This window comes from Neobacillus niacini (assembly GCF_000759675.1).
Classification (GTDB): domain Bacteria; phylum Bacillota; class Bacilli; order Bacillales; family Cytobacillaceae; genus Neobacillus; species Neobacillus niacini_A.
Genome location: NZ_BAWM01000003.1, coordinates 57,672 through 104,411, shown reverse-complemented (window position 1 = coordinate 104,411; position 46,740 = coordinate 57,672). Strand labels below are relative to the sequence as shown.

General features: G+C 39.6%; 40 protein-coding genes and 3 pseudogenes (1 of these 43 cut by a window edge). 10 read left to right on the top strand and 33 right to left on the bottom strand.

Annotation, left to right across the window (positions count from 1 at the left end; all coding sequences use genetic code 11):
* Positions 1–215 precede the first annotated feature (215 nt).
* From mtnA to TR08_RS01085, 5 genes and pseudogenes are all read right to left on the bottom strand, one after another.
* Positions 216–1,280, bottom strand: coding sequence for an S-methyl-5-thioribose-1-phosphate isomerase (gene mtnA, locus TR08_RS01100; protein WP_152597313.1), 1,065 nt, complete (start codon positions 1,278–1,280; stop codon positions 216–218).
* Positions 1,281–1,285: 5 nt separating this feature from the next.
* Positions 1,286–2,518 (bottom strand): S-methyl-5-thioribose kinase, encoded by a 1,233-nt coding sequence (gene mtnK, locus TR08_RS01095; RefSeq protein WP_045515058.1) that lies wholly within the window; start codon positions 2,516–2,518, stop codon positions 1,286–1,288.
* 16 nt (positions 2,519–2,534) lie between these two features.
* A pseudogene (locus tag TR08_RS31735) lies at positions 2,535–2,672 on the bottom strand (ABC transporter permease); the annotation flags it as partial.
* A gap of 175 nt (positions 2,673–2,847) precedes the next feature.
* Entirely contained in the window at positions 2,848–4,095 is a 1,248-nt protein-coding gene (locus TR08_RS01090; RefSeq protein ID WP_045515056.1) for a helix-turn-helix domain-containing protein, read from the bottom strand.
* 319 nt (positions 4,096–4,414) lie between these two features.
* Positions 4,415–8,494 carry a S8 family serine peptidase gene (locus TR08_RS01085; protein WP_045515054.1) on the bottom strand — a complete coding sequence of 1,360 codons (4,080 nt, stop codon included), beginning with the start codon at positions 8,492–8,494 and terminating at the stop codon, positions 4,415–4,417.
* Between the two features lie 808 nt (positions 8,495–9,302).
* Here TR08_RS01085 and TR08_RS01080 point away from each other — a divergent pair.
* Positions 9,303–10,409 carry a GerAB/ArcD/ProY family transporter gene (locus tag TR08_RS01080; protein WP_193747657.1) on the top strand — a complete coding sequence of 369 codons (1,107 nt, stop codon included), beginning with the start codon at positions 9,303–9,305 and terminating at the stop codon, positions 10,407–10,409.
* 110 nt (positions 10,410–10,519) lie between these two features.
* Here the strand turns inward: TR08_RS01080 and TR08_RS33010 are convergent.
* The 6 genes and pseudogenes from TR08_RS33010 to TR08_RS01055 form a co-directional block, all read right to left on the bottom strand.
* Positions 10,520–10,714 (bottom strand): annotated as a pseudogene (locus tag TR08_RS33010) (lysozyme family protein); the annotation flags it as partial.
* A gap of 188 nt (positions 10,715–10,902) precedes the next feature.
* Complete coding sequence (locus TR08_RS01075; RefSeq protein ID WP_045515052.1) at positions 10,903–12,372, bottom strand: aldehyde dehydrogenase; 1,470 nt, start codon at positions 12,370–12,372, stop codon at positions 10,903–10,905.
* Positions 12,373–12,374: 2 nt separating this feature from the next.
* Entirely contained in the window at positions 12,375–12,827 is a 453-nt protein-coding gene (locus TR08_RS01070; protein WP_045515049.1) for a RidA family protein, read from the bottom strand.
* Positions 12,824–13,834, bottom strand: a complete 1,011-nt coding sequence (locus tag TR08_RS01065; RefSeq protein WP_045515091.1) for an amidohydrolase family protein — start codon at positions 13,832–13,834, stop codon at positions 12,824–12,826. The genes TR08_RS01070 and TR08_RS01065 overlap by 4 nt, the downstream gene beginning before the upstream one ends.
* A complete protein-coding gene (locus tag TR08_RS01060; protein ID WP_045515047.1) occupies positions 13,831–14,373 on the bottom strand; it encodes a 3-hydroxyanthranilate 3,4-dioxygenase in 543 nt (180 codons plus the stop codon). The genes TR08_RS01065 and TR08_RS01060 overlap by 4 nt, the downstream gene beginning before the upstream one ends.
* A 440-nt stretch (positions 14,374–14,813) precedes the next feature.
* Entirely contained in the window at positions 14,814–15,560 is a 747-nt protein-coding gene (locus tag TR08_RS01055; RefSeq protein ID WP_045515045.1) for an IclR family transcriptional regulator, read from the bottom strand.
* Positions 15,561–15,833: 273 nt separating this feature from the next.
* Between TR08_RS01055 and TR08_RS01050 the strand changes: the two genes are divergently transcribed.
* From TR08_RS01050 to TR08_RS01040, 3 genes are read left to right on the top strand one after another with little or no spacing between them, the layout of a single operon-like run.
* Positions 15,834–16,052 (top strand): tautomerase family protein, encoded by a 219-nt coding sequence (locus TR08_RS01050; protein ID WP_045515043.1) that lies wholly within the window; start codon positions 15,834–15,836, stop codon positions 16,050–16,052.
* Positions 16,036–16,827 carry a 2-keto-4-pentenoate hydratase gene (locus TR08_RS01045; protein WP_045515041.1) on the top strand — a complete coding sequence of 264 codons (792 nt, stop codon included), beginning with the start codon at positions 16,036–16,038 and terminating at the stop codon, positions 16,825–16,827. The genes TR08_RS01050 and TR08_RS01045 overlap by 17 nt, the downstream gene beginning before the upstream one ends.
* A 41-nt stretch (positions 16,828–16,868) precedes the next feature.
* Positions 16,869–17,654, top strand: a complete 786-nt coding sequence (locus TR08_RS01040; RefSeq protein WP_152597311.1) for a 2-keto-4-pentenoate hydratase — start codon at positions 16,869–16,871, stop codon at positions 17,652–17,654.
* 254 nt (positions 17,655–17,908) lie between these two features.
* On the opposite strand, the gene TR08_RS01035 is transcribed toward TR08_RS01040, so the two are convergent.
* Positions 17,909–18,436, bottom strand: a complete 528-nt coding sequence (locus tag TR08_RS01035) for an FAD synthetase (protein ID WP_081954309.1) — start codon at positions 18,434–18,436, stop codon at positions 17,909–17,911.
* 351 nt (positions 18,437–18,787) lie between these two features.
* The gene (locus TR08_RS01030) at positions 18,788–19,564 is read right to left on the bottom strand and encodes an IclR family transcriptional regulator (RefSeq protein ID WP_045515033.1); all 777 of its coding nucleotides are present in this window, start codon (positions 19,562–19,564) and stop codon (positions 18,788–18,790) included.
* Positions 19,565–19,831: 267 nt separating this feature from the next.
* Between TR08_RS01030 and TR08_RS01025 the strand changes: the two genes are divergently transcribed.
* Positions 19,832–20,344, top strand: coding sequence for a flavin reductase family protein (locus TR08_RS01025; RefSeq protein WP_045515029.1), 513 nt, complete (start codon positions 19,832–19,834; stop codon positions 20,342–20,344).
* A 444-nt stretch (positions 20,345–20,788) separates the two neighbouring features.
* Here TR08_RS01025 and TR08_RS01020 read toward each other — a convergent pair whose 3' ends face one another.
* The 12 genes and pseudogenes from TR08_RS01020 to TR08_RS00980 all read right to left on the bottom strand — a co-directional run bounded on the left by TR08_RS01020 (position 20,789) and on the right by TR08_RS00980 (position 34,159).
* Positions 20,789–21,529, bottom strand: coding sequence for an alpha/beta fold hydrolase (locus tag TR08_RS01020; RefSeq protein ID WP_238579050.1), 741 nt, complete (start codon positions 21,527–21,529; stop codon positions 20,789–20,791).
* A 1,332-nt stretch (positions 21,530–22,861) separates the two neighbouring features.
* Positions 22,862–23,845: an ABC transporter ATP-binding protein gene (locus TR08_RS01015; protein ID WP_045515026.1), complete on the bottom strand. Its 984-nt coding sequence runs from the start codon at positions 23,843–23,845 to the stop codon at positions 22,862–22,864.
* Positions 23,826–24,845, bottom strand: coding sequence for an ABC transporter ATP-binding protein (locus tag TR08_RS01010; RefSeq protein WP_045515024.1), 1,020 nt, complete (start codon positions 24,843–24,845; stop codon positions 23,826–23,828). The genes TR08_RS01015 and TR08_RS01010 overlap by 20 nt, the downstream gene beginning before the upstream one ends.
* Positions 24,846–24,897: 52 nt before the next feature.
* On the bottom strand, positions 24,898–25,809 hold the full coding sequence (locus tag TR08_RS01005) for an ABC transporter permease (protein ID WP_045515022.1): 912 nt from the start codon (positions 25,807–25,809) through the stop codon (positions 24,898–24,900).
* Between the two features lie 14 nt (positions 25,810–25,823).
* Positions 25,824–26,774, bottom strand: a complete 951-nt coding sequence (locus TR08_RS01000) for an ABC transporter permease (RefSeq protein WP_045515020.1) — start codon at positions 26,772–26,774, stop codon at positions 25,824–25,826.
* Positions 26,775–26,933: 159 nt separating this feature from the next.
* Positions 26,934–27,107 carry a hypothetical protein gene (locus TR08_RS33005; RefSeq protein WP_238579049.1) on the bottom strand — a complete coding sequence of 58 codons (174 nt, stop codon included), beginning with the start codon at positions 27,105–27,107 and terminating at the stop codon, positions 26,934–26,936.
* Positions 27,108–27,241: 134 nt separating this feature from the next.
* Entirely contained in the window at positions 27,242–28,480 is a 1,239-nt protein-coding gene (locus tag TR08_RS00995; protein ID WP_045515018.1) for an amidohydrolase family protein, read from the bottom strand.
* Positions 28,481–28,588: 108 nt separating this feature from the next.
* Positions 28,589–28,705, bottom strand: a pseudogene (locus TR08_RS33805) (amidohydrolase); the annotation flags it as partial.
* Between the two features lie 12 nt (positions 28,706–28,717).
* Positions 28,718–28,888, bottom strand: coding sequence for a hypothetical protein (locus TR08_RS33000; RefSeq protein ID WP_238579051.1), 171 nt, complete (start codon positions 28,886–28,888; stop codon positions 28,718–28,720).
* A gap of 176 nt (positions 28,889–29,064) precedes the next feature.
* Positions 29,065–30,624 (bottom strand): ABC transporter substrate-binding protein, encoded by a 1,560-nt coding sequence (locus TR08_RS00990; RefSeq protein ID WP_045515017.1) that lies wholly within the window; start codon positions 30,622–30,624, stop codon positions 29,065–29,067.
* Between the two features lie 741 nt (positions 30,625–31,365).
* The gene (locus TR08_RS00985) at positions 31,366–32,598 is read right to left on the bottom strand and encodes an amidohydrolase (RefSeq protein ID WP_152597314.1); all 1,233 of its coding nucleotides are present in this window, start codon (positions 32,596–32,598) and stop codon (positions 31,366–31,368) included.
* Between the two features lie 82 nt (positions 32,599–32,680).
* A complete protein-coding gene (locus TR08_RS00980) occupies positions 32,681–34,159 on the bottom strand; it encodes a 4-hydroxyphenylacetate 3-hydroxylase family protein (RefSeq protein WP_045515016.1) in 1,479 nt (492 codons plus the stop codon).
* A gap of 241 nt (positions 34,160–34,400) precedes the next feature.
* Here TR08_RS00980 and TR08_RS00975 point away from each other — a divergent pair, with 241 nt between their 5' ends.
* Complete coding sequence (locus tag TR08_RS00975; protein WP_045515015.1) at positions 34,401–35,024, top strand: Crp/Fnr family transcriptional regulator; 624 nt, start codon at positions 34,401–34,403, stop codon at positions 35,022–35,024.
* Positions 35,025–35,047: 23 nt separating this feature from the next.
* Here the strand turns inward: TR08_RS00975 and TR08_RS00970 are convergent, their stop codons facing one another.
* The gene (locus tag TR08_RS00970) at positions 35,048–35,659 is read right to left on the bottom strand and encodes a Crp/Fnr family transcriptional regulator (protein WP_045515014.1); all 612 of its coding nucleotides are present in this window, start codon (positions 35,657–35,659) and stop codon (positions 35,048–35,050) included.
* A gap of 126 nt (positions 35,660–35,785) precedes the next feature.
* Between TR08_RS00970 and TR08_RS00965 the strand changes: the two genes are divergently transcribed.
* Entirely contained in the window at positions 35,786–36,685 is a 900-nt protein-coding gene (locus TR08_RS00965) for a LysR family transcriptional regulator (protein WP_045515013.1), read from the top strand.
* A 784-nt stretch (positions 36,686–37,469) separates the two neighbouring features.
* On the opposite strand, the gene TR08_RS00960 is transcribed toward TR08_RS00965, so the two are convergent.
* Positions 37,470–38,813, bottom strand: coding sequence for an MFS transporter (locus tag TR08_RS00960; protein WP_045515012.1), 1,344 nt, complete (start codon positions 38,811–38,813; stop codon positions 37,470–37,472).
* Positions 38,814–38,919: 106 nt separating this feature from the next.
* Positions 38,920–39,186, bottom strand: a complete 267-nt coding sequence (locus TR08_RS00955; protein ID WP_045515011.1) for a hypothetical protein — start codon at positions 39,184–39,186, stop codon at positions 38,920–38,922.
* A 260-nt stretch (positions 39,187–39,446) separates the two neighbouring features.
* On the opposite strand from TR08_RS00955, the gene TR08_RS00950 reads away from it, so the two are divergent.
* Complete coding sequence (locus TR08_RS00950) at positions 39,447–39,788, top strand: YciI family protein (RefSeq protein ID WP_238579048.1); 342 nt, start codon at positions 39,447–39,449, stop codon at positions 39,786–39,788.
* Between the two features lie 28 nt (positions 39,789–39,816).
* On the opposite strand, the gene brnQ is transcribed toward TR08_RS00950, so the two are convergent.
* Together brnQ and TR08_RS00940 are read right to left on the bottom strand one after the other, a co-directional pair.
* Positions 39,817–41,145: a branched-chain amino acid transport system II carrier protein gene (brnQ, locus tag TR08_RS00945; protein WP_045515010.1), complete on the bottom strand. Its 1,329-nt coding sequence runs from the start codon at positions 41,143–41,145 to the stop codon at positions 39,817–39,819.
* A gap of 412 nt (positions 41,146–41,557) precedes the next feature.
* A complete protein-coding gene (locus TR08_RS00940) occupies positions 41,558–42,790 on the bottom strand; it encodes a Zn-dependent hydrolase (RefSeq protein WP_045515009.1) in 1,233 nt (410 codons plus the stop codon).
* Between the two features lie 255 nt (positions 42,791–43,045).
* Here TR08_RS00940 and TR08_RS00935 point away from each other — a divergent pair, with 255 nt between their 5' ends.
* Both TR08_RS00935 and TR08_RS30650 read left to right on the top strand, forming a co-directional pair.
* A complete protein-coding gene (locus TR08_RS00935; protein WP_045515008.1) occupies positions 43,046–43,303 on the top strand; it encodes a hypothetical protein in 258 nt (85 codons plus the stop codon).
* A gap of 39 nt (positions 43,304–43,342) precedes the next feature.
* On the top strand, positions 43,343–43,501 hold the full coding sequence (locus TR08_RS30650; protein ID WP_081954308.1) for a DUF3934 domain-containing protein: 159 nt from the start codon (positions 43,343–43,345) through the stop codon (positions 43,499–43,501).
* 85 nt (positions 43,502–43,586) lie between these two features.
* On the opposite strand, the gene TR08_RS00930 is transcribed toward TR08_RS30650, so the two are convergent.
* From TR08_RS00930 to mglA, 3 genes are all read right to left on the bottom strand, one after another.
* On the bottom strand, positions 43,587–44,342 hold the full coding sequence (locus TR08_RS00930; protein WP_045515007.1) for an NRDE family protein: 756 nt from the start codon (positions 44,340–44,342) through the stop codon (positions 43,587–43,589).
* A gap of 242 nt (positions 44,343–44,584) precedes the next feature.
* Positions 44,585–45,607: a galactose/methyl galactoside ABC transporter permease MglC gene (gene mglC, locus TR08_RS00925; RefSeq protein ID WP_045515006.1), complete on the bottom strand. Its 1,023-nt coding sequence runs from the start codon at positions 45,605–45,607 to the stop codon at positions 44,585–44,587.
* Between the two features lie 13 nt (positions 45,608–45,620).
* Positions 45,621–46,740, bottom strand: the 3' portion of a protein-coding gene (mglA, locus tag TR08_RS00920; RefSeq protein WP_152597309.1) for a galactose/methyl galactoside ABC transporter ATP-binding protein MglA. 383 nt of this gene lie beyond the right edge of the window; only the last 1,120 of its 1,503 coding nucleotides appear in the window; the start codon falls outside the window, past its right edge; its stop codon occupies positions 45,621–45,623.

The window sequence follows — 46,740 nt, the reverse complement described above, 5'->3', positions numbered from 1 at the left end:
TTGTTCAAAATCGAACAAGAAATTGCCGTTTTTTTGTCTAGACCATGCTTACATTTCTAAAAACGTAAGTTTTTCAGTGCCCTCAAGATAGCGGCGAGGTTTTGCATTTTTAATATACCAATTACTATGTTAAACCGAATGCCATTTCGGCTTTTAAATTTAGAAAAGTAACTCAAAACGGAACCCTTTATCAGTTAGACTCAGCTTTTAACATTTTATTTTTTGAACATTTTTGGAAGACTTTCACTATATGGTGCGTAAGCAATCCCATTTTCCGTAACGATGCCAGTAATTAATGAATGGTCGGTAACATCAAAGGCAGGATTATAGGTTTGAACGCCATTAGGTGCCATTGATTGCTCATACCATTTACTTGTGATTTCTTCGGACGGGCGTAATTCGATGTGAATGTCATCCCCTGTTTTACATTCTAAATCAACCGTAGAAAGTGGTGCACAAACATAAAATGGAATGTTGTAGTGTTTTGCTAGAATTGCCACACCAGAAGTCCCAATTTTATTTGCTGCATCACCGTTTGCTGCGACACGATCACAGCCAACCAAAACAGCCTGAATTCTGCCTTCTTTCATAACGATTGAAGCCATGTTATCACAAATTAACGTGACATTTACTCCTGCTTGCTGTAGCTCCCACGCGGTTAAACGGGCACCCTGAAGTAAGGGTCTTGTCTCATCAGCGTAGACTTTGAAGTCATAGCCTTTTTCTTGCCCTAAATAAATCGGAGCTAATGCCGTGCCGTATTTGGCCGTTGCGATGGTGCCAGCATTACAATGGGTTAGTAATCCCCAGCCTGGCTCGAGCAAGGATAACGCATTTTCTCCAATCGCTTCACAGATTTTTTCATCCTCTGCACGAATAGCTTCAGATTCCTCTTTAAGTGCTGCCTTCACTTCCGCTGCACTTTTCCCTGTTTCTTGTTTAAATCGATCCTCCATCCGATTTAACGCCCAGAACAGGTTTACAGCCGTTGGTCGTGAAGTAGCCAAGTAATCCTTCACTTTCTTAAAGTCTTCAAAAAGAGCTTCATACGTTTCGGCAGTTGATTTCTTTGTTCCTAAATAGGCACCATATGCTGCTGCAATTCCGATTGCTGGTGCTCCACGGACCTTTAATTGATAAATCGCATCCCATATATCCTCCATTTCCTTTAATTCGAGGAAATTGGTTTCATTAGGTAAAACGGTTTGATCTAATAATACTAACGTATCATTCTGATCATCTAGTCGTACAGATTGTATGACAGTAACTGGATTTTGCACTACGCTTATGCCCCTTTCACAGATGTAAGTTCAGCAGATTGTATCACATTGATAAAATCAGCACCAGACTTGATAGAATCGCGGTTAAGTATAAAAGCTTTTCCTGCTGTTAAACAAATACTCTCTGCTTGGATTCTCACATCACGGTCTTCAATGGAAGTAATATCCTTCACCTTTGCAAGCCCGATAATCCTTCGCAGAAGTTCAAGACCAGCCACTGCTGCAGTATCTTTTAAAATATGATTTAAATAATATTCCTTAAATCCATCATAGCTTGCCACTCGTTCTGTTGCTTTCTCATCCCAAGCTTTGTTGAATTTATCTGTAAATAAATTTACAACATCTTTAATAGTCGTGACAAGATAATTTAAATAATCATCTCTTGTTTCCTCATCTTCGATCGTAAACTTACCATTTGCGTAGGCAAAAATAAGATTGGCAATCACATTCCCAATATCATAGCCGGCTGGTCCATAAAAAGCGAATTCAGGGTCAATTACCTTGGTAGAATCATCTTTTATAAAAATAGATCCAGTATGAAGATCGCCATGAAGTAACGACTGAGCATTTGTCATAAACTCAAATTTTAATTTTGCACTTTCCAATACTAATTTTTTATCATTCCAGATGTTTTCTTTTACAAATTCCTTTGACCCTTCAAACACATCATTTCGAGGGCAATCATAAAAAGGTTCAGTGTACACCAAATCTTCAGTTATTTCACAAAGCTCTGGGTTAATGAATTGCTTAACTAGTTCTTTCTTTTCTTTGTGTTCCACCACAACATCTGATGTTAATAATAAGGTATTTACTAGAAATGTAGAAATATGGTCAGCAAAAAGTGGGAACTTCTTATGTTTTAATAGAGCTGTCCTCATAATCTCATGATCTGATAAATCATCCATTACAGTGCAGTTCATAATTGGATCATAATTATATACTTTCGGTACAAAACCTGGAGCTAGTTTATATTGTAGCTGTAGTATTTCACTTTCAATCCGATTTCGGTCTGGTGAAAGTTTAAATTCGTCAGAGATACGTGCCACTGGGCCAGCTTGTTTAATAATGATAGACTGGTTGTTTTTTACATCCACTATTTTAAAAACATAGTTTAAGTTTCCATCGCCAATTTCTTTACAAGTCAATTCCGCTTCTTCTGGAAAAAGTTTGATTGCTTTTGCATATTCAATCGCATCTTGTTCTGTCATGGTGAAATATTCAACTGTGAAATCTTTCATTACGAACCCCTCCAAATTATTTCTTTTTATAGTAAGTTAAGGCAAGTGCAAGAGCTAGAACCGTTCCCTTGACGATATCCATTGCGTAATATGGCACAGACATCATGACTAGACCATTTTGAAGAATCTCAATTAACACGGCTCCAACGAAGGTTTTTATTATCGTACCGTATTTATACAAAAAATCAAATAATTCAAACCCCTTTTTTGAGGGTGATTTTTGTTGAACTGGGGTTGCACTGCTTCATAAATTAGCAATTTAAAGGAAACTGACATTCTATGTATCTAACGAGTGATTTTTGCACCAAAACCTCTTTTTTTATTAAGACTTATTCATGATCATAGTAGCTCTTTCTGCCTTGTATGTAAGAGTTGGCAAGGTCCAATGCTTTTTGAACGGCACCAATTCGGTTATAGAAGTGGAAGAGTTTTTTTTCGTAGTGTTCAATTAACATGGTGAAGCCCATATTTTTAAAAAAAGGAAGGGCTGTAGTCTCAATAAAATGATAGTAATCGTCTTCTGTATGATTAAGCTGATAAAGGTGTAGTTCAAAAAAAATCCAGTTATACGATTTTGTCAATTTTGCTATTCTTAGGCCATTATGTGCTAATTCTAATAAAATCTCATTTGAAAGTAGTTTTCCTTTATAACAAGTATTAATATAACCATCTAATGAAGTTAAATAATGAGGAACCTTTTTATCCATTAGTTCCATGGCTTCTTTGTATAGTTCGGATGCTTCTTTGTATTTTTTTCTTCTGTAAAGTTCAAATGCAAGATTATTAAGGAGCTTTGATTTACGATCTATTTCATTAATGCTATCACAGGTACGTATTAAGTGTTCGTAACGTTCTTTCGTCTCTTCAAAATCATGAAGCTCCTTTGAATTTAATTGTAATAACATGATCATCTCTGTATCAATTATTCGGATGACATTTAACGTTTTATGAAAATAATCAAGAACTTTCTCTGCATAATAATACGATATTATATTAGATTGAATAAGGTGATAGGCTAGTGCCAAATGATAATAATATTCAAATTGATTATATTGACTTTGATCAATCGATGTTAAAATTTGAATACTATCTCGATACTGTCCGTTGTGAAAATAATATATACCTAGAACATGCTTTAACATATTGCTGTCTTGCAGAGAAAAAGATGATTCATTTTTTTGCAGGTTTTGAATAATTAATAATGCTGTTTCTAATTGATAATTAGATAAATAATACCTTGCAGAGAGTAATTGATAGAAAACTTGAAAATCTGGCAATTGAATCAGTGTTTCTTTTTCGATTTCATCTTTTAAAATTTCTGATTCTTTGCTTTGTTGCATAACAAACGTGTCGTGCCATAACTTAAGTTTCTGTTGAAGATTATGATACCGCACAAATTCATCATCAAGACAGATATTCAATCTTTGAGATAATAAGTGAGTAATTTCCCCTGAGTATTCTGTTATCCCACGTTCTATCTTACTAAGATGTGTAACCGAACAAATCCCTTCACAAAGCTGCCCCTGAGTCAACCCCGCTTTTTCACGATAAAACTTGATAAGTTTCCCCTCAATCATAGCTTCACCTCTAAGTTATAATTTTACCTACTATATGTAGAAAAAAAATGAATATATTATCTATATATTCTAGTAAAATTATGAAAAGAGCAAGGCTACTATACTAGCTTCCCTCTATTTATTAGCTTTTTCAATATTTACTCTTGTTTCCCTCTTTTACGAATTCCCACTCTACCTCAATATTCTATTCTGAAGAAAATCCAAATAACGCAACCTCATTGCAATACTCTCTTTCTTTAAAAATACATTTAGAAAAATTTTATACTTTCTTTAAAAGTTAAAACACGATGAAGCTAAGCTTTCATCGTGCTTTTAATCGTTATGGCTGTATTCCCAACTCAACTAAAATTGATTCTAATGTCTTTCCTTTATACATTTTCTTTGGTTTTGGAGCATTTTCGACATGCTCATTTTGCTTGAGATAGTTTGTTTGAACGTATTTCATATCTTTGACATCAACTATTCCATCAAAGGTGATATCCGCTGCACGCTTCTTTGTTTTCCATGCATTTTGAATTTCAATCGCATCTAGAACATCAATGACATTGTCTTGGTTTACATCACCTGCAGTAATTTCAAGAGCAGGTATCCATCGATTTTGACCATATAACTCACCATTGTGCTCAAAACCAATACCAGAATTTAGTTTTTCTTTTGTGACAAAGTGGCCTGGGACTTTCATTTCAATCGTGAAATCCTTTGTGGTTAACGGCAGCTTATTGAATACATATTGTCCATTTTCTTCTACCGTTGATGTCGCATCGAATTCATTTCCTTCTGAATCAAAGATTTTCACTGTACCTCCAACCTTGCTCCAATCCCTTTTTTCCGTAACAGTACCTTCTTCATTTTTAAATCCTTGCGGAGTGACATAACCCCTAGCCATTGAGAATTGAGGATTAGCCTTCCAGCTATAACCAGCTTTTAACACACTGCTTGTCTGATTATTAGCATCCGTTACGCTCACGATCGGATTTATCGCTGCATCAAGGATAAATTGTTCATCCTGAACCTTTAACGTAACCTCAACGACTTTTGCATGGTCTAATACTCCACTCTCTTCATTAAACTGGACAGTAACGACATTGTCTTTAATCGTTAAAGAAGCTTTGTCCGAGAATTCGCTGTGAAGCTTTGCATCTACTAACTCTACTCCAAATACCCCACTGTCATAGCCTCCGTCACCATTAAAGTTCCATTCCGCCTTTGACACTGCGTTAAGGTTATCTAATGATAGCGTTGCTTTTACCGTATCGCCTGTTTTCACCTCATACTTTTCGCCTTGAGCATACGCGACAGGTGTACCTTCCTTTACAAAGTAATATTGCTTTGTAGCTGGTTTGTTTCCTGCCATATCATATCCATTCATGCGGAATTGAAGTGCTGGGATGGATTCATCCATGGCGATTTCTTCGACAAACTTTCCTTCTTTATCCATTGGAATTGGCGTAGAAGGGAAACCCCAATCACCCCAGTAATAAACCATCGAGTTCGATGATTGATCGATATTTACGCCCAATTTCTTTAGTTCGTCAACGGTTGGATCTGTGATTTGAATTTCGAATGGATATGTTTCTTGACCTGGCTTATATTCAATAAATGGAGATTTTCCATCAAGTGAACTTTTGAAGCTCGGTGCATCGAGATCGATGAACAAATGCTGCGTTTCAGTCGTAACCTTGCCGGAAGCACCTGTACCAATGAATTTCAAATTGTAATGTCCTGGTTGCACATAACTTACTTCTTCTGAAATTGGCTGTTTTGAGTTTCCTGTAAACTTATAGTAAGATCCATTAAATGCATATAATCCATAATCTACATTGTCGTATCTACCTTCTAAATTAATCGTTCCTACAAGCCCGAGGTCCTGTCCGGTTTTAGCATCTTGTAGAACGACATCCATTTTTTCCATTGGCGCACGCAGGTTAAAATCAGCATATACAAATGGGGTGCGCATAGGGTCCCATCCTACTTGGGTTAAATGACTTGGGGAATAGGCAGGATTTAGTACCTCCATCTTATTAAACCCATCCTCCATTGTTCGGAAGCTGAAAGGAATGCGATATTGCTCTGATGAATTTGCATTGTTTGTTAAAGTAATATTTCCTTCGTAAATTCCATCCTTAGCTATCTTAGGGATGAGCAAACTTGCTGTTACTTTTTTAAAGTCTTCGCTTTTAACGGAAATATTACTTGGTATATCCAGCACCACTCCGTTTTCCTTCAAGCTATTTGAAGCATTCGTTTCAGTTACAGAGACACTGAATGTTTTGTTTACATTATCATTGTTTTCAATAGTGATTGATTTTTTTAGATTTAGTTTTTTATCTGCATAGTGAACATCAAAGCTAAGTCCGCCGGTTAATTCTTTAACTCTGATTAATTCTTCAGCACCTGGAACAAATGTTTTATCGTTAATTTTGAAGCTTGTTCCACTATACACAGCTTGGTATGGATCGACTCTTCCTGCTCCCACTTCAAATACGCTATAGTCTCCATTGAGTGGATCTGCTGTATTCATAAGGACGGTTTTGATATCTTCAGGCTGTAATTGCGGATTCGCTTGCAGCATGAGTGCTGCAATCCCCGCTGTATGAGGAGTAGCCATAGATGTTCCAGAATATCTGGAATATGCATATTGATAGTTTTCTTGATGATCAGAGTCCACCATATAAGAAGGGACAGTTGAAAGGACACTTACTCCCGGTGCAGTCACTTCTGGCTTCATATCATATGTTTGTCTTGCAGGGCCTCTTGAGCTGAAGTCTGCTAAGTGGTCACCCTCAGTCTGTTTATCCGCATAATTGGAGAGGGTAAATTTCGTTTCTCCTGCTTGAATCTGTGCTTTAATGCTTTCTCCAGCTTCTTTTGTTAAAGAAAATGCCGGCACAAAATCAACGGACTCACCAAGATTTGCGTTAATCTGTCCTTCAACATTGTTATAAAGAAGAACGGCTGCCGCACCATTTTGTTTTGCAATGCTAACCTTTTCCGCTAAGGCGAATTCTCCCCGTGCCACAAGCGCAATTTTCCCTTTTATATCCTTGCCGGAATAATCAGAGGCTTTTCCTAAACCGACATCCACTACCTCGTAGGATTTCCCTTCCCACTCCTTTAACTGGTCTGCATAGTGGCGCGCCAGACTAACGAGTTCAATCGAATTTTTATTCCCGATTTTCCCATTAAATGTAGATATCGCCATCGGCACATCACTCGCCCCAACTGTCAAAGCAAGTGCTGCCGAGCCAGGTGAACCTAATGTATAATCGTCTGGTCCAGCATTTCCAGCTGCTACAACCGCTGTTACATCGTTTAGGACAGCATAGTTAATGGCAGTACTGGTTGGATCATATGGATCATTGATGTCCGACCCAAGGGAAAGGTTGATGACATCCATGCCATCGTTTACAGCTTTTTCTATACCTGCAATGACCCCTTCGGATGATCCTGAGCCATATGGCCCAAGAACACGATACGCATATAAATCCACATCAGGAGCCACACCTTTCACAGAAACCTCTGCATTCGTTCCTTGTCCAGCAATGGTACCTGCGACATGTGTTCCATGGGAAGTATAATAGGAAGATCCGTACCAGCTAAATTCCGGTTGCCCCGAAGCTTGCCAATCCTTGTACGTTGCCTCCATTGGATCATTATCTTGATCTACTAAATCGTAACCGCCTTTATAGGCATCTTTCAAATCAGGGTGGTTGTAATCAATCCCTGTATCAAGAACCCCAACTTTAATACCTTTACCCGTAATGCCTTCATTGTGCAGCTGGTCAATTTTTAAATATGGAAGGCTTTCAACGGATGTACCAGGGGCTGCTTTCTCTCCCATAGCGATCGGATCGACCTTAAATTCTACATCTTTATAAACTGCTTTTACCACTTCGGATTGTAAAAGCTGCTCTACCTGATTCGCTGGCAGCTTCATAGCTACCCCGTTATAAACGGTCTTATAGGTTGAAGTGATCTTATGACCTGTTTTCTTGCTTCTAAGATTAGTAGATGGAAGAATAGTTTGTATGTCTTTTTTAAACTGAGCATGTTCCTTTTCTAATTGTTCATCCGCTTGTTGTTTTAAAAGCTTCTTTCCTTTTATTTCAGCATCCAAGACTGCAACTTTTCCCGGCTTTGATTTAAACTGGACGATGACCGAGATTTCATTATCCTTTTCCAAATCTTCCTTTTTAAATCCTTGCAATCCGTAATTATCTGTCATTTCCAGTTGATTTAACGCTTTTCGTTGTTCACTTGTCAACGAAGCCAAGACGTCTTCTGCCTTTATGTTCGCTGCATTTGCATAAGGAATGAAAGGCGTGTTTGCCGATGATAACAGCAAGCCAGCTGACAGCGTAATCGCCGCTGTTCGTTTAATGAATGAATGAATTTTCATATGTTCCCTACTTTCTTAAATTGTAAAGAAGATTTCCGTTAAAACATCCCTTTCTAAAAATTTTAAAGATTCATATAATTAAAATTTAACAGTCATTCTTTCTGATTGCTATGGGGGTAATTTTACTGTTCTTTATACCTACTTTTTCTTTTAAAAGTTCTAAAAAAATAAAAGAAAGTTATTTTTTTTGCGAGTTTTAGTAGAAAAGACCCGAACGTATTTTTATGAATTGGGGTTTTCTTAGAAAATATCATTTATGTTACATTCGGTTTTTTACTTAGAGCATAAAACAGCCACAAGGGTATACATAACACGAGTAAGATCAAGATAAATAGGTGACATAGTAATGACGATTAAATCAGAAAAAAACATCGTACGTCCAATACTCCATCCTATAGAGGGAGGTATCTTTGTTTTTGCTTCCATTTGCTGCTTAATTTTGCCCTCTTTTTACATAAATTTTCTAAATTAGTTAAAAGATAATGATGAATCAGTGGTAAAGGGAGTCCGTACATGGGTTAAAAAAATCTTAAATTTGCAATGCGACATATTAGTCTTAATTGGAATATATTTTGCCATTCGTTTTATATACACAAAAGAAATATACATACAGGTAAACGGATATACGGTAAATATGCTTGGCTTATTTATAGAAACGATTGAATTTGTTGGGATATGTAGATCAGTGGGTGAGAAGGCTAGTGAAAAGATAAAATCAATCAAGTAAGTTCATCTCTATCCCCAGGTGAAGCTGTCATAGATCGAAATAATTAGAATTACCTAACATTTAGGAGGTGAGGTAAAAAAGATGTTGGAAAAAGGCAAAATATCTGCTTTTCAAATGGCGATCATGATGTATCCTGTAATTGTTGGTACTGCAATTATGTCTGTTCCAGCTATCACGGCGGACTTTGCCAAGAACGATATGTGGCTTTCACCGATATGGGCTTCCTTTTTTGGATTTCTGGCAGTTTATACAGCATTTCAGTTACACAAGTTGTATCCGGGACAAACGATTATTCAATACAGCGAACAAATCATTGGTCGGATCCCAAGTAAGATCATCAGCTTTATTTTTTTGCTCTTTTATATCCAAGTTAATGGTGAAGATGCAAGGATTTATGCGGATTTTGTTATTGGCTCCTTTTTAAACCAAACTCCGATTATTGTCGTCATCTCAACTATGATCTTAATCTCTGCCTTTGCCGTACGTGGAGGTATAGAAGTAGTGGCGAGGGTCGCCCAACTGTTTCTTCCTCTTTTTGTATTTTCATTGGTAATAATCCTCGTACTACTCTTGCCTGAGTTAGAAATAAAGAATATGTTTCCGATCATGGAGAATGGGATTATACCTTCAATTAAAGCAGCTGCACTACCGCAGTCTTGGTTTGCTCAATTCCTACTTATAGCCTTTTTCCTTCCCTATTTATCAGATGTAGAAAAGGGACCAAAATGGGGCATGATTGCAGTGTTTACCGTCATGCTTACTTTTATTGTAACGAATCTAATCATTCTTTTTCTATTCGGGGCAACGACAGCAAGTCATAATTATCCGCTATTGTCGGCAGCACGGTATATTAGCATTGCTGATTTTTTTGAGCATCTTGAGTCAATCATCATGGCGATGTGGGTAGCAGGAGTATTTATTAAATTCTCAGTTGTTTATTATGCTATTGTACTGGCTATTGCCCAATGGCTGAAACTTTCTGATTACCGCCCCATCGTTTTTCCAGTGGGTTTACTCACCGTGTTGTTTTCATTTTGGGGGTACCCTAACCAAATGGTAGTAGAGTATTATGATATATTTGTTTGGACTTATTATTCCCTTTTAGTCCAAACGCTCCTTCCATTATTGTTGCTTCTCATCACCATCTTACGGGGAGGAAAACGACAGAAAAGGAACTCACCATCATAACAAGTGATCAGTGTTCAAGACCATTTTTCCGATGACACTGACGATATTTTAATAAATATCAACATCGTATTCCTATCTAATTACTCGGAATTTAAAAATGAATAATGATCTTATCGAGAGAAGGGGAGGGACTGGCCTAATGATGCTTCAGCAACAGGCAAATACATCATATGACTAAATTCAATAGCTACTTCTTTGGAGTATCCCCCACGCGCTAAGGCATAACCTATAAAGCCATTTCCAAAGTTATACGCTTGCAAAGACAGGTTTATATCACCCTTTACTTGCTTCAATACTTCCGCAAATACACGATATTGTTGAGATATTTACTTTGCCTTAGCTGTATGCCTTCAGGCATACGTTTCTCTTTAGCGTTACTAAAAGATGGTCAAAATCTTTTCTTTTTTGTCCTAAGTAGTTCCTAACAATGTCCCAAGAGAATGGTTCTCTCGGGACATTAAAATTTTTGATCGTAACATAAAATCCACTTTTTTTATTTTTTCATTGTAATAGTCTTTGCTTCAGTATAAAAATCAAAGCTGTGACGGCCACCTTCACGTCCGATTCCACTTGCTTTTGCGCCGCCAAATGGTGTCCTAAGGTCACGGACGTACCAGCAATTCACCCATAATAAACCTGAGTGAATTTGTGAGGTCACACGATGGCCGCGTCTTAAATCATTTGTCCAAACGACACCAGCAAGGCCATAGATGGAATCATTGGCAATTTGAATCGCTTCTTCTTCCGTTTTAAATGGAATAACTACCGGAACAGGTCCGAAGATTTCTTCCTGGGCAACTCTCATTTTATTGTTTACATCATATAGAACGGTCGGCTCATAGAAGTTTCCATCAGACAGTTCTGTAATTCTTTTACCACCATAAGCAAGTTTCGCACCTTCTGCAAGGCCTATTTGCACATATTCATCCACAGATTGCAAATGTCCTTTTGACACAAGTGCACCCATATCGGTTGCTTCATCGGTTGGATCGCCAACTTTAATTTTCTTAACGGCTGCTACAAACTTATCTAAAAAATGATCGTAGACACTTTCTTGAACAAGAATTCGGGAACCGGCTAAACAAATTTCGCCTTGGTTGCGGAAAATCGCTTCAATCGAACCGGCAACTGCTTCATCCAAATCGGCATCTTCAAAAACGATATTAGCGGATTTCCCCCCCAACTCCAATGAAACAGGGATTAAATTTTCAGATGCATTCCGCATAACGGTTTTACCTGTATTGGATTCTCCAACGAAAGAGATTCTCCGAACGGATGGATGAGAAGCCATAACGGTACCAACTGAACCGCCAGGGCCGGTGATGATATTCAACACGCCAGGAGGCAGTCCCGCTTCATTGGCAATCTCTCCAAGCAACACAGCACTTAATGGTGTATAGGATGCCGGTTTAATGACGACAGTATTTCCCGCTGCCAATGCGGCAGAAGCTTTCCATGTCATTTGCATAAACGGCAGATTCCATGGGATGATCAAACTGGTCACACCCGCTGGCGCATATTGTACATAAGACATATGGCCGCTCATGTCAAAGTGCTCATGAACCATATATTTCGCCATTTCGGCAAAGAAACGAAAATTTGATGCAGCGCGCGGAATATCGAACCCGCGGCTTTCCTTAATCGGCTTTCCGACGTCCAATGTTTCGACTAAAGCCAATCTATCAACATTTTCCATGATTAAATCGGCCATTCTGCAAAGGATTTTCGATCTTTCCTCAACAGGCATATTGCTCCAAACCCCACTCGCAAAAGTGCGCTGTGCCACTTCTATCGCAAGATTGGCATCCTCCACTCCGCCATTGGCAACTGAAGCATGCTTTCTATTTGTCGCCGGATTATAGGAATCAAATGTTTCCCCTGAAAGTGCGTCTCGGTATTCTCCATCTATAAAAAGTTTAGCATCTTGAATAATGATATTTTCTGCAGTTAACCCTTTCGACACATTTACTCCTCCTCTATCTCAATAACCATTTCAATTTCTATAGCTGTATTGTTTGGCAATTGTGCCATGCCAACTGCTGAGCGGCCGTGCTTCCCTTTTTCGCCAAACACCTTCATGATCAGGTCAGATGCGCCGTTCATGACCTTCGGCTGGTCGGTAAATTCTTCCGTACTGTTGACCATTCCGAGTACCTTGACGAACTGCTTTACTTTGCTTAGTTCGCCAATTTCATTTTTCACAACACTTAAAAGGTTTAACATTGACTGTTGTGCAGCTAAATAGCCTTCTTCTACCGTTAAATCCCGGCCCAATTTCCCGTGGTACTGGTCGACACCTTGACCTGCGGTAAAAATTAGATTTCCCGTTCTAACACAACCCACATAGTCTCCGTGTGCAGGCCGTAATGCCGGTAATTCCAGCCCTAATTCAGCCAGCTTTTCTTCTGGTGTACTCATGATTTAACCTCTTCTTTTACTTTTACATTTAAAAAGGCAAGTGCATTTTTCCCTAAAATCGCCTGTTTTTGTTCTTCTGATAGTTCAAGAGTATCATCCACTACTTTTCCAGGAGGAATCTCTCTTAGTAAAAATGGATAATCGGATCCCATGACAATTTTTTCATGGCCGAAACGTTCTACTAAATATTTAATGTTTAATGGATCGTAGTTTAGTGAGTCAAAGTAAAAGTTTTTCGCGTAATGGCTTGGCGGCTTGCTGATAACGCGCAAGTGCGGCCATACCTTCCAGCCTTGATCAAGACGCGGAAGGATATATGGGAAAGACCCGCCACCATGGGCGAAACAAACTTTTAGTTTAGGGAATTTCTCCATTACACCGCCGCAGATTAAGCTAGCGGCAGCAAGAGCTGTTTCACTAGGCATGCCTACCGTGTACATAAAATTATGGCGCGGCATCCGTTCTCTGCCTAATGTTTCCCATGGGTGAACAAACAACGGTACCTCCCATTTTTCAGCCGCTTCGAAGAACTTCGTAAATGCCGGATCATCGAGATTTTTCCCGTTCACATTTGTTCCGATTTCAATTCCTTTTAGGCCAAGCTCATGAATGCACCGATCCATTTCACGAATGGAGGTTTCCACATCCTGCAGCGGCACTGTACCCAGACCAATGAAGCGGTCTGGATACATATTCACGGTTTCTGCAATAAAATCATTTTGGATTTTTGACATTTCTTCAGCAGCTTTCGGATCCGCCCAATAAGAGAATGTGACCGGAATAGGTGACAATACTTGAATATCTACCCCTTCTTCATCCATATCCTTGATTCTCTTTTCAGGATCCCATACCTGGTCCGTTACTTCACGGAACACCTTACCAGCGACCATAATATTGGCACCACAGGAGCAGGTCTTCTCAAGTGTCGGCCAGCGTTCGCCTCCAAATTTTTCCATAAAGTTTGGAATATCTTCTGGGATGATGTGTGTATGAAAATCTACTCTCATTTCCACAAACCTACTTCTTCGGACATTACATGACCGCATTTTTCACAAGTGCGAAGATCTTTGCTGCTGTTGAATTCTTCAATGGCTCCTTTTACTTGTGTTTCAATATCTGTTAATTGAACAGTTTTACGGTGCATTTCTTGATCACAGTTATCACAGAACCAAACGAAATCCTCTAGTTCTCCTTCTTCGCGCTTGCGTTCAATAACAAGGCCATAAGTGTCTGCAACACGGTGCGGAGAATGTGGCACGTTTGCAGGAAGCATAAATACTTCTCCTTCTTTAACAGTTACAACTTCACGCTTTCCGTTATTAATAACCTCAACATAGCAATCACCTTTAATTTGGTAGAAGAATTCATCGGAAGGATCCACATGGAAATCGCGGCGTCTGTTCGGTCCGCCAAGAATCATACAGATAAACTCGGAATCTTCCCAAAGAACTTTATTATTTACAGGCGGCTTCAACTGATCCTTATTTTCTTCAATCCATTTTAATAAATTAAACGCTTTCAACTCGGTCATAGTCGCTTTTGCCATTTTATTATTCCTCCATTTTTTTATTCTATTTTTTATTAGTAAACTGCAAGATAGGAATCTTGGAATTTACTAATTTCTAATATAAATATAGTGAATAAGTAGGTTTTAAAAAATCGAGTTTTTTCACCATGTGAAATTCGTTGAATTTTTTAAATATTTTTTATTAATAATTAATAACCAATTTATCAGAACGATTTTTAACTGCAATCTTACCTTTATTGAGCGCATAAAAAAAAGAGCTTAAGCTCTTCAGATTGTCGAGAAAGGGGTATTTTTTCTCGGCAATTTTTTATTATTCGGGATCTAGGGCCCGAAATTAATAGCTTTCTTCTGAATAAAAAAGATTGCCTTCCACTTAACCCATCTTGGCTAAGTGTGTGGCAATCTTTTTCATGTTCTGGCAAGCTGCCTCTTAATTTTCCCCCATAAAAAAATACCTCTTAAATTTCAATATATCCCAGCTCTTTTGAAATAGATTGTGCGGTGCTTTTTAAACTGCGGATAATCATATCACGATTGCTGTCCTGCATATAGGACGGAGGGCCGACTAAATTAACCGCTGCTATAATTTCGCCTGAATAGGAGAAGATTGGTGCTGCCACTCCATACATGTCATCTGAATTTTCACTATTACTGATCGAATAGCCTTTTTTGCGGATCTCAGAAAGCTCCTTTTTCAATTGATTAATATCTGTAATAGTATTAGGCCCCTCATATGACAAGCCCCTGTTAATCGTCTCCTGCAAATAAACAGAATTGTAAGCCAACATGATTTTTCCGGAGCTAGTCGCATAAGCCGGTTTCCTAGACCCAATATAGGTCTGAATCGGAGTAGATTCCTCTGATGATACCCTTAACACAAAAACAACCGTCCCTTTGTCGAACATGGCAATATGGACAGTTCCTTTAAATCTAAGAATCAACTCTTTTACTATAGGCATTGCCTTTTCATACACATCCTGCTGAAACATCACATGATTATTCCATTCAAGGACTCTCCAGCCAAGCCGATATTTTTTCTTATTATCTTTCATCAATACACCTTCATCACACAATGTCGTGACGATATGGTGTGCCGTACTAACATGCAGCCCTAATTTTTCAGCGATTGTGCCAATCCCTAATACAGGTTCTTCATTAGAAAAACAGCTGATAATTTGGCATGCCTTTTTCACGGACTCAATCATAGTAGATTCGCCCCTTCAAAGAAGATCTTAAAGTGATAGAACAAATAACAAAATAGCTAGAATTATATTAAACTTATTATAAGAAACTCTCTTTGCATAAGCAAGGTAGCCTTTATCTATGGAAATCAATAATTTTCAGAATTAACTAAAAACAAATTGACTTTACCTATTGTGTTTACTTTATAATAGAACTATCAATATTTGAGAATGGCATTCGATATTATCGAACAAAGGAATATTTCTCGATTCCTCTTTATGATATGGGGTGAAAAAATGCCAGTTATTCAGATGACACTTGTGCAAGGCCGAGATAATGAAGTGATAGAAACCTGTATCAAAAATGTAGCCAGAACTGTAGCAGAGAGCCTAAATGCACCGATTGAATCAGTACGGGTTATAGTAAACGAAGTTCCTGCAAACCGCTTTGCCGTTGGTACCCTACTAAAAAGTGAAAAAGGAAAAGGAGAGAATACATGTGACTGTTCAATCTAGTAAAAAAACGGAAGAATTAGCTTTCCTCCTCCGTAATGCGGAACAAAAAAGAGAAGGAATATCCCCGCTGTCAGCTGACACTCCTGATTTAACCATTGATGAAGCTTATAAAATCCAACTGATCAACATCCGGGAAAAGCTGAATCAAGGGCAAGTCATTACAGGGAAAAAAATCGGTCTTACCTCAAAGGCCATGCAGGATTTGCTTGGGGTAGACCAGCCTGATTACGGCCACCTTCTAAATAGCATGGAATATGAAAACGGTTCCGTTATTCCTGCAAATATCCTTTGTCTGCCTAAAATTGAGGCAGAAATTGCCTTTAAGCTGAAAAAGGATTTAACAGGCCCTAATATCACGTCCTTTGATGTGCTCTTGGCAACAGAATATATTGTCCCTGCTTTTGAAATTGTCGATAGCCGCGTCCAAGACTGGAAGATTACCATTGAGGACACTGTTGCCGATAATGCCTCTTCGGGCCTTTATGTCCTTGGAGAGCAAAAATTTGAAGTTTCAGAGGCAGACCTTGCCCAATTAGGTATGGGCTTATATAAAAATGGAAAATTGGTCAATACCGGTGTGGGTTCAGCAGCCCTTGGACATCCTGCCAATTGTGTGGCATGGCTGGCAACAAAACTAGCAGAATATGATATTCCATTAAAGGCTGGGGAAATCATCCTTTCAGGTGCCCTATCGGCAGCAGTCGCCATCAACCCTGGAGACCAATTTACTGCCCGATTCGCAGGGTTAGGAGAGGTATCAGTTAGCTTTAAGTAAGACGTGTTCGGATAATGAAAACTATTAATGAGGTGAAAACGGTGGAAGCAACTAAAATACATTCCCTTGCTGAATTTCTTCATCAAGCAGAGCTGGATAAAAGAGAGGTAACTAGAATTACTGCAGAAAATCCAGAGCTGACGGTAGAGGATGCATATAAAATTCAAGATGAAATCATCAAAATCAAACTGGAAGCAGGCCATAGCATTTTCGGTCCAAAAATGGGTCTGACAAGTGAAGCTAAAATGACCCAAATGAATGTTAAAGAGCCAATCTTCGGGTATGTGTTTGATTATATGAAAGTTCAAAATGGCGGCAGCATCTCTATCAGCCAATTGATTCATCCGAAAGTAGAGGCAGAACTGGCCTTTGTTTTAAAGAAAGACTTAGAAGGAGAAAATCTATCGGTTGAAGACGTCTTAGATGCAACCGAATACATTTTCCCTGCCTTAGAAATCATCGACAGCCGGTATGAAAACTTTAAGTTCACTCTTCCTGATGTGATTGCAGACAATACGTCCGCTTCAAGAGTTGTTCTCGGGGACAGCTTACGAAAACCTCATGATTTCCAGTCGGATTTAGTCGGGGCAACTATATATATTAACGGGGAAGCAAAGGCATTTGGAACCAGCTGTGCCATTCTAGGACATCCGGCACTATCGATTTCTACGCTGGCAGCCATGCTCAGCCGAAAAGGCAAATCCTTAAAAGCCGGTGACATTATCCTTGCAGGCGCCCTTACCGAAGCTATCAGATTTAACAAAGACGACTTCATTTCCGTCAAATTTGACGGTATGAACGATGTAACCTTCCATGCTGTAGAGTAGTTTCTTCCTATAGACAGTATAACCGGCGAAGCTTTTAAAACTGGGTATACTGTCTTTATTTTATTTGGAGATTTTACTCACGGCGCAGGACTTACTAAGGTTTAGAGATATTAATTTGTGAATATAGCAACAGTAAAAAGGCACAGCTAAGATCAATTGCTGGCTGTGCCTTTTTACGCTCAAAACATCCAATTGTCAGCTTTAGGATTCTTCCCTCCTGCATTATTTCTCCTGTAAAGCATCATTTTTTGCCCTTATGTCCAGCCGAGAAGCGGGGCCGCTTGTTCCCGTTTTCCCTGTAAAATAAGTTCTCTAATTCTAGTGGAAGAAATCTTTTCTCCATCCATGCTGCAAATTGGATTGATAGACTGGACCGGGAAATGTTCTTTTAATAAATGAACATCTCCCACACGTTTATGGCCGAAGCGAAAATCATCACCAACGAAAATTCTTACAGGATTCAATAACGATAACTCTTCAATAAAATCCTCGGCTGTTCGCTGCAGGTATTTTTCATTAAACTTTGCAAGAACGATATGTTCTACCCCTAAATCACTAATCAGTTGAATCTTTTTCTCAGGAGTTGTCAATACTTTCGCCCCTTGAAAATAAGAACGTGGGGGTGGATAAAATGTATACACGACATTCTGTACACCTTCTAAATGGCTGTTTTTAACCATTTCACGGAGTACAGCCTGATGACCTCGATGTACTCCATCGAAGGCACCAATAGCAACAACTGATCTAGGTAATTGAAGACTGTCAGTTTGATGGACTTCCAATGAATTACTCCTCATCATGCTGTTCTGATACCCATTCGTTATTCCCTCCAAATTTCATAAAATTTCGCTAAATTTATTCTTCCTGTTTCGAAGTATTTGCGTTTTAAAATTTCCTTAGACAGTTGGATCTGTTTCCTTTGTCACGAAACGGACAGAAAGCGCATTCATAAGACCTAAAAATAAATATTAACGTTTACAAACCTGTTAATCTTTAAGTCCTTCAATCCTCCAATCTTTACTATTTGTTTATCACAATACTTAAAAAAACAATTTACTTCGATCACAGGATTTAAAATAGTGAAATATTTATGAAAATTTAGGTAATTTTTAAAAATCCAAACTTAAATAGAATTATCTTTTGGCATATTTCTTATTGGCACTTTTTAACTCAATATAGCCTAGCTCTCGGGAAATGGCTTTAGCAGTATTCACAACACTTCGAATAATGTGGTCACGATTAAGCCCCTTCATATAGCTTATGGGGCCAACTAAATTAACGGAAGCAATCGTTTCCCCTGAATAAGAGAAAATTGGAGCGGCGATGGCATACGTACGTGTATCATTTTCATTATCGCTTATGGCGTAACCTTGTTCGCGAACAGACTTCAAATCCCTCTCAAGCAGCTTAACATCGGTAATGGTATTCGGCCCTTGTCTTGTTAATCCTTTTTCGATTGTTTTTTGAAGATAAGCGTTATTGTAAGCAAGTAATGCTTTCCCTGCACTTGTACAATAGGCAGGCCTTCTTGCCCCGAGATACGTTGGAACAGAGTCTAAATCTTCGGAATTGATTCTTAACACATGGACTACATCTCCCTCATCAAACATGGAAATATGCGCTGTCCCTTTAAATCTCACTATTAATTCCTTTACTAATGGCATCGCTTTATCATAAAAATCTTGCTGAAACATCACATGATTATTCCATTCAAGTATCTTCCAGCCTAGTCTATACTTTTTGTCTATATCTCTCATTAAAACCCCCTCTTTGCAAAGGGTTGTAATAAGGTGATGTGTGGTACTTGTGCTTAAACCCAGCTTTTCTGCAATCTCTGCATTTCCTAACACAGGTTCATCCTGCGTAAAACAACTTAAAATTTGACATGCTCTACTTACTGAATTAATCAATATTAACTCACTCTCCTTAATTCAAACCTTCTTAAATAAATAAGAGGGAATCAACATTTCTGAAAATTCAAAAAAGGCGCATAATAATTATAAAATAGAATATCTCTCATTACAAATATTAATATAGTAGAAACTTACATTTCTTTTTCCTTATCAAAAAAATTTCATGAAATTTCATAATGTTGGACGTGGAGGCTTAAATTTTCAAATATTCTGTTTATGATAGTAAACATACGATCCATTTTAAAAGAAAAGGAGAATGAATACATGCAAAAAGAAACGAACCAAGATTTATTCAAACAAATTATGGGAAACTACCCGACAGGAGTAACAATCGTAACAACCAAAAAAGAAGATGGAACACCAGTGGGGCTGACAGTAAATTCATTTGCTTCTGTTTCACTTGATCCACTATTGGTTTTATGGTCTATAGATCACAGATCTTCCTTACTTGAGGAATTTAAAGAAAGTGGGAAATTTGCTATTCATGTATTGGCAGAAGAACAGGTAGAACTTTGTAAAACTTTTGCAACTAAACACCCTGACCGTTTTAGTACATGCGATTGGAAACTTTCGAGCAATGGATTACCTATTATTGATGGTGTTCTTGGGGTATTTGAATGTAAAACATTTAAAGCCATTGAAGCAGGGGATCATACAGTATTCATTGGAGAAGTGACAGACCTTCAGATCAATAAAGAGAAAGATCCAATGTTGTATCACCGTAGAACTTTCGGCCCTATCCCTAAAGAGTTTTATCGTCCAAAACAGTCTGTGTAGAGGATCTTTATTTAAGAACGCCCCCATACATGTATAATAGAAAAAAGCCAACGACCTTCATATAGGTGGTTGGCTTCCCTTGTTATCCATATAACACTCTAGTGTTATATAGGTTCCATATTTCCCATATAAAAAAACGCTTGGCATACGTATGCCAAGCGTTTTTAATAGATTAAAGTTTATGTTTTTGTAAAATCTGATTTTATTCTTCTATTTATTATAGTAGCGCTTCAGCCTCGTGGATTCTGCTGGATCATTGCTTCCTGAACAAGTCCGTGAGCGGATCCGTGCCTTGAAACAAAGTGTAGGAATCAATATTGATACAGACTGATACAGATTATTTTTGAATCGGAAACCAGCTAATTTTTTGTCATATTAGCTGGTTTTTGCAATGAATACTTAGGATGCAAAAAGACTGCAATCCTTACTAAGGAAAAGCGCCCTTTAACGGAGTTCCCATTGAGCAAGAAATGCATTTAGTGAATTCCTCAATTCGTTGGGTTTAATGAGCATAGGCAAATGGCCTGTTTCAAGCATTTCGATTTTCTGTGGAGCAAGATTGGAGATCATTTTATCCTGTTGGGACAGACTCATTTCTTGATCTTTTGCTAACTTTATATAAAGCTTGGGTACATTTGTTGGAACGATTGCTTTTGTTCGATCTGTATAAATGTGAATAGACTCCGGTACAAAACCACGTACTATTTCGTTCGCCAGCTCAGGTGAAAGATCATTACAAAGTCCCTTACGAATAGCTGACTCAGGTGGTCGCGTACCAAATATACGTAAAAGTACATTCATCAATAAACGTTTTGCAAATGGAAAAGTTGAGAGGAATGATCCCCCATTTTTAGGAATAGTCGCCCCGATTGCAATAAAGCCAACCAGACGCTCCGACAGATCATTAGCAATTTTTAGAGCAAGGACACCACCCAACGAATGTGCTACAATAACATATTTTCTGACTTTCCAAGCTTCAATTTGTCGCTTTATATATGCATTGTATTCTTGTAGAGTCAAACTTTGCCGTAATCCGTTCTCTCCTTCTCGTTCAGGAAAATTAACTAGTAAAAAGGGACTTTTCATTTCTGATACAACCGGTTCCCAAATACGGCTTTCTAAGCCTGCACCTTGAATAAATACCAAACCAATCTGTTCATCTTCCTGCCCTTCAATTTCTCTCATCCTTCTTCCTCCACTTCTTTTCTATCAGTAAAAAGAATTACTATTACGTATGTAAGCAGTCATAAGTATTTATCTTTTAATTCTTGATTATTAAAATAAAATCCTTCTTCAGCTAACTATCCGCTAATTGAATTACTTAGAACTGCGATTCACTTTCTAATCATTCCTTCTCCTATTCAAGATAATGGCCCGATTGTGGAACAAAAATAAAAGAGATTTCTTCAGCTTTTCTGGCGTTCAATAAAAGTCGCCCCATAAACGTCCGTTTATGGGGCTGGTGATTACTTTATCTGAAAACTACCTTTTTGCATTAATTCGTAGTTCCAAAGTTCATTCCCAAAAACAAGGTTCCATTTTTAATCATTAACACAGTTTTTGGTGTTAATATAGGTTTATAGACAAAGTACAGTAGGACTGCCAAGTTAAGCTAGCGTGTAAATTTCCATTTTATGTGAATTTTCTGGCGGACTAGAGCAGCAACCCTGTGACTAGGCCATATAGAAAAAGTTGTACACTCTCGCAACAAAATGTCGAAATATTAGAATAATAAAAAAGTTACGAAATAAAATCTTTAAACCTATTGTTAAGGTTTTTTTGTTAACTATCGGAAATCGATAGTTGAAAAGACGATTCTGCTACACAATAAAAACGAGCCATAACTAGGATTTATATCCAGGTTATGACCCGTTTTTACACGTTAACTACACTATGAAAATTGACCGTCCTTAACGTATTCAAAGAGTTGTTTCGATTGCTTAGAGGTACGTTATGAACGATATATCTATACACTGTTTTTAATGACCACAAAGCTGACCACTGACTGATACAACAGCAAGGATTTTCGTTATTGTGGCATATTCCTGTCTAAACGTTAAGGACATGTTCTCGACGTGTAAGCTGCATTAAAACGGTACTTTTTTGTGAGTAGTTAAGATAACGAATATATCTCGGCTGAACCCCTTCTAGTCTGACAAATGTCGAAAAAGCGACCACTCGGTATCAGATGCTTCACATCCTGCGTCTCCAATTGCTCACCCGGTCGTCAAGGCACCGATGCGTGGCAATTTCGATTTTCCCTCGATAGACGACATACACAACCCAATACGGCCCGTGATTGTGGGGACTGGCGTTATACTGGGGCGGGAGAAAATGAGCGAGCGCCACAAACCCAAACTGCTCATCCCGGTACGATTACAGGGCCCTATTTTCACGGCCATCAAAGTCGCACCCACGTCTCGTTCTCCGCCGTGAAACGCAAGATCTCGCATCGCTTCCTTCACTAGCCGCTTCGGGGATTTCCTGCGATTATCCACCATCATCTATATTATTATTTTAATGTAAATGGCAAGAAACAAAATGATTTCGGGACATTTCTTTCTCTAAGGGAATTTCCTTTTTACAGATATCCATTACAAACGGACATCTGGTATGAAAAATACACCCTGAAGGCGGATTTAACGGTGAAGGAATTTCTCCTTTTAGAATAATTCGTTCCTTTTTCACGGTTGGATTGGGAAAGGGAACCGCCGATAACAATGCTTGGGTATACGGATGAAGCGGTGAGGAAAACAAACTGTCGGTCGGTGCTTGTTCCACCATTTGCCCCAAATACATGACACCAATTCGGTCGGAAATATGGCGCACAACGCTTAGGTCATGGGCAACAAACAGATATGTCAGCTTCAAGTCGTCCTGCAATTGCTGAAATAAATTAATAATTTGCGACTGGATGGATACGTCAAGAGCAGATACAGGTTCATCGCAGATCACCAACTTCGGGTTAACCACCAGTGCTCTTGCCAGTCCTATTCGTTGTCTTTGTCCCCCGGAAAATTCATGTGGATACCGATAATAATGATCCGACTGCAGTCCAACTTTATGAAGGATCTCCATCACCCGTTCCGTTCGTTCTTGTCTCGCGCCGATTTGGTGGATAGCCAAAGGTTCTTCCAGGATCGTACCAATTCTTTTTCTCGGATTTAAGGAAGAATAGGGATCCTGAAACACCATTTGCAGCTCTTGCCTGATATTTCGCAGTTCCATACCGGATAATTGAAAGATATTTTTGTTTTGATAGATCGCTTCCCCATTTGTGGGCTCCGTCAATCTTAATATCGTTCGTCCCATGGTGCTTTTTCCGCAACCGGATTCACCAACCAATCCGAAGGTTTCCCCTTTATACAATTGAAAGGATACGTTATTTACTGCCTTGACTTCCCCTTTAGACTGACCTAATGGTCCTTTTACAGGAAAGTATTTTTTTAACCCTTTGACCACGAGCATCGGGTCGATTTGTTCAGCCGATTTTGTTAACATCGTACCGATCCTCCCTTTGGGCGATTTTTGAATAATGCCAACACCTGACTTTTTGATTGTTTTGAAGTTGGGTCAATTCAGGCATTTTTTCTCTGCAGAGCTCGTCTGCATAAGGGCATCGGGAGGCAAATCGGCAGCCCTTGGGAATGTTGTACAAGGAAGGAACCATCCCCTCGATAACATGCAGTTTTTGTGAGCGGTCACCATCCAATTGCGGAACAGACTTCATTAACCCTTGGGTATACGGATGAAGAGGATGAGCGAAAAGACTTTTCACATCCGATTCCTCGACGATTTGTCCCAGATACATGACCACCACACGGCTGCAAATTTCAGCTACCACGCCTAAGTCATGAGTGATTAAAATGATCCCCATATCCAGTTTTTTGTTTAACTCCATCATTAAATCCAAGATCTGGGATTGGATGGTGACATCCAATGCGGTAGTAGGTTCGTCCGCTATTAACAATTTCGGTTGACAAGCGAGTGCCATCGCGATCATCACACGTTGCCTCATTCCGCCGGACAACTCGTGAGGATATTCATTCACTCTCTTTTCAGGTGCCGGTATACCTGTCAGCCTTAGCATCTCAACAGCCTTGTCGTACGCTTCCTTTTTCGATACCTTCTGATGAAGTATGATAGATTCCGCAATTTGATAACCAATCGTGTACACCGGATTGAGCGAACTCAATGGATCTTGAAAAATCATCGAGATGTCGTTGCCTCTGATGTTTTGCATGTCCGAGATGGAAATTCGCAACAGATTTTTTCCTTTAAAGTTGATTTCCCCTTCGTATTTGACCGTTTGTTTTTCGTCAAACAACCGTAGAATGGACTGGGACGTGACACTTTTCCCGCATCCGGATTCCCCTACCAGACCTAATATCTCTCCCTCCTCAACTTGCAAGGTAATCCCGTCTACTGCGGTTACTTGTCCTCTTTCCGTATAAAAATGAGTCTTGAGTTCTTTGACTTCCAAAAGATGCTGTTTTGCCATAAAACCCCCCCTTGATCATTCCTTCAACAGGTTGATCTCCATTCGTTCCCCATTATTTTTTTGCTTGATTCGTGTGAGGATCCAATAAGTCGCGCAATCCGTCTCCAAACAGATTTAATCCCAGTACAGATAAAATAATCGTAATACCCGGAAACACCGTCATCCACCAAGCCTGAAAGATGACCATTTTCCCATCGGAGAGAATATTGCCCCAACTGGGTGCCGGCGCCGGAACCCCAGCTCCTAAAAAGCTGAGAGCCGCTTCGATAATAATGGCATCGGCAAAAATAAAAGTGGCTTGAACGATTAACGGAGATAACGTATTCGGTGCGATATGCAGCCAGATGATTCGCCAAGATGGGGCTCCCAATGCCTTCATCGCTTCAATATAAGTCTGTTCTCTCACCACTAAAGCGGCTGAGCGAACAGCACGAGCGATATGGGGGGTGAAAACGATACATAGGGCAAGCACGACATTTTCCGTCTTAGCCCCGAAAGCTGCCATCAGGGCAATTGCTAGCAAGATGCCGGGAATCGCCATTAATCCATCACAGATTCTCATCAGCACACTGTCTAACGATCGGAAATAACTTGCATATAATCCAATCATCATCCCCAAAAGAGAGGAAATAATGGCAACGGAAGAGCCAACACCCATCGATATCTGTGCTCCATAAGCGATTCTGCCCAACACGTCTCGACCGAAATTATCTGTTCCCAGTAGATGTGCCGAACTCGGACCTTGCAGACGGTTGGCTACTTCCATCGCATAAGGACCTTCTGGCGCAATGAAAGGAGCAAGCAAAACAACACAAGCAAGAAAAATCGAAATGATACTTCCAATCAATACTGATTTATTGGCGAAAAACCGGCGGATCAACAGATTCCGCTGTTGTTTTTTTAGGTCGCTCTTTATTCTGGAAAGCTCTACATTTCCTTCGAAGCTTCTTTGGATCGCTCCCATAACCCATCTCCCTTCTACTTACGATTTAATCTTACTCGTGGATCGATAACTCCGTATAACAAATCAATTGCCAAGTTAATAAACACGTAAGATATCGTAACGAATAACACCGCTCCTTGAATCACGGAATAGTCGCGGCGTAAAACGGAATTGATAATCAGTTGACCGATTCCCGGTATATTAAAAATCGTTTCAATCACGGCAGAGCCCGCAATCAAACCGGCAAACGTTTGACCGATCACGGTCAGGATTGGAAGAAAAGCGTTTCGCAACGCATGTTTATAAACGACATGGCGTTCCTTCACACCTTTGGAACGGGCCGTTTTTATAAACGTGGAATTCAGGACCTCTAGCATCGAGGATCTGGTCATACGGGCAATTAATGCAGCCTTCATCGTTCCTAATGCGATTGCAGGCATAATCAAATATTGCAAATGATTCCACAGTCCATTGCTTAACGGTTGGTAACCGGCTACCGGCAACCATTTCAATGAAACCGCGAATAGTAACATTAAGAATAAACTAAGCAAGAAACTCGGGATGGAAATCCCCAATAACGAGAGTCCCATAAACGACTGATCCGCCACAGAACCTCTTCGTCTTGCAGCTAGGATCCCCATGGGAACACCAATCCCGATCGCCAGAATCTCTGCTAAAATGGATAGCGAAATGGTTGGCCCCAAGTGATCAAAAATCGCTTTCGTTACCGATTCCTTCATAAAGAAGGAAAATCCTAAATTCCCTTGAAAGACACCGCCGATCCAATGAAAATACTGTTGGTATAGGGGAAGATTGAGTCCAAGCTTCTGGCGCAATTCTTCAATTTGTTGCTTAGTTGCCTCTTCCCCCAGCATGACAGAAGCTGGATCGCCGGGTGTTAAATGGATAATCAAAAATACGACAATGGATACAACAAATAGTACAGGGATGAGAGAGAGTAAGCGTTTTAGCATGTAAACTTTCAAAAACAATCCCTCCTGTTCGATTAAGCATATTGGATGTTAGTGAATTCTCCACCCATGCTCCCAAGAACAACAGGTGGAGAAGGAAACGTACGGCATAGGTTATTTTAAAACTTTCTTATTCCAAAGAATCATCCCGTCAAAAGTTTTATACCCTAGTACCTAATCTGTAGTAGCATCAAAAAAAGCAAAGTCGCCAATTTTTACTCCAGGCAGGTATTCCCAGATATACCCATGCAATTCATCCCATGACTTTTTCATTTCTTCTTGGGAACCGGCTGTAGTGACGGCTTGAAGCAAACCTGCGATACCCATGTTTGTGCAGGTCGTTATCATAAACTAGGTCGATCGTTTTTTGCATCAATTCTTTTGTTCCATGATCAATCCACTCCTGTAGCATCGATTTTATAATCAACAATGGTCGAACATACCCGCTCTCAAGCGAACATTGGACAACCAACAGGCTGCCATCATTTGACCCCAGCCTTTCCAAGAGAGCCGCTGACCACTTTTCCTTTATAAATGACAGCTTGCCGTTTTGTTCTTCTCGCTACTGCTTCCGCCGAGCAACTGGCGTTAACCAGTACCGCACTTGCTTCGTCACCGACCGTCGGCCAGACGCGTTTGCCTTCCTTGGTCAGCGGTGTCTTGCCGCCGGTGATGAAGCTCAGCGCCTCCCCCAGCGAGCGCTCGTCGCTCCAGCGAAAAACCTCCGCCAGCCTGCCCGCTTTTTCCAGCGGGTCGCCCTGCCCAAACGGAGACCAGTGGTCAGTGATACAATCGTATCCAAGAGAAACGGAGACGCCTTTTTCATGGAGCAGCGGGATGGGAATGGTCGTAGTTGCGACTGGCACCGTGGAGGTGATGGAGATTCCCTGACGAGCCATCATCTCCGCTACGTCACTTTGCACTTCCACAGGCACATCCGCCAGACCGAGTGCGTGGCTGATCGTCACGCGTCCCTGCCAACCTGCCTCTTCGGTCAGAGCAGCCAGCCGTCTCAAAGTAAACACACCTAGGTGGTCGGGATCGTGAAGGTGGATGTCCACGTCCGCATCCGCCTCCACGGCAAGCTCCATGATTGTGTTCAAAGACTTCTCAATGTTGTTGTCAATACCAGCTGGATCAACCCCGCCCACGTGAGTGGCTCCCATACGCAGCGCTTCGCGGACCGACTCTACCACCTTGCCGCGCAGCAGGCCATGCTGCGGGAAGGCGACGATCTCATAGGAAAGTTTTCCGGAGTAGCTCTCAAAAGCCTGCAGGGTTGCCTCCATATTTTTCAGCCCGATAAAAGGGTCTACGTTACAGTGGGTGCGGATGTGAGTAGCGCCGTGCCCTTGCAGAAGCGCCAGTATTTTTTCCGCACGCTCCTGTGCCGTCGGCAAAAGCCGCGGGAGCAGCTCCTCTTCTTCCTTTAAACGAGTAAAGATACTTTCAAATGGCGTACACGCTTTCCATGGTCCGCCGTAATACGTTTTGTCAATGTGAATGTGCATGTCACGGAAAGCCGGGAGCAGCAAAAGATTGTTTGCATCCTCTTTCGGCAGGTTGCTTTCCAACGGTTTATCCGCAGAGATAATTTGTTTGATTTTCCCCTCTTCAATAAGAAGATGGCACATTTCCGTCTCCGTACCGAAAATTTTGTCATTTTCGTAGCGATAGCCGCTTTCCAAGCGAACATTGGTTAACCAGTAAGCAAAAGTCATTATTGTTTCCCCCTATCATTTTCTACCACTTGCGACGGTGCGAAAAGCTCGTCCTACGGGAAGTTTTCGTAGTCCCGCTCCACGTAGCCCAGACCTACTATTTCAAAGTACTACTGTACTTTTTTCAATTGGCAACGCCACAAAATCAGCCCGGATTGCAACCGTTTTTCCAGGTTTTCCTCCCTTCAACAAAGCTGTAACTCCCCGGCCCCCCACTCCTGTTCGTTACCGGTTCCTTCATAAAGATGGAAAATCCCAAATTCCCTTGAAAGACACCGCCAATACAATGAAAATACTGTTGGTTAGGGGAAGATTGAGTCCAAGCTTCTGGCGCAATTCTTCAATTTGCTGCTTAGTTGCCTCTTCCCCCAGCATGACAGAAGCTCGATCGCCGGGTGTTAAATGGATAATCCAAAATACGATAATGGATACAACAAATAGTACAGGGATGAGAGAGTAAGCGTTTTAGCATGGAAACTTTCAATAACCATCCCTCCTGTTCGATGAAGCATATCTCGTTGTTAGTGAATTCTCCACCCATACTCCCAAGAACAACAGGTGGAGAAGGAAACGTACGGCATAGGTTATTTTGAAACTTTCGTATTCCAAAGAACCGGCCCGGCAAAAGTTTTATACCCTTGTACCTTATCTGTAGTAGCATCAAATAAAGCAAAGTTGCCAATTTTAACACTTGGCAGGTAGTCCCAGATATACCCATGCAATTCAGCCCATAACTTGTTCATTTCATCTTGAGAACCGGCTTCATTGACGGCTTGAAGCAAAGCGGCGATTTTGGGATCTTCTGTCCATCCTGCACTTTGGGGGTGAAGAAGTAAAAGCTCACCGGGAGTCGCTCTGTCAAGATTAGCTACACCCGTTATATCCCATTTCGTTGGATCATCTCGTTTTGTTGCTAATGATGCAAAATCAACAACATCTAATTTCACCTTCATTCCAACCTGTTCCAGTTGCTCCTTAATTACTACTGCTGCATTATATTGATAAGGGTAATCTTGAGTTGTCAGGAATCTGATCTCTTGGCCATTATACCCGGCTTCTTGCAACAAGCGTTTTGCTTTTTCCAGATCCCTCTGGTTATACTCTTGCTTTCCTGCCACCGTAGCCCAGTTTTCTTGAGGCATATACTGATAATTGAGCTTGTAGAGATCTTTACTTGTGAAAGCAGCCAATAAAATTTTATCCATATCCAGCGCAGCATTGACCACTTTTCTCATTTTATTATCAGTGAACATTCCTTGTTTTTTATTAAAATTAAGATAAATACCTGCGGAGAATTCGGTAATGGCTTCCACATTCGGGGTTCCCTTTAACCGTTCATAACTGTCATGCGGCAGGGCCAAGGCGATATCGTATTGTCCGGTTTGAATCCCAGCCTCCCGTGTAGAAGCACTCGTCACTATATCAAAATATATATCGTTGACCAAAGCTTCTTTTTTACCTGACAACCCGTCAGCAGGCGCATCCACTGCCTTATACTCTTTGTATTTATTCAGATGAATATATTGATCCTTTTTCCACTCTACAAATTGAAAAGGTCCGGTACCGATAAACTCCGACACACCTGTTTCACTTGCCGAGTCAATTACTTCTTTAGGCATAATCACCGCGGATTGTACCGGACTTGCCAGGACAGTTAAGGCCAGCGCTGAGGGGGCCTCCAATTGTAACAGAACGGTATCGTTACCTTTGGCTACGAATGATGCTTCACCTAAAGTTTTTGCCGTTCCGGATTTCTCCTTCCATCGGTTTATGGAAGCCACTACATCTTCCGCTGTCATCTCTTTGCCGTTATGAAATTTCACTCCTTTTCTTAAATGAAATGTATACGTTTTGCCATCTTCGCTCTTTTCCACGGATTCAGCCAACATAGGAACCGGTTGATATTTGGAATTTAATGTCATGAGAGACTCAAAAATATGTCTGCCTGCATATATCGTTGCTGCTGCTGTGGTTATGTGCGGATCCAGCGTAGGCGGTTGAGCATTGAATGCTACTCTTATCTCACCGCCGCCTTTGGACTCACTACCAATTTGTTGGTTGCTGACTTTGGAATCGCTACACCCTGCCATGGCCAGCACAAACGCTATAATAGTAATTAGTATCCCGATCTGATTAACCTTCATTTAACGAAGCCTCCTCTAATTTGTGTAACTTGCCAATTGATAGGCACACATTAGGTATCATTTCATTAGATATGTGCCGCCGACCATTGATTGGGTTGGATCTAAAAAGACAAGGGTTTTTTCGGGGCTTTGAGAATATTTTTGCGAATAACCAGTAGTTCCCATCAAATGAGATGAACTGCATAGGTCATGAATAAAATTTCAATAGCGACCTCTGACTATAAAAAAATAAGCGTCTGCCTACTTTTCTCAAGATATGTATTCATAATCAATATCTCTAAAGCCCAAATTTTAACCTTTTAGTCCATTCTTCTTATTCACAATGTAAATAACACATAAGTTGAAGGATAAAGCCTTTTAAAAGGAGGGGCGGGCATGATAGACTGCTAGCCTTTCGATGCTTGGTTACCCCGCATCGACCATTGCGAGTAATCATACCCACAGAGACTCCATGTCAAGCTGCGGCATCGTAGTTGATAGATCGTTTTTAAGCGCTTACACAAAATTCTTGACTGACCCTTGTGAAGTCAGAAATTCATTGACTTTACGATTTTAGGCAAATTAAGCCCTCTATTATCTTTTTTTGAGCAGGCAAGTGTTTACACGTTTGCATCCTCTTCGTCACGATCCATCATTATTCTTCATCGTGAATAGTAATGTCGTCATCCGGGAGAATCCTCTATCAGCATCCATAGTAATGACCACACCATGTGCCAATATCAAGTCAATCTTGCCCTCTCCCTATGATTCTAGTGAACCTGAAACCAGTTGTCCTTTATACATCACCGCGCGACGTTTTGCTCTTCGCGCCACCGTCTCTGCAGAACTTCTTGCTTCCACAAACACCGCGTTCGCCTCATCCCCAATCTGCGGCCACACTCTCTTGCCCGTTGAATCTAATGTCGTCTTCCCATCAGTGATATAACGGATGGACTGTGAAAGAGAATACTCACTGTTCCAGCGATTGACTTCCGCTAAACGGCACAAACGCTCCAAAATATCCCCGTTCCCGAAAGGACTCCAGCTATCAAAAATGTTGTCATCCCCCACCGCTACGGTTACTCCTTTTTCCTGTAGAATGGAGACGGGAGGAAGAGTCCAGGGGCCTATATGGACAGCTGTGATGATGGTAATCCCAGCATCGGCAAGTATGGCAGCTATTTCCTCCGTTTCCCTCTGTGGAACGCCGCCAAGTCCAAACGCATGACTGATTGCAACCTTTCCCTGCCAACCGGCTTCCACAGTAAGAGCCGCCAATCGCTTCATCGTAAATGTTCCAAGATGACCCGGATCATGCAAATGGAGATCAATTCCTGCCCCGGCCTCGACTGCCAACTCCATCATTTGCTGAAGGGAAGCTTCGATATCTCCATCAATATTTGCTGGATCTACACCACCGACTATGCCTGCACCATTTCGCAGTGCTTCCCGGATTAATGATTGGGATCCTGTGCGGAGCAAACCATGCTGTGGAAAAGCAACGATCTCATGGCTAAGCTTTCCTTCAAAGGAAGACAATGCTAACTGTACCTCTTCCAGATTTTTCAATCCAACCTCAGGATAGATATCAACATGTGTGCGAACATGGGTGGAGCCAGCCTTAAGCAGGGTCTCAAGGAGATTCTCTGCCCTTTCCCTTGTGGTAGACGGCAAGGTGGGAAGGACTCTTTTTTCAATCTCGAATCTCTCTGCCAAATTTTTGGTCGGTATAACACCACGAAAAGGTTCGCCTAATAGGGTTTTATCCAAATGGCAATGCTTTTCGACAAAAGAAGGCAACAGGAGCAGTTCCCCAGCATCTTTCGTTGATATTCCGCCACTCTGTAGTTCTTCTTTTGCAGAAGCAATCTCACTGATTTTCCCATTTTCAATAAGCAAGTGAACCAATTCGGTTTCTGTTCCCACTACCTCGCCATTCTCAAATGTATAACCACTCTCCAACCGAACATTCTTAAGCCAATAAACAGACTCCAAATTATCCATTTCCATTCCTTCCTCCCATTAAATAATTACTGAATATTGCGAATTTTTTCTATTTACTCCTTTCATGATGGATCTAATTCGTTGACACTTCCTTATCTACCACACATACCTTCAATGCCTCATTCACCATATCATGTGCATGTTGGCGTTTATAATTATTGTAAAAGATTCCTCTTTTCCGGACAGGATCTCCAGTATAATATCTTTCGTATTGAAGCAATCTCTGACCAAACGCTTCGCCGCATAAATCCCATGCTAATTTAAAGATACTAATTCGTTCGAGAGAAGATACGCCTTCTCTTCCAACGTAATAATTATCAATGGCTTCAATTAATTCCTCACTATAACAATCAGCCTCAGTTGGTGACATCAACAAGCCGCCTGCACCTATGATCTGAATTACTTCGATTGCTCTTGGATACATGGTTGGCAGTAATCCTCTAATTGTTTCAAGCGGTGTATAGGACGGTATCGCTTCACCGTTTTCTGTAGTAATGTATTCTATTTCTGCCACCCGCAGCAGGGCCCTGATTGATTCCAAAGACTGAATTAATTCTGCCAAATCATTTTGGACATTTAAATATCCGTCTACCCCGATCGAGTCTGCTACCTTCATAGCTACTTCGGTAGCGAATTGCAGTTTTACCAGTCCCCTTACACCGGATTGGTGTGCCGGCTGCAGCCCTGCCCCAGTCATTGGATACAGTTTATTCGCAGCATCCACATTGTTATATAAAAATACTCGATCCCAAGGAACAACAACATCTTCAAAAATCAATAAAGCATCCATTTCCTCAAATCTTGATGCCAGCGGATGATCAAAAAATGAACGAGTACCATCCTGCATCTGCTCACGGCAAATAATTCGCAAGCCTGGTGTTTCAATCGGAATCGCGAATGCCAGTGCATACCTTTCATCCCCAGGTTTAAAACCCGGGAATGAATAAATAATGACTTCATCGGTAATTGGAGCTAGGGTTGCCAGCATTTTAGCGCCTCTTACAACTAAACCATCCGGGGTTTCCTTTACCGCTCCTAAATGGGTATAAACATCCTTTTGCTCATGTGATGACTTACTTCTGTCATTTTGCGGATTGATAATGGCATGTGTTAAAAACAAGTCATTATCGCGAATGTATTTATAATAATTACGAATATTCTCAGCCCAATTTTTATTATATTTTTCAAAAAACCAAGAATTATGGTACATTGATGTCAAAACGACATTTAAAAAGTCAGGAGTCCTGCCCATCAGCCCAAAGGTTGCTTTTGCAAAAACTTCAAAAACCGCCCTTCGTTTCATTAAATCCTCATAGTTTTTTGGAACCAAGAAGGCGTTATTAACTCTTTCCCCAGTCTCTTCACAAAAATGTGTGATTTGATCCTGGTATTTTGGATCATGCTGCATGTCATATAGCTTTGCGAGCTCAAGTATTGGCTGTTTAAAAACTGGCTCTTCAAAAAGGTTGCTAACTCTTCTGCCAGACAACCATACCTCCGGTTTTCGGGATTTAACTGCTTCAATATATTGAGCACCTGTTCTAATTCCCATTTGTTACCCTCCCTAGAATGTTTTGAGAAAATTTATAACTGAATTGTAATACTTTATTTTTGGCGTATCTGTAGCCTATTTAACGTTTTTATCGATAAATGTTTTAATGATTCAAAATTATCTAACTATTAGTAGAGTTTCTTTACCATTTACACTATGATAATAGTAATAAATAAACCATCTTGAGATATGGCCATTCATCACTGCAAAAGCATCTAAAATAGTTTCGGGAGGTAATGGTATGATTACTGTGTATGAAGATGTTTTTAATTGGGATACCTATCTAAAGTTTGGAAAGAGGGAATTTTTCAAGCGAAAGCAAGCCATTTATACTCAAGGGACTTGTGGAGATGGGTTTTATTTTCTTCATAAAGGCCTTGTAAGAATTGTTAGTGTGAATGCAACAGGAAAGGAACGTATGTTAAACATTGTTATTCCAAACCAGCTTTTAGGGGTACAGTGCTTGGATCAAAAACAGCATTTTACAAGCGCAATCGCTGTTAAAGACTCTGTCGTTTACCATTTTTCATGTGAACAATTTAAAGAACTTATTAAAGCGCATCCTGAATTATTTAAGCTATTTTCGCGATCAGTTATTCATAAAATGAAAATTCTTTTAGATCGAATTAATCTGGAAACGTTTACATCTGAACAAAAAGTCGCCTTACTTTTGCAAAATATTTGTTATGAATTTAAAATTTATGAGGTTCCAATAATTCAACAGGACATTGCTATGAGTACAGGACTGACAAGAATTACCGTTTATAAGGTTTTAAAGCAGTGGGAAAAGGAAGGGATCATCACGATTCAGAATAAAAAATATTATATTAAAAAACCAGATTCCCTTAGAAACCTGGTTAATTAGGAATTTTCTGTTCATGATCTGTTTCAGCTATTTGCAATGGCTTTTAATGTTTTAATGTCTTTAACAATAATCCGGCGGCTTTCAATCATAATGTAATTTCCCTGCTTCCATTTCTGAATGACTTTATTGACCGTAATACGAGAAGTACCTAAATATCTGGCAAAGGAGGTTTGGTCCACGGGAGCGCTTCCATTTTCTTCGAAGAGTTTTACTAAATAATGAGCCATTTGTTGTTCCACTGGACTATCCATTAGAGAGATAATTTCTGCTAACGTTCTAAATTTGTAGATAAGAGAATCGGTGTAAATAGCAGTCGCATCTGGGTATTCTGTACAGATTGCCGCGACTACCTCGTCAGAGAAGAAATATATAACTGAGGGGCAGGTTGTGAAGGCACTTGTCAAATAGGGCTCTTGCTGTACACCGTGTTCACCAAACAGCATTCCCGGTGGAACAACATTTATAATCCGTTCGTTCCCTTTATCCGAAAGTAAAGTGATTTTTATTTCACCGTTGCTTAAATAATAAAATCCTCTTCCATCTTCACCTTGACGATAAATCACCTGATTCCTTTCCGCTTCGAATCGTTGTCCATACTTCAAAAAAGGTTCCCATTTGTAGCGAAGTTCTTTCATTCTATCACCTTTCGAGAAATTTCTTTTTATCTAAAATAATGATATCTTAGATATGTAGTATATGAAAAATATAAAAAAAATTAATTATACTTAAGTTTTTCATATAGGAAGGGTGTTTTTGCGCAGATGGATATTAGACAACTGCGATATTTTATAGCAATTATAGAAGAAAGAAAAATTTCTGCTGCCGCTGAAAGACTTCATATCTCCCAGCCTCCACTAAGCCAGCATCTAAAAACAATGGAAGATGAATTGGGAACAAAATTAGTAGAGAGAAATGGGAAATTTTTAGAAGTGACGGAAGCAGGAAAATCCTTATATAAGTATGCGCTACAAATGACTCAGTTAATGGAAGAAGCCAGAATGGAAGTAAAGGAAGTCGGAAACGGGGTAAGTGGAACATTGACGATAGGTATCAATACTTTTTCGGTAGTCGAATTACCTGAGTTACTTCTCCAATTCAACAAAAAATATCCTAAAGTTACCTATAAAATTCATCAAAATGAGTCATCTCATCTTTGTCAATTAGTGAGAGACCGGATTGTAGAGCTGGCGATTATACGATTACCGCTCGAGTTAGATGATTTTTCAGCTATCCATCTTCATACAGAACCTTTTTACTTTATTACTTCAAATAAAAAGCAACCTTTTAATCATCAGATTATGCTTGCTGACATTCAAAACCACTCTCTGATTTTACCGAGTACAGAAGGACTGGGAGTTCATTATATGATTTTGGAAGCATTTTCGAAAGCTCAACTACATCCGAACATTATTGCCGAGTGCTCTGACATCTCCCTTTTATTAGATTTAGTCGCTTGTAATTTTGGAGAAGCTATTGTTCCGGAAACCGTCATTAAACAATACAAAAACTACAATATCCATGCTTCCAAAATTAATGATACAGAGCTATCTGCATCTATGGGCTTAATATGGCTGAAAAATCATTATCTATCAAAAACTGCTCAAAACTTTACAAACCTATTAACAGAGTACCTACAGCAAAACACGGATTTACAGTGTTAAGGATTTAAAGTATTAAAAATCCCAATCTCTCAGTGATATAAATGAGAAATTGGGATTTAATTATTCAACAATTGCGCCCGTTTGTTGAAGATCAATGGCTGTTGAAACTGGCTCGTACTTATTTTACTCTAGCATCTGTTAGTTGAAGAAGAAAATAAGGTTTACTTAATTTTCAACTTCTCCAAACGAAATAATATGGACTTCAAACCAAATATTTAAGTGAGCTAATACTTGTAAAGCCTTGGGGTGTAACTCAAAGCCCAATTGTGCTAGATTTGATCTTAAACTGAAAAATATATAAGCATCATAAACTTCAGAGATTTCAGAGATTTCACGGACAAAAGCCTTATAATGCGATAGTGTGCTTAAAAGTTTCTCTAACGCTTGTTCTAATTCATCATAACAAGCATAGAAAGAGCCTGTTTTTGAAAAACAGGCTACAAAAATAGTGCAAGAGCTTTTGTGTACTATTAGTCAGATACTTTTACAACTACTTACGGAAGCTGCGTCCTTCGAATTAATATAAAAATGCTTAGGAAGCATTCTCTAATCTATCAATTCCATCAATGATATGTTTTTGTACTTCGGTTTTTTCTTCCCTTATCCATTTATCCAATTGATCGATTCCATGGACGGTTCCTGTCACCCTATTTGTGCACTTTACCTTAGAAGGAAGTACACATGATAGTATAAAGCTGGCTTCATAATTTGCCAATTCAGCAAATGGTATAATTTTAAACAACTTTTATCATAGGGCATATAGAACAAGAGATGTATATCCGCTTTATATCAATCTGTCCTTTTCTACGGGTATCAATAAGATAGATATAGAAGCAATTAAGGCAGCAAGCGCAAAAATATAAAAATTCACATTAATATCGAGCTCCCAAGACAATAGAAGCCCCCCTAGAATTGGTCCGCAGGAGGCACCGATTCTTCCAATGCCGGATGCCCAGCCCAAAGCCGTTCCCCGAGCGTGTGTAGGAAAGTACTTTGTAATGTAAGCACTTAAGATAATAAGGATTCCTGTTGACCCTATTCCTGCTATTCCAATTAGTGGATAAAGTAAGAGTGCTGGAGGTTTTAAGCTTAATAAAGCAATGCTTACAGCCGCAGCAAAATAGGCAATGCTAATCACTCGTTTTGAACCCCAGCGGTCTGCAGCAGCACCAGCTCCTAGTGCTCCAATCGCTGATGTAAAGTTTAACATTAATAAGAGTGCCAGACTAGAACCTAGAGGGTATCCTGCTTGAACCATCATTTTAGGCAGCCATGTACTTAGCCCGTAAACTAAAAGTAAACCCATGAAAAACGTAAGCCAAAAAAATGCAGTTGTTCTTATATAAAGTTTGGAAAAAATGAGAGAAACAGCATTCCACTTTGATTTTGTTTCAGTTCTACCATCTGATTTCTGTACTGCTGATAAATCAATTTGATATCTCATACAAATGGCTTCTGCCTCTGTTCTACGATTACGGGCGACTAGATAATTGAGTGATTCCGGCAACTTCCAAATAAGGATTGGCACTATGATAATAGGGGTAAGTCCTAACCAGAACAAAAATCTCCAGCCATAGTCATCCAAGAAAAACATGGACAGCATTACTCCAAGTACACCCCCAATGGGATAACCAGAAAACATTATAGCATTCATCAGAGAGCGACGATGTGGTGAAGAGAATTCTATTGTCATGGCTGTAGCTATCGGCATGGCCCCTCCTAAAGCTACTCCCCCCACAAAACGGAAAATACCTAACATTTCAGGTGATGTAGCTATTGCACATAAACCCATTGTGACTGAGAAAATAGCAAGACAAGTAATTAGTGACCATTTACGGCCAATTATGTCCGAAATCGTTCCAACGAGAACGTTTCCCAGCATCATGCCAATAAGAGCATAGCTGCCTATAAGACCAGCTTGAACAGGTGTCAGCGTCCAAGCTTTATCCGCTAATAAGCTTGATATAACCGCACCGTAAATACCTAAATCATACCCTTCAGCCATTATCGTTAGAAAGCAGCAGACTACAACAATAGCTGTTAACGTTTGTGGAGTTCGTATGGACTTTTGCGGAATAGCTGATGACCCTCGCTCTTCGTGAATAGATAGATTTTCATTGTTCCTCATTAAAAAACTCCTTTCAATTTTCACTTTTATGTTTAGGAATCTTTTGGATCCCAGAGAAGGGGAAGAATCGTGCGAGAAGATTTCCCAACTCTATTCAGATTGAACTTCAAATGATGTTTCCGTTAAACATTATGGCTACTCGTTTAGATCTCCTTGCAACAGTTTCCGCCGAACAAGTTGCTTCCACCAAGACAAGATTTTCATCATCTCCAACAGTTGGCCAAATTCGATTGCCGTTCAAATCCAGTGTAGTTTTTCCACCTGTAATAAATGCCAACGCCTTTGTAAGTGAGCGTTCATCAATCCAACTGTAACGTTCAACAAACCGGCATACACAAGTGTGGCTATATGTCCAAAGTCCTTCACATCCCATCGCTCCTTTTTTCTTTCCATTCCTTGTACTAATAGAAGTAATAATTCAAAGTTTAAGTTAGGACTCATTTGAAAAGTGTTAAGTAATTAACATTTCTTGTTATAATTTTTAGATTATTCTGCATTTTATTAAAGTCCTGCTTTCAATAAACAAATATATTGCTTTCCATATTGACTTTTTAAATAAAAAAATACCACAGCAGTAAGCGTGTGGTATAATTCCATGTTCCATGGCAGGTAAAATATTTTCGATTCCGACTTGTGCGAAAGCATATTAACATAGGAGGTTTAATCGGGGAAAAATTACAATTTTTATATAAGCTTAACCTTATTCCTTCATTATTAGATGAGGCCAATTGGACAGAAAGAGAAGAAAGGATTGTACAGCATCATTTCGAGGTATTGCAGGGTTTGCTGCAAGAAGGAAAACTAATTTTAGCAGGCAGAACATTGAATATGAATTCATCGGGAATGGGAATTGTCATTCTCGAAGTAGACTCTGAGGAAGAAGCTAGGGAACTCATGGAAAATGACCCTGCTGTAAAAGAAGGAGTCATGGAAGCCACCCTATTCCCTTATCGAGTGGCTTTAATAAGAAAATAACATTAAAAGACTAGGCTTAGCCTAGTCTTTATTTTGATGATGGAACCCAGTTTAAATGCTTTGCAGATTTAAAAAGTAACCCAAGGAGACCTCCAACAATACCTGGTATCAACCAGCCTAATCCATTCGAGTAAAATGGTATCATAGCGAATACAGAAGTAATAGCGGCTACTTCAAAACCAGCTGTCGTTAAGCCATCATAGATACTGACAAGACCAGCACCCATAATTGCTCCTATATAAACAGCCCTTGTCACCGGTATATAGGAGTGCAACAGCGATAATAATATAAGCACAATCACAATCGGATAAATCATGATTAATAGTGGTATAGAAACGGCTATTAATCGGCTTAATCCTAGATTTGCCATCGTAAAACTAAATAGACAAAGAATGGTAACGACAACAGGGTAAGAAAGTCTAGTAAATCGTTGACTTAGATACTCACCACATGCCGCAACTAAACCTACTGAAGTGGTTAAACATGCTCCGGTAATAACCAACGCAAGAATGATGGACCCGATAGGACCAAATAAAAGCGAGGTAACAGATGAGAGAATAGCCCCTCCGTTTTCCTGCATACCAACTGCCTCCGCACTGGTGGCACCAATATATGATAGTGATATATAGACAAACGATAACCCAATTCCTGCAATAATCCCTGCTTTAATGGTATATGAGCGAATAAAGGATGTTGATTTTATTCCCATTTCTTGAACTCGATTAATCACCACAATTCCAAATACAAGAGCTGCGATGGCGTCCATCGTTAAATAACCTTCAACAAACCCGCCAAAAAATGCTCCCTCTCTGTATTTTCCCGCTTCCTCACCAATAGAGCCAATAGGTGAAGCAAATCCTCTGATTGATATAATTGCGATTAATAATAGAAGAATAGGAGTAAGGACTTTTCCTACACGATCGACTAGCTTTGCTGGATTGAGAGCCAGCCAAAAGGTGATAAGGAAAAATACGAAAGTTGAAATAAATAAACCCATGCTGCTTTCATTTGAAAGGAATGGAGCGACGCCAATCTCATAGGTTACGGTACCGGTTCGAGGTATTCCGAAAAATGGTCCAAGCGTTAAATAAATGATAACGGGAAAAACCTTACCGAATGCGGGGTGTACTCTATTGGATAAGTCATCTAAATTTCCGCTTGATTTTGCGATTGTGTAGACAGCCAAAACAGGTAACCCAACACCCGTGACTAAAAACCCAATAATAGCTGATAATAGTGATCCACCAGCTTGCTGACCAAGTAAAGGCGGGAAAATTATATTTCCAGCCCCTAAAAATAAGGCAAACATAAAAAAGCCTAAAGCTATGATTTCTTTTAATGGTAATTTCCGTTCCATGAAGACCTCCAACGCTTGTATTGTAAGGAAGAACTGAAAACGCTTCCTTATTTTAACAAATAACATTTAAAAAATACCTATTATTGAATAATAAAGAATTAATTAAGTAAGTTGTTATAATATTAACTATATTAATATACAAAATTCCACCCTAAACTGCAAAGAATTTTTTAAATAGTTTTTCAATTTCTTCTGGAAATTACTCCATTAAATTACGGTTGAGAAATTAGGTATACAGATATATATGGATTATCGCAGATATATTCCATTTAACGCATTTTTATCAAAAAGGCTGTGTTAAATTTGTCTGTTGATTTGAAAAGGGATTATTCCTCGAAATCATTTAAGGATCGAATCAATATGTACTCTTATAAAAATGAGACACCAGGCCCATCACCTGGTGTCTCAACTTTTATTTCGATAACAATGCTAAAACAGTATCTAATAGGACGTTTACTCCTTTTTCACATTCTTCCCATGTAGTCAGTTCTTCTTCACAATGGCTTTTTCCATTAAAGCTCGGAACAAATAGCATCGCGGAAGGTACAAGGCTTGCTATAAATTGAGCATCGTGACCTGCACCGCTGACCATTCTTTTATTCGTATATCCCAGCGATTGTGCCGACTTTTCTAGTTGATTAATGATTTCTGGTTCAAACCAAACAGTATCCCGCTCCCATAATTTCGTTGTTTTTATCTCACAGCCCTCGTTTAAGCCTGTGTTTGGAAGACTTTCAACAAATCTTTTAAAGGTCCTTACAATCTCAGGATTTTTATGTCTGGCTTCTAAGGAAAATACAACTTTATTCGGAATGACGGTATGAATACTCGGATATACATTTACCCTGCCGATTGTAAATACCAACTCTTCATCTAATTGACCTAATACCCTGCGAATCTCATTAATCAGGTTATTGGCGGCAAATAGAGCATCTTTCCTCATACTCATCGGTGTCGTTCCGGCGTGATCGGATTCACCTGTGATTTCAATATCATAGCATGCCATGCCGACAACACATTCCACGACGCCAATTGACAGGGCTTCTTTTTCAAGAATAGGACCTTGTTCAATATGCAATTCTAAGAAAGCAGCACCCTCTTTTAGACGATTCTCTGCTTTTCCCTCATACCCAATCGATTTAAGTGCTTCCTCAAAAGTGATTCCCGCAGAGTCTTTCTTTTTCAACATGGCATTCTTATCAAATTTACCTGAGAGTACCCCTGATGCCATCATCGAAGGCTCGAATCTCGCCCCCTCTTCATTCGTAAAATTAACAAGTGTTATCGGAATTTGAGGTTTAATATTATTTTCTATAAGTGTTCGAACTACTTCTAAACCAGCTAACACTCCTAGCACACCGTCAAACCTGCCGCCTTTTTTAACCGAATCCAAGTGTGAACCAATCAGTATCGGAGGCTTATTCTCGGCACCTTCTAGTGTCGCGTACATACAGCCCATATCATCAACCTTAACGGTTAAGCCTAACTCCTCACAGCATAACTGGAAGAAATTTCTGGCTAAACGATCCTCTTCTGATAATGCCAGCCGTGTTACACCATTATTCTCAGTCCTGCCAAAGTTAGCAAACCTTTCAAGCTCATTTTTTAATCGTTCTCCATTAATTAAAAGCTTTTGCCGCTGCATGTTCATCACTCCTTTTAATTGGTGTTAAACTGGGAGTCTTGTTTTATTATTATGTAAATATTCAGTTAATATTAATTATACCTAATGAAACTAGTCTGTCATTAGACAAAGTATAAATTTATTTCACTTCTTTGTTTTATAGTTTGTAACGAAATTGATTATCTACCTGATTCCTGCAAAAAAATGTTTATATTTTTCAATTTTTGTATAACCTATGTTCGAATGTGGACTAGAAGTAAATATGGAGGTGTGGTAATGTCAGAGTTAGAACCATTTGAGTACCAAACGGGAGCACCTATACTTGATTATGATATTATTGAGATTAAGAACACGGCCAATGGGTTTGAGGTCCTGCTCGATATTAATTTAGACAGTGGCTATTCATTATCAAGAACAACCCTGGAAATTACTCATGAGGATTTACAAGGTTATGATACAAATGAAATTGAAGAGGGCATTAAATATGCGTTAGGTTTTTTTGAGAACGAGGACCAATTACCTTGCTCAGAATAATCACTAGCAGCCTTTCTTCAATCATGATGGAGTGGTTATATGCCCAAGGCAAAAGCGAAAAGTGGAGTAGGCAGAGGAACGGGAAAGAAGGGCTGGAATCGGTGGCAGGCTGGTGCTAAAAAAGCAAAAAATGCTAAACCCTATGTCAGCAAAGGGGTTAAAAGAGCGGAGTCCGATAAAGATACCAATGAATCCTAGCCTTAGTTATCCTGCGTGAAATCTATTAATCAAACGTTTGATTAGTTTACCAACCGATCTAATCAAACGTTTGATTAGTTTTTTCTTAGAATTCAATTACATATTTTTGAGTATTTACCTCGTCTTTAGCAGAAACTCGTTCCACATAGTGAATTTCTTTTTCAGACAACAACAAAACGGTTGAACTCCTCGTTCCATATCCTTCACTCTTGATAAACATCGGCGAAAGCATTCTCTCCAATTCTAATGAAACGCCAGTTCTAGGAAGGTTTTCATCCGGAGCTTGGTCAGTCTTTTGAAGTAAAGTTAATAGGTCTTCTACTAAATCCGTCTGTTTATTGTTTATGATCTCTGTTAACCCATTTTTGCCCATTTGCACTTTTGGCCATTCAGTATTTAATAAATGATTGCTGACACCGTAAATGCCTGGGGTTACCTTCATCAGCTCCTGACCAACATTTGAATAATAATAAAGCGCATTTCCATCGCCAGCCAATAAGTTGTATCCAGGATACAAGTCATTGTTTCTTACTAAACTCTCCATATAATCCTTTATTTCTCCTTTGTACTGCAGGGCATCTGCCACTAGTTCCCCTCGTGAACGTTTTCCGTCGGTTATTTCCTTAGGGTCTCGATAATTGGTCAGAGCAGCAAACCGTCCTGTTTTAGTAACACCCATCCAAGTACCCATTTTCTCTAAATCCCGTCCTGCAAGGATTTCAGGATCATCCTCCCAAAAATGAGCAGGTGCTGTTGGCCTCCGATAAAACTCATCCCGATTTGCAGCCACCATAAGCTTATATTCTGGATGTACGTTATAGGCAAACAATATTAAACACATGCTATTCACAACCTTTATAATGATAAATCATCAACTGTTTATTCCATTCTATATCATTCCATAAATGGAATGAAGCTAAAAACCCCCTTGACCTGAAACGCGTTTCATATACTATGATGTTTTTGCAAGGCTCTGCAACGCTAAGTCGGCGTGACCAGTAACTGGGCGTAACGAATGCGCTGCATTTGCTTTAGGCTATAAGAAAAACAAATAGGCACCCCTCTATGGGATGCCCTCTATAATTATTTTTTCTTAGCATGTTTTCTCATGTCAAAGGCTACTGCTACGATAATGATCGCGCCTTTTACAATGAATTGAATGTATGGACTTACTCCAAGGAAAGCTAATCCATAGTTGATAACCTGGAAGATTAGAACCCCTGTTATAACTCCCGGTACAGTTCCAATACCGCCTGAAAGTGAAACTCCACCTACTACGCAGGCTGCGATAGCGTCTAACTCGTACATATTACCAGTATTGTTGGTTGCACTACCAACACGACCCGCTTCTAATGTACCTGAGAATCCGTATAATAGTCCGGCAATCATGTAAATGATAATAATATTTTTTGCAACGTTAACGCCGGAAACCTTTGCTGCTTCAGCATTTCCACCAATTGCGTACATATTCTTCCCAAGCTGTGTTTTATTCCAAACGACCCAAATAATGATGGAAAATGCAATCGCATATAAAATCAGGTATGGGAATTCATATTGACCTAATTTAATTCCTTTTTGAGCAAATGTTGTAAAGCTCTCGCTTAATCCGCCAATCGGCTGAGCTCCATATGGAGGACGGTCAAAGTAAATGGACGTAATTCCGTACACACCAATCATCATACCTAAGGTAGCGATAAAAGGAGGTACATGAAACTTAGATACAATAAAACCGTTTAATGTCCCAAATAATCCCGTTACCAACATTGCAATAATAATAGGAACAAATAAAGGTAATTCCGGTAAATTCGGATACATTTTATACGCATAATCACCAGCCTGCAGTAAGGAAGCTGAAACTACCGCTGCAAGTCCGACCATTCGTCCTGCTGACAAGTCCGTCCCACCTAAAATCAAGATACCGGCAATACCAAGCGCAATAATGATCCTTGATGATGACTGACTTAGGATATTAATTAAGTTGGTCATCGATAAAAAGTCAGGAGACGCAATCACAATTCCAATGACGAGTAGAATTAAAAAAACATAAATTACATTATCGAACAGCCATTTTGTAATATTAGATCTTTTAGTGGCCTGAGTATTCATTTTACATCTCCTCCTAATACAACGCTGCCAATCGCATGATCTCTTCTTGAGATGTTGTCTTCGTATCTACGATTCCAGCTGCTCTTCCATTACTCATTACTAAAATTCTATCTGTTACCCCAAGAAGTTCAGGCATTTCAGAAGAAATCATGATAATCCCTTTGCCTTCGGCAGCTAATTCATTAATTAACTGATAAATTTCAAACTTTGCTCCAACGTCTATTCCCCTGGTTGGTTCGTCCAACAATAAAACTTCCGGTTTTGTGAGCAGCCAGCGTCCAATAATTACTTTCTGCTGGTTACCACCTGATAAGCTGCCGATTGAAGTTTTTTGCGATGGCGTCTTTACTTTCATAGAATCGATAACCCATTTCGTATCATCATGGACTTTACTTTCTGATAGAAACAACCCTTTTCGATACTGAGGCAGGTTGGCAATAATGGAGTTGAAGCTGATACTCAGTTCAGGGTAAATTCCTGTTGTCCTTCTCTCTTCCGTCACTAGCGCAAAGCCATTTTTTATGGCATGCTGCGGCGAATGATTTTGAACGACTTTTCCATTTAATTCAATACTTCCTGATTTCAGTCCTCTTATACCAAACAGTGCTTCCATAACCTCTGTACGTTTGGAACCGACCAAACCGGCAACACCTAATATTTCCCCTTTTCTTAAATCAAAGTTGATATTAGAAAATGAGCCTTCTGTTTCGGCAGTTAAATCCTTAACTTTAAGGGTTACTTCTCCGGGTTGATTGATTTTTGCTGGGAAACGCTGTGATAAGTCACGGCCAACCATTAGCTTAATGATTTCATCTGTCGTTAATTCCTTCGCACTTTTCGTTGCAATATACTGACCATCACGCATGATTGTCACTTCGTCAGAGATTTTTAAAATTTCTTCCATCTTGTGTGAAATATAGATAATCGCTACGTTTTCACTTTGCAATTTTTTAATGATCGTAAATAAATGATTTACTTCTTTTTCTGTAAGGGAGGAAGTTGGCTCGTCCATTACAATCAATTTGGAATGATACGATACAGCTTTTGCAATTTCCACCATCTGCATCTCAGAAACAGATAAGGTACCTACCTTGCTGCGTGGATCAATATTAATATCTAGGCTTTTAAAAATG

What these genes read in the sequence shown, in the direction of transcription:
- mtnK (WP_045515058.1), bottom strand. Translation starts at nt 2,518, where the DNA reads ATGAAAGATTTCACAGTTGAATATTTCACCATGACAGAACAAGATGCG.
- TR08_RS01090 (WP_045515056.1), bottom strand. Translation starts at nt 4,095, where the DNA reads ATGATTGAGGGGAAACTTATCAAGTTTTATCGTGAAAAAGCGGGGTTG.
- TR08_RS01085 (WP_045515054.1), bottom strand. Translation starts at nt 8,494, where the DNA reads ATGAAAATTCATTCATTCATTAAACGAACAGCGGCGATTACGCTGTCA.
- TR08_RS01080 (WP_193747657.1), top strand. Translation starts at nt 9,303, where the DNA reads ATGTTGGAAAAAGGCAAAATATCTGCTTTTCAAATGGCGATCATGATG.
- TR08_RS01070 (WP_045515049.1), bottom strand. Translation starts at nt 12,827, where the DNA reads ATGAGTACACCAGAAGAAAAGCTGGCTGAATTAGGGCTGGAATTACCG.
- TR08_RS01065 (WP_045515091.1), bottom strand. Translation starts at nt 13,834, where the DNA reads ATGAGAGTAGATTTTCATACACACATCATCCCAGAAGATATTCCAAAC.
- TR08_RS01060 (WP_045515047.1), bottom strand. Translation starts at nt 14,373, where the DNA reads ATGGCAAAAGCGACTATGACCGAGTTGAAAGCGTTTAATTTATTAAAA.
- TR08_RS01055 (WP_045515045.1), bottom strand. Translation starts at nt 15,560, where the DNA reads ATGATTGAGTCCGTGAAAAAGGCATGCCAAATTATCAGCTGTTTTTCT.
- TR08_RS01050 (WP_045515043.1), top strand. Translation starts at nt 15,834, where the DNA reads ATGCCAGTTATTCAGATGACACTTGTGCAAGGCCGAGATAATGAAGTG.
- TR08_RS01025 (WP_045515029.1), top strand. Translation starts at nt 19,832, where the DNA reads ATGCAAAAAGAAACGAACCAAGATTTATTCAAACAAATTATGGGAAAC.
- TR08_RS01020 (WP_238579050.1), bottom strand. Translation starts at nt 21,529, where the DNA reads ATGAGAGAAATTGAAGGGCAGGAAGATGAACAGATTGGTTTGGTATTT.
- TR08_RS01015 (WP_045515026.1), bottom strand. Translation starts at nt 23,845, where the DNA reads ATGTTAACAAAATCGGCTGAACAAATCGACCCGATGCTCGTGGTCAAA.
- TR08_RS01010 (WP_045515024.1), bottom strand. Translation starts at nt 24,845, where the DNA reads ATGGCAAAACAGCATCTTTTGGAAGTCAAAGAACTCAAGACTCATTTT.
- TR08_RS01005 (WP_045515022.1), bottom strand. Translation starts at nt 25,809, where the DNA reads ATGGGAGCGATCCAAAGAAGCTTCGAAGGAAATGTAGAGCTTTCCAGA.
- TR08_RS33005 (WP_238579049.1), bottom strand. Translation starts at nt 27,107, where the DNA reads ATGATAACGACCTGCACAAACATGGGTATCGCAGGTTTGCTTCAAGCC.
- TR08_RS00995 (WP_045515018.1), bottom strand. Translation starts at nt 28,480, where the DNA reads ATGACTTTTGCTTACTGGTTAACCAATGTTCGCTTGGAAAGCGGCTAT.
- TR08_RS00990 (WP_045515017.1), bottom strand. Translation starts at nt 30,624, where the DNA reads ATGAAGGTTAATCAGATCGGGATACTAATTACTATTATAGCGTTTGTG.
- TR08_RS00980 (WP_045515016.1), bottom strand. Translation starts at nt 34,159, where the DNA reads ATGGGAATTAGAACAGGTGCTCAATATATTGAAGCAGTTAAATCCCGA.
- TR08_RS00975 (WP_045515015.1), top strand. Translation starts at nt 34,401, where the DNA reads ATGATTACTGTGTATGAAGATGTTTTTAATTGGGATACCTATCTAAAG.
- TR08_RS00970 (WP_045515014.1), bottom strand. Translation starts at nt 35,659, where the DNA reads ATGAAAGAACTTCGCTACAAATGGGAACCTTTTTTGAAGTATGGACAA.
- TR08_RS00965 (WP_045515013.1), top strand. Translation starts at nt 35,786, where the DNA reads ATGGATATTAGACAACTGCGATATTTTATAGCAATTATAGAAGAAAGA.
- TR08_RS00960 (WP_045515012.1), bottom strand. Translation starts at nt 38,813, where the DNA reads ATGAGGAACAATGAAAATCTATCTATTCACGAAGAGCGAGGGTCATCA.
- TR08_RS00955 (WP_045515011.1), bottom strand. Translation starts at nt 39,186, where the DNA reads ATGGGATGTGAAGGACTTTGGACATATAGCCACACTTGTGTATGCCGG.
- brnQ (WP_045515010.1), bottom strand. Translation starts at nt 41,145, where the DNA reads ATGGAACGGAAATTACCATTAAAAGAAATCATAGCTTTAGGCTTTTTT.
- TR08_RS00940 (WP_045515009.1), bottom strand. Translation starts at nt 42,790, where the DNA reads ATGCAGCGGCAAAAGCTTTTAATTAATGGAGAACGATTAAAAAATGAG.
- TR08_RS00935 (WP_045515008.1), top strand. Translation starts at nt 43,046, where the DNA reads ATGTCAGAGTTAGAACCATTTGAGTACCAAACGGGAGCACCTATACTT.
- TR08_RS30650 (WP_081954308.1), top strand. Translation starts at nt 43,343, where the DNA reads ATGCCCAAGGCAAAAGCGAAAAGTGGAGTAGGCAGAGGAACGGGAAAG.
- TR08_RS00930 (WP_045515007.1), bottom strand. Translation starts at nt 44,342, where the DNA reads ATGTGTTTAATATTGTTTGCCTATAACGTACATCCAGAATATAAGCTT.
- mglC (WP_045515006.1), bottom strand. Translation starts at nt 45,607, where the DNA reads ATGAATACTCAGGCCACTAAAAGATCTAATATTACAAAATGGCTGTTC.